This is a genomic window from Streptomyces sp. NPDC085944 (genome assembly GCF_040686295.1).
GTDB lineage: Bacteria > Actinomycetota > Actinomycetes > Streptomycetales > Streptomycetaceae > Streptomyces > Streptomyces salinarius.
Genome location: NZ_JBFBJX010000001.1, coordinates 564,010 through 621,217 on the forward strand (window position 1 = coordinate 564,010; position 57,208 = coordinate 621,217).

Genomic DNA, 57,208 nt, shown 5'->3' on the forward strand with positions numbered 1-57,208 from the left:
CGCCCCGGTGCCGCCGGTCCTGGAGCTACCCGCTCCCGTGCCGCCGTCCCCGAGGCCACCGGCCCCGGTGCCGCCGGTCCTGGAGCTACCCGCTCCCGTGCCGCCGTCCCCGAGGCCACCGGCCCCGGTGCCGCCGGTCCTGGAGCTACCCGCTCCCGCGCCGCCGTCCCCGAGGCCACCGGCCCCGGTGCCGCCGGTCCTGGAGCTACCCGCTCCGGTGCCGCCGATACTGGAGCGGCCGGTCCTGGAGCCCGGCGTCCCGAAGCCGTCCGCCGCCGTGCCGTCCGCCCGGTAGCCGCCCGCTCCCGTGCCGCCCGCCCCCGACCCGGTCCCCCGCAGATCGACCAGGCAGGCTCCGCGGAAGTAGTCCCGCAGCTCGTGGACGGCCCGCACGGCCAGCGTCGTACGTCCGCTGCCCGGCGGTCCGTGCAGGACCACCACCGTCGGCTTGGTCTCCGTGCTCGCGCGGGCCGCCTGCACCCACTGCCGCAGCCGCGCCATCTCCTGCCGCCGGCCCGCGAACGGCCCGTCCGCCACGGGAAGTTGCGCGAACGACTGCTCCAGCGCGCTGCGCCCCCGCGCGGCCGCGCTCTTGTCGGCGCCCCGCAGCTTCGGCCCGGTCCTGGCCGGCCCGGTCGACGCGGCGAGCATCCGCTGCTGGTCCAGGAACGGACGGATGCCGCGCACCTCCAGCGCGGTGAGCCACTGCAGCCGCAGCTGCTCGGGCCCGCCGGGCTGGCTGACCGCCCCGGCGCGGTGATGGGCGGCCGGCACATGGGTCCCGACCACCTTCACCACGGTCGCCGCAGCGCCGACGACGCCGACCGTCACGCCCGCGCCCACCGCGGCTCCGGTGCCCGTGCCGAGCGCCACGTCGGAGATCACCGCGGCGACGGCAGCCACGCCGGCCACCAGCAGGGGCGTGCCGGCGCCCTCACGGGCGTAGCGCTCGCGGAAGGTGAGCTGTCCGGCGGCGGCCTCGTCGAGGGCGCGCGTGTAGGCCGCGTACTCCTCGCCGGCCGTCCCCGCCATCGTGTCCAGCGCCGCGCGGGCCCGGGACAGCAGCACGTTCCCGTCCGTGCGTCCGCCCGAGCGCCGTACCTCCTCCTCCACGGCCCGCCTGAGAAGCCCTTCGGCCTCCGCCCGATGACTGTCCCGCATGTCGCGCCCCCTCCGGCGGCATCGGTGTCCTGCCGGTCCCCCCGGGCGCCCCGGTGGCCCCGGGCGTTCCAGGGCCCTCCCGGCCCGTTCCCGGGTCCTTCCCCGGTTGCACGTCGCTCAAGTGTCCTGCGGCGAGGAGACCCTGGGCAGACGTGTTCGGCACCGGTTTCGCGCCCGCGCCTCTCCGGGCGGGGGAATTCAACGAATTCCTCTCTTGACCCCGGTGACCGAAGCCACTAATTTGCCAGGGAAGCAGATCCATGACTACCGACAGGAGGCGATCGGCGGATGTACACCAACTCCGATCTGAGTCGCCTCGCCCGCCGCACCGTGTGGGTTTCGGGTCGGGTCGCGCACGGCTGCTGACACGCCGTTCCCCCGTGCCCTGACGGGGCACGTCCCGGGTTTTCCCTTCACTCGTGCACCTCTGCACGTCTTCTGTACCTCACCTCTTCACGGCATGCCCCTGTCGCGTGCCGACGTGCGCTCGCTTTTCCCACGCGGCGCGTCCGAACAGAGAAAGCTGCCTGAAATTGGCGAACATGATGAATCGACGTGTCCCGAGTCGAAATGAAGGTCGGTCATGACAGCGGCACGGATCACCGTCAACGGAAAAGAAGCGCCGATCGCACCGGCCGCGCCCCACACCACGGTCCTCGACTTCCTGCGTGAGCGTGGCCTGACCGGCACCAAGGAGGGCTGTGCCGAGGGCGAGTGCGGCGCCTGCTCGATCCTGGTGGCCCGCCCCGGGGTGAACAAGCCCACCGACTGGGTGCCGGTCAACGCCTGCCTGGTCCCGGTCGCGGCGCTCGACGGCCAGGAGGTCGTCACCTCCGAAGGCCTCGCCACCGTCGAGGCGCCCGGCACGCCGCCCGTCCTGCACCCGGTGCAGGAGGAGATGGCGGTCCGCGGCGGCTCCCAGTGCGGCTACTGCACGCCTGGTTTCATCTGCAGCATGGCGGGCGAGTACTACCGGCCCGACCGCTGCGCGCACGCGGAGCAGGGTCCGGACGCGGCCGAGGGCACCGACAACGCCGACGCTGAGCACGGCCCGAACGGCTTCGACCTGCACGCGCTCAGCGGCAACCTGTGCCGCTGCACCGGCTACCGGCCCATCCGCGACGCCGCGTTCGCCGTCGGCGCGCCCACCGACGACGACCCGCTGGCCCGGCGCCGCGACCAGGCCCCGCCCGCGCCCGTCGCCACCGAGTACCGCCGGGGCGACAGCGCCTTCGTCCGCAAGGGCACCCTGGCCGAGACGCTGCGGCTGCTGCGCGAGCGGCCCGACGCGGTGGTGGTCGCCGGAAGCACCGACTGGGGCGTCGAGGTCAACATCCGCTCCCGCCGTGCGGACTGCGTGGTCGCCGTCGACCGGCTGCCCGAACTGCGGGAACTGCGCGTCGAGTCCGACCACGTCGAGATCGGCGCGGCGCTCACGCTCACCGAGATCGAACGCCGCCTCGACGGCACCGTTCCGCTGCTGGCGCAGCTGTTCCCGCAGTTCGCGTCCCGGCTCATCCGCAACGGCGCCACCCTCGGCGGCAACCTGGGCACCGGCTCGCCCATCGGCGACAGCCCGCCGGTGCTGCTCGCGCTGGAGGCGTCGCTGGTGCTCGCCGACGCCGACGGTGAACGCGAGGTGCCGCTGGCCGAGTACTTCACCGGGTACCGGCAGAGCGTGCGCCGTCCCGGCGAGCTGATCCGCGCGGTGCGCCTCCCGCTGCCGCCGGCGCCGGTCACCGCCTTCCACAAGATCGCCAAGCGGCGCTTCGACGACATCTCCAGCGTCGCCGTCGCCTTCGCGCTCGACGTCGAGGGCGGCACCGTCCGCAAGGCGCGCATCGGGCTCGGCGGTGTGGCCGCCACCCCGGTCCGCGCCCTGGCCACCGAGGCCGCCCTGGAGGGCCGGCCGTGGACCGCCCAGACCGCCGAGGCCGCGGCCGAGGTGCTGCGGGGCGAGGGCACGCCGATGAGCGACCACCGCGCCAGCGCCGACTACCGTGCCGCGATGCTCGGCCAGAGCCTGCTGAAGCTGTACGCCCAGACCACCGAGGCGGTGCCGTCATGAGCCACCTGTCCGAGCGTCCCGAGAAGCCCGTCGTCGGCGTCTCCATGCCGCACGAGAGCGCCGTCCAGCACGTCACCGGCACCGCGCTCTACACCGACGACCTGGTCCAGCGCACCAAGGACGTCCTGCACGCCCACCCCGTCCAGGTCATGAAGGCCCGCGGCCGGGTCACGGCCGTCCGCACCGAGGCCGCCCTCGCGGTGCCCGGCGTGGTGCGGGTGCTGACCGGCGCCGACGTGCCCGGCGTCAACGACGCCGGCATGAAGCACGACGAGCCGCTCTTCCCCGACGAGGTCATGTTCCACGGCCACGCGGTCGCCTGGGTGCTCGGCGAGACGCTGGAGGCGGCCAGGATCGGCGCGGCGGCCGTCGAGGTGGACCTCGACGAACTGCCCTCCGTGATCACGCTCCAGGACGCCGTCGCGGCGGACAGCTACCACGGCGCCCGTCCCGTCATGACGCACGGCGACGTCGACGCGGGCTTCGCCGACTCCGCCCACGTGTTCACCGGCGAGTTCCAGTTCTCCGGGCAGGAGCACTTCTACCTGGAGACGCACGCGGCGCTCGCCCAGGTCGACGAGAACGGGCAGGTGTTCATCCAGAGCAGCACCCAGCACCCGTCCGAGACCCAGGAGATCGTCGCGCACGTGCTCGGGGTGCCCGCCCACGAGGTGACCGTGCAGTGCCTGCGGATGGGCGGCGGCTTCGGCGGCAAGGAGATGCAGCCGCACGGCTTCGCGGCCGTCGCCGCGCTCGGCGCCAAGCTGACCGGCCGCCCGGTCCGGTTCCGGCTCAACCGGACCCAGGACCTGACCATGTCCGGCAAGCGGCACGGCTTCCACGCCACCTGGAAGATCGGCTTCGACGCCGAGGGCCGCATCCAGGCCCTCGACGCCACCCTGGTCGCCGACGGCGGCTGGAGCCTGGACCTGTCCGAGCCGGTCCTCGCCCGGGCGCTGTGCCACATCGACAACACGTACTGGATCCCCAACGCGCGCGTCGCCGGCCGCATCGCCAAGACCAACACGGTCTCCAACACCGCCTTCCGCGGCTTCGGCGGACCGCAGGGCATGCTGGTGATCGAGGACGTCCTCGGCCGCTGCGCGCCGCGCCTCGGCCTCGACCCCCGGGAGCTGCGGGAACGCAACTTCTACCGGCCGGGCCAGGGTCAGACGACGCCGTACGGGCAGCCGGTCACGCAGCCCGAGCGGATCACCGCCGCCTGGCAGCAGGTGCTGGAGAAGGCGGGCTTCGCCGACCGCGAGCGCGAGATCGCCGCCTTCAACGCCGCGCACCCGCACACCAAGCGGGCCCTCGCGATCACCGGCGTGAAGTTCGGCATCTCGTTCAACCTCACCGCCTTCAACCAGGGCGGCGCGCTGGTGCTGATCTACAAGGACGGCTCGGTCCTGATCAACCACGGCGGCACCGAGATGGGCCAGGGCCTGCACACCAAGATGCTGCAGGTGGCCGCGACCACGCTGGGCATCCCGCTGCACAAGGTGCGCCTCGCCCCGACCCGCACCGACAAGGTGCCCAACACCTCCGCCACCGCGGCCAGTTCCGGCGCCGACCTCAACGGCGGGGCCGTCAAGAACGCCTGTGAGCAGCTGCGCGAACGGCTCCTCCGGGTGGCCGCCTCGCAGCTCGGCGCGAACGCCTCGGACGTGCGCATCGTCGAGGGCGTCGCGCGCACCCTGGGCAGCGACCGGGAGCTGGCCTGGGACGACCTCGTACGCACCGCGTACTTCCAGCGGGTCCAGCTCTCCGCGGCCGGCTACTACCGGACCGAGGGGCTGCACTGGGACGCCACCAAGTTCCAGGGGTCGCCGTTCAAGTACTTCGCCATCGGCGCCGCCGCGACCGAGGTGGAGGTGGACGGCTTCACCGGCGCCTACCGCATCCGGCGCGTCGACATCGTGCACGACGTCGGCGACAGCCTCTCCCCGCTGATCGACATCGGTCAGATCGAGGGCGGCTTCGTCCAGGGCGCGGGCTGGCTGACGCTGGAGGACCTGCGCTGGGACACCGGCGACGGCCCGAACCGGGGCCGGCTCCTCACCCAGGCGGCGAGCACGTACAAGCTGCCGAGCTTCTCGGAGATGCCCGAGGAGTTCAACGTCACCCTCCTGGAGAACGCCACCGAGGAGGGAGCCGTGTTCGGCTCCAAGGCGGTCGGCGAGCCCCCGCTGATGCTGGCGTTCTCGGTGCGCGAGGCGCTGCGGCAGGCCGCCGCCGCGTTCGGCCCGAAGGGGACCGTCGTCGAGCTGGCCTCGCCCGCCACGCCGGAGGCGGTGTACTGGGCGATCGAGTCGGCCCGGCAGGCCGGCACCGCCGGGAACGGCGGCGCCCGCGACGCAGCGGCCGTCGCCGGTGCGGCCCGCACCGGCGCGGAAGCGCTGAGCGGTGCCTGACATGACGTGGGTCGCCGCGGTCGCGCGGTTGCGGGCACGCCGGGAGTCCGGCGTGCTCGTGACCGTGGCCACCGTGCGCGGCCACGCACCGCGCGACGCCGGGGCCAAGCTCGTCGTGGGACACACCGAGACGTGGGGCTCGATCGGCGGAGGCAACGTCGAGGCCGTGGCGATCGACCGGGCCCGCGAGATGATCACCACGTCCAGGGCGGAACCGGAGCTGCTCGACTTCGCCCTCAACGACAAGGTGACCAACCAGCACGGCGTGCAGTGCTGCGGCGGCACCGTCTCGGTACTGCTCGAACCGCTGCCGGTGGTCCGGGCGGTGGCGGTCTTCGGCGTCGGCCACGTCGGCCTGGAGCTGGCGCGCATCCTGGCCCGCCAGGACCTCGACCTCCACCTGGTCGACAACCGCTCCGACATGCTCACCGAGGAGCGCCTCGGCGTGCTGGCGGACGCGGTGGCGCAGGTGCACACGCACCACACGCCGCTGCTGCCCGAGGAAGTGCTGGCGCAGCTGCCCCGCGGCACCCACGTCCTGATCATGACCCACGACCACGCCGAGGACGCCGCCCTGTGCGACGCGGCCCTGCGCACGGACCACCTCGGGTCCGTCGGCCTGATCGGCTCGGCGGCCAAGTGGGCGCGGTTCCGCAAGCGGCTCGCCACCGAGGGCGGCCACGACGACGCCGTCATCGACCGGATCAAGACGCCGATCGGACTCGCCGACATCACCGGCAAGGAGCCCGCGACCATAGCCGTGAGCGTCGCGGCCGACCTGCTGCGCACCTTCGAGGCCGACGGGGAGTGACCCCCTGCGGGGCCGTTCTCCGGCGCCTGTAGGAATCTACGAACGGCCGGTCGCAGCCCGTCCGTAGTTCATGTTTTCGGCCCCTGGCCGGGTCTCGCCGCCGAGTTGTGTACTGCTCCTACGCCTCCTCCCCGTGAAGCGCCCCGGCCCGCACGCCGTACTCCCGCACGCCGCATGCCCAAGAAGGAGCACGCATGACCACCGACACCCTCGAGACCGGCATCCGCGAGTTCGAGCGCGCCTGGATGGAGAAGGCCATCGACCTGGCCACCACCAGCGTCCGCAACGGCGGCGGCCCCTTCGGCGCCCTCATCGCCCGGGGCGACGAGATCATCGCCCTCGGCAACAACCAGGTCACCGCCGGCCTCGACCCCACCGCCCACGCCGAGGTCAGCGCCATCCGCGCCGCCTGCAAGGCGCTCGGCACCTTCAGCCTGCAGGGCTGCACGCTCGTCACGTCCTGCGAGCCCTGCCCGATGTGCCTCTCCTCGGCCCTGTGGGCCCGCGTCGACCGCCTCGTCTTCTCCGCCGACCGCCACGACGCCGCCGTGGCCGGCTTCGACGACCGCAAGTTCTACGACCTGTTCGAGAAGCGGCCGCAGGCCAACTGGCCGATGACCGTGGAGCACCTCGACCTGCCCCACCGCACCCAGCCGTTCGACGCCTGGATCGCCAAGACCGACCGCGTCGACTACTGAGCCGGTCCCCGCGAAGAGCCTCTCCCGGGGCTCCCGCCGCCCCGTCCGTGCGCCACTCCCACCGTGGCGTTTGGCCGGGGCGGCGGCGCGTGCGCAAGGATGGAGGCATGCCCAACCGACTTGCGCAGGCGACGTCCCCCTACCTCCTCCAGCACGCGGAGAACCCGGTCGACTGGTGGCCGTGGGAGGCCGACGCGTTCGAGGAGGCCCGGCGGCGCGACGTGCCCGTCCTGCTGAGCGTCGGGTACAGCGCCTGCCACTGGTGCCACGTCATGGCGCACGAGTCGTTCGAGGACGGGCCCACCGCCGCGTACCTCAACTCGCACTTCGTGAGCGTCAAGGTCGACCGCGAGGAGCGCCCCGACGTCGACGCCGTCTACATGGAGGCCGTGCAGGCGGCCACCGGTCAGGGCGGCTGGCCCATGACCGTGTTCCTCACCCCGGACGCCGAGCCCTTCTACTTCGGCACCTACTTCCCGCCCGAGCCCCGCCACGGCATGCCCTCCTTCCGCCAGGTGCTCCAGGGCGTCCAGCAGGCCTGGGCGGAGCGGCGCGACGAGGTGAGCGAGGTCGCCGGGAAGATCGTGCGGGACCTCGCCGGGCGGGAGATCTCCTACGGCGACGCCGAGGCGCCGGGCGAGGAGCAGCTCGGGCAGTCGCTGCTCGGCCTCACCCGGGAGTACGACGCCGAGCGCGGCGGGTTCGGCGGGGCGCCGAAGTTCCCGCCGTCCATGGCGATCGAGTTCCTGCTGCGCCACCACGCCCGCACCGGCGCCGAGGGCGCCCTGCAGATGGCGGCCGACACCTGCGAGCGGATGGCCCGCGGCGGCCTCTACGACCAGCTGGGCGGCGGCTTCGCCCGCTACTCCGTGGACCGGGAGTGGATCGTGCCCCACTTCGAGAAGATGCTGTACGACAACGCGCTGCTGTGCCGGGTGTACGCCCACCTGTGGCGGGCCACCGGGTCGGACCTCGCCCGCCGGGTCGCGCTGGAGACCGCCGACTTCATGGTGCGGGAACTGCGCACCGCCGAGGGCGGGTTCGCCTCAGCGCTGGACGCCGACAGCGACGACGGCACGGGCCGGCACGTCGAGGGCGCGTACTACGTGTGGACGCCCGCGCAGCTCACCGAGGTCCTCGGCGCCGAGGACGCGGAACTGGCCGCGCAGTACTTCGGCGTGACCGAGGAGGGCACCTTCGAGCACGGCGCCTCGGTCCTGCAACTTCCGCAGCAGGAGGGCGTCTTCGACGCCGCGCGGATCACGTCGGTCCGGGAGCGGCTGCTGGCCGCCCGGGACGGGCGCCCCGCCCCGGGCCGGGACGACAAGGTGGTCGCCGCCTGGAACGGCCTGGCGATCGCCGCGCTCGCCGAGACCGGCGCCTACTTCGAACGCCCCGACCTGGTCGAGGCCGCCGTCGCCGCCGCCGACCTGCTGGTGCGGTTGCACCTCGACGAGAAGGTCCGGCTCACCCGCACCAGCAAGGACGGCAGGCCCGGCGCCAACGCCGGGGTGCTGGAGGACTACGCCGACGTGGCCGAGGGCTTCCTCGCGCTGGCGTCGGTCACCGGGGAGGGCGTCTGGCTGGACTTCGCCGGCTTCCTGCTCGACCACGTCCTGACCCGGTTCCGGGACGAGTCCGGCTCCCTGTACGACACCGCCGCCGACGCCGAGCAGCTGATCCGCCGCCCGCAGGACCCCACCGACAACGCCACGCCGTCCGGCTGGAGCGCCGCCGCGGGCGCCCTGCTGACCTACGCCGCGCACACCGGCTCCGAGCCCCACCGCACGGCCGCCGAGCACGCCCTCGGGGTGGTGAAGGCGCTCGGCCCGCGCGTCCCGCGCTTCATCGGCTGGGGCCTGGCCGCCGCCGAGGCGCTGCTCGACGGCCCCCGGGAGGTCGCCGTCGTCGGACCGGCGCTCGCCGACCCCGCCGCACGCGGCCTGCACCGCACGGCGCTGCTGGGGACGGCGCCCGGGGCGGTCGTCGCCTTCGGTACCGAGGGCAGCGACGAGTTCCCGCTGCTCGCCGACCGGCCCCTGGTGGACGGGGCGGCGGCCGCCTACGTCTGCCGGAACTTCACCTGCGACGCGCCGACCACCGATCCGGAGCGGCTGCGGGCGGCGCTGGGCGACTGAGGGGCCGGCGAGCACGTCAGGCCCCGGCGAGGATCAGCGCGCCCAGCGTCAGCTGCGCGCCCCACTGCAGGAGGACGGCCGCGCACCTGGCGGGGGCCCACCGGGTGCGGGGCCAGGCCAGGGCCAGCACGCCCAGGGCGGCCGAGGCCCAGAAGCAGGCCCACAGGGCGCCGCCGGGCACGCGCGAGCACTGCTCGCCGTACGCCAGGCAGCGGCTGCCGCGCTCGGAGGCGAGCACGGCGGTCCAGGCGAGGACGACGGTCGGCAGAAGCAGGATGAGCCCGGCCACCGAGCCGATGGTCAGGGCGCGGGCGGACGGCTGTGCGTGGGTGAGCTGCGCGGCCGGGAGGCGGGACGAGGCGGTCATACCGTCCATCCCACCGCGCCGGCCGGCCTCCGGTGATCGGCACAACCGCTCAACCGCCCTGAGTACTCCTGCTCACGGCGCGCTCCACGATGGCCTCCAGTTGCTCGTGGTGCGCGCCTCGCCAGTAGGCCCGTCCGCACGCCGTGCACTGGGCGAAGACGTCGTACGAGCGCTGCGTGCCGCCCTTGAGCTGCTCCGCCACCTCCTCCTTGGTGGCCGCCCGGAGCAGTCCGTTGCAGGCGGTGCACCGCGTCCACGGGCGCAGGTCGGGCCGGAAGCGGTCCAGGACCTCCTGGAGCTGTTCGTCGGGGCGGGTGCTGTAGACGTAGGCGCCGGACCACAGCTCGCGGCGGCGCAGCAGGCCCCGGTCGCGGCTGAGCATGACCCGCTTCTCGGCCGCCGACAGCGCGGCGAGCGCCGGGTCGCCGAGGTCCGTCGACTCGTACGCGGTGTCCACCCCGAGCAGCCGCAGCCGCCGGGCCAGCGTGCCCAGGTGCACGTCGAGCAGGAACCGCAGCGGAGCGCCGGGGACGTGCTGGGGGTGCCGCACGGGCCGTACGCGCACCGACTCGCCGCCCGCCGGGATGTGCCCGGGCGGCACCTCGCGGCCGTCGACGAGCAGGGTGCCGACCTCGGTGAGCGGGACGCCGAGTGACTCGACGAGGTGGCCGAGGGTGGAGACCCCGTCGGTGGCGGCGCGGACGGCGCCGGCGGCGCGGGCACGGGGGACGAACAGGTGCAGCTCGGGGGCGAACTCGACGTGGATCTCGGGACCGTTCACCCGGCCAGGATGCCACGGGGGCCGCGCCCGGGCCCCGGCCTTTTCGTGCCGGTGCGCGCCTAGTAGGCGACCAGCGAGATCCCCACGTAGTGCGCGATGAAGGCGGCCAGGGTGAAGGAGTGGAAGACCTCGTGGAAGCCGAACCAGCGCGGTGACGGGTTGGGACGCTTGAGGCCGTAGATCACGCCGCCCGCGCTGTAGAGCACGCCGCCCACGATCACCAGGACCAGGACGGCGATGCCGCCGGCCCGCATGAACTCGGGCAGGTAGAAGACGGCCGCCCAGCCCATGGCGAGGTAGCAGGGGGTGTAGAGCCAGCGCGGGGCGCCGACCCAGAAGACGCGGAAGACGATGCCGGCCGCGGCGGCCGCCCAGATGCCCCACAGCAGCCACTCGCCCTGGGCGTCGGGCAGCAGCAACAGCGTGAGCGGGGTGTAGGTGCCCGCGATGATCAGGAAGATGTTGGCGTGGTCGAGACGGCGCAGGATGCCGTCCATGCGCGGACTCCAGTTCCCCCGGTGGTAGAGGGCGCTGACGCCGAACAGGAGGCAGGCCGTCAGTACGTAGACGCCGCAGGCTATGCGGGCCTCGGGCGACTCGGCGAGGGCGGTGAGCACCAGACCGGCGATCAGGACCGCCGGGAACATGCCGAGGTGCAGCCAGCCGCGCAGCTTCGGCTTGACCGGGTGCGGGAGGGAGAGCGCTACAGGGCCGCGGCCGCCGGCCGGGGCGTCCTGGGGCGCGTCGGGGACGGACGCAGTCATGGGCGCATCGTACCTACGGTTCCGTAAGTTACGTATCAGTACGGGCGGCTGCCGTGCGGTGAGTGACCATCCTCTCACGGGGGAACCCGGCGCTGCACTCCCGGACCGGGCACGTGGCGCTCCTCACTCCGCTCAGGTGTGACGCCCTCTGGACAGATGGGCGCTCGCGTCGGATGATCAAATGAGTGCGGTCGACACCGGATGAGCGCCCACGAGGCAAACGTCACGCATCCGGGTCGCAGCCCCCACGGGGCCTCCAAACAAAAAACCCCTCATCTAGGAGCAATCGTGGCGCGCGACATCGCGGCTCCCCCCGTCCCCACCCACCACCAGGAACTGATCTCGTGGGTCAACGAGATCGCCGAACTGACCCAGCCGGACTCCGTGGTCTGGTGCGACGGATCCGAGGCCGAGTACGAGCGACTGTGCGGGGAGCTCGTCGAGAAGGGCACCTTCCGCAGGCTCGACCCGATCAAGCGCCCCAACTCCTACTACGCGGCCTCCGACCCCTCCGACGTCGCGCGCGTCGAGGACCGGACCTTCATCTGCTCCGCCAAGGAGGAGGACGCCGGCCCGACCAACCACTGGAAGGACCCCGCCGAGATGCGGGCCGTCTTTACCGGTGAGCGGGGTCTCTTCCGGGGCGCGATGCACGGCCGGACCATGTACGTCGTGCCCTTCTGCATGGGTCCCCTCGGCTCCCCGCTCTCCGCGCTCGGCGTCGAGATCACCGACTCCGCGTACGTCGCCGCCTCCATGCGCACCATGACCCGCATGGGACAGCCGGTCCTGGACGAGCTGGGCGAGACGGGCTTCTTCGTCAAGGCCGTGCACTCCGTCGGCGCCCCGCTCGCCGAGGGCGAGGCGGACGTCCCCTGGCCCTGCAACAGCACCAAGTACATCTCGCACTTCCCCGAGGACCGCGAGATCTGGTCCTACGGCTCCGGCTACGGCGGCAACGCCCTGCTCGGCAAGAAGTGCTACGCCCTGCGCATCGCCTCCGTCATGGCCCGCGACGAGGGCTGGCTCGCGGAGCACATGCTGGTGCTGAAGCTGACGCCGCCCACCGGCGAGCCCAAGTACGTCGCCGCCGCCTTCCCCTCCGCCTGCGGCAAGACCAACCTCGCCATGCTGGAGCCCACGATCTCCGGCTGGACCGTGGAGACCATCGGCGACGACATCGCCTGGATGCGCTTCGGCGAGGACGGCCGCCTGTACGCCATCAACCCCGAGGCCGGCTTCTTCGGCGTCGCGCCCGGCACCGGTGAGCACACCAACGCCAACGCGATGAAGACCCTGTGGGGCAACTCGGTCTTCACCAACGTCGCCCTCACCGACGACGGCGACGTGTGGTGGGAGGGCATGACCGAGGAGACGCCCGCCCACCTGACGGACTGGAAGGGCAACGACTGGACCCCCGAGTCCGGCACTCCGGCCGCGCACCCCAACGCCCGCTTCACCACCCCCGCCGCGCAGTGCCCGATCATCGCGCCGGAGTGGGAGGACCCCAGGGGCGTGCCGATCTCGGCGATCCTCTTCGGCGGGCGCCGCGCCACCGCCGTACCGCTGGTCACCGAGTCCTTCGACTGGAACCACGGCGTCTTCCTCGGCGCCAACGTGGCCTCCGAGAAGACCGCCGCCGCCGAGGGCAAGGTCGGCGAGCTGCGCCGCGACCCCTTCGCCATGCTGCCGTTCTGCGGCTACAACATGGGCGACTACATGGGGCACTGGGTCGACGTGGCCAAGGACAAGGACCAGTCCAAGCTGCCGAAGATCTACTACGTCAACTGGTTCCGCAAGGACGACGACGGCCGCTTCGTGTGGCCCGGCTTCGGCGAGAACGGTCGTGTCCTGAAGTGGATCGTGGAGCGCCTGGAGGGCAAGGCCGACGGCGTCGAGACCCCCATCGGCATCCTGCCGACCAAGGAGTCCCTCGACACCGACGGCCTCGACCTCGCCGACGCCGACCTGGAGTTCCTGCTCGGCGTCGACAAGGAGGTCTGGCGCGAGGAGGCCGCACTGGTCCCCGAGCACCTGAACACCTTCGGCGACCACACGCCCACCGAGCTGTGGGACCAGTACCGGGCCCTGGTGCAGCGCCTGGGCTGAGCACCCACACCCCCTAGCTCCGTGGCCGGTCCGGCTAGCCCTGACCCGCGAAGTCGTCACGAAGGCCGGTCACGAGGGGGTCTGCCCGCGCTCCAGTGGCTCAGCAGTACCCGGGGCGCGGGAAGGCCCCGCTCGGGCCGGGTCACCGCACAACGGCGTGCGGCGGACCCGGCCCTTCGGCGCATCCGGCGGCGGCCCGGCGCCGCGACCGCGCATCCGGGGCGGTTCCGGGAACCGCGCCGCACGTTCCCCGACCGGCCACCGGGCGTGTCCTCGCTCCGCCGGGCGGGAGGCCTTGGGGACCCGGCCGTCCCGGCGAGGTCGGACCTGCGGCCCCGGGCGCCGACGTTCGGTGATCGGCGGGAGTCCGCGGCTCGGCCGGTGGGGCTTTGGTGCTCAGGGCATGGGCAGCGACTGCAGCCTGATGACCTGTCCCTGTCCGTCGAAGCTCAGGTCGTACCCGATGGCCGCGCGGGCCGAGGGCGACTCCGCCGTCAGCCGGTCGGCGAACTCCGCCTGGGAGTACGGCGCGGCCTTCGTCTCGTCGCCGAGCGGGACCGACAGCAGCACCCGGGCGTCCTCGGCCAGTGGCACCTCCGTGAAGGGCCCCTCGCCCGGGGTGATCACCCATGCGTCGAACTTGGGGTGTATCTCCTTCTCGGCAGGCCGCACCGACAGGTACGTGCGCCCGTCGCCGGTCCGGACGCCGTCGATCTGGACGAACTTCTTGGTGCCGGCCCAGGAGGCGGTGCCGGTCGTCGACGACGCCGCACCGTCCGAGCCGGTACCGTCGCCCGACGCGGGGGCCGCGTTCTTCGTCTCCCCGGCCGGCGCGGAAGGCGTCGCCGACGCCATGGGTGCGGCGGTGGTGGCGGCCGCCTTCCCGTCGCTCTCACCGCCGCACCCGGTCAGAACCACCAGGCTGAGAGCGGAAACGGCGAGGCAGCGCAGGGCGGGCCGGCGGTGTGCGAGATGCATGGTCAAGTCCCCCGAGAGGTGGCGTGGTTGTGGATACGTACTCTCTACGCGCCGCCACGCCCCCGGGTTGCACCCCGGGGCGGACTTTCTGCCGTGCCGCCCGCTCCCGCCCCGCGCGGGCTCACCCGGCGAGCCAGTACGCCTCCCGCAGCGACCGCACGCGGCCCTCGGCGTCGTAGTCGATCGCGAACACCCGCCGCGGTCCGGAGGCCAGTCGGTCCACGAGTTCGCCCAGTTCCGCGTCCGCGGGTCCCCCGTCGGCCGGCCGCCGTACCTCGACCGGTGTGGTCCGCGGCAGAGTGAGGGTGTGCACCTCGCCCCCGTGTGTCCCCGTTCCTCGAGTGCTTGCGGACGGTTCGACGGTGACCCGCACCGTGTCGCCCTTCGCCACGGCCCCGTACACGTAGCCCAGTTCGACGGCGTACTCCTCACCCGGTGCGGGCGTAGGCGGTACGAACCGCGAAGCGGTCGGTGCCGGGACGACGGTGGGCGGCTCGGACGCCCGGACGGTCCGGACGAGCGACAGCCCGCCCAGGGCCACGGCCGCGGCCAGCAGCACGCCCCCCGATGCGCGGGCGGCCCGCTTGCGGCGCAGGCGCTGCTCGCCGCGCGCCCGGATCCGCTCCGCAGCGGGCGGAGCCGTGTGCCGTCGGCCCGACTCGGCCAGTTCGGCCAGGTGGTCCCCCAGCCTCGTTCCGTCAGCCATGACGTTCCTCCGACAGGTGGCTCCGCCCGGGATCCAGCTCGGTGTCGGCCAGCAGCCGCGCCAGCGCGGCCCGGCCCCGGCTCAAGTGTGCCTTGACCGTGCCGACCGCACAGCCGGCCTCGGCGGCGACCTGTTCCACCGACAGGTCGCACAGATGGTGCAGCACCACGGCCCGCCGATGTGCTTCCGGGATCTGCCGCAGCGCCTGGACCAGCAACACGTGGTGCGGCTCCGGTGGCGGAGCCACGGCCGGTGGCCCCTGCCGCCGTGCGAAGGCGAGCGCGGTGCGCACCTTCCGCCACCGGCTGACCGCCAGCCGCCAGGCCACCGTGCGCACCCAGGCCTCCGGGGCGCCGTCGAGGTCGAGCTCGGACCGGTGCTCCCAGGCCCGCGCGAAGGCCTCCTGGACCACGTCCTGCGCCTCGGCGAGGTCGCCCGTCATCGCGTACAGCTGGCCGGTGAGCCGACCGACGCTCTCGGCGTAGAAGGCGTCGAACTCGTCGTGCTCGTCCCTGTCCCCGTCGCCGCGTCCCGTATTCCGTGCCTGCATGCCTCTCCCGTCGAGGCTGCACCGTGTCATCAGGCCCCCTCGCAGCGCAAGGGATCACAGACCTGCTCGCCCGCCTCGACGGGCAGACGGCGCCTCCGGGGACCGCTCACGGTCCGGCGTTGACCGCGGGCACGGTCCGGGGGCGTCGTTCGCCGCATCCCTGGACCGGTGCCGGGGTCGGCCGCGTCGGTGACGGTCCGCCGCACCCGCTGACGGCGAGGCCGGAGTGAAGGGCATCCGGCCCGCGCGTCGCTGCGGGTGCGCGGACCGGTCCGTACGGGGGCCCGTCAGGGGGGTCAGCGGGAGGCGAGTTCGCGCGGCTCCAGGGCGGCGGCGTGCGCGTCCATGCGCTCGGCGGTCAGGATCGCGACCGCCGTGTCCGCGCGGGATGCCGCGACCACCAGGGCGCGGGCCGCCAGCGTGTGCGCCCGCCGGTGCAGGGTCGCCGGACACGGCGCCGGATCGGCGGCGGCCACCTGCAGCCGGACCGGCGGCCGTCCGCCCCGCAGCCGGGCCACCTGCTCGGCGAGCCGGTCGGCGGCGGTGTCCAGGCCGGGCTCGGGCTCAAGCGAGCGCAGCTCGTCCGTGACGGCGAGCAGCGCCGCGAGATGGCCCGCGAGCTGGATGTCCAGCTCCTCGCCCCGGGACCGGTGCGGAAAGTCCGGGGTGCCGTCGGCCATCGTGCTGTGGACCGACTTGCTGCGGATCGGCTCGTACATGGGATGGCCTCCTGAGTGCTTCGGGAAACCATCCTACATTAGATTCAATCTAAAGTTGATGCCGTTCGGGACGTCGCTCCGATCCGGGGTTCAGTGCTGGCCGTACCCGTCCAGGAAGTTCCCGATCCGGCCCACCGCCTCGCGCAGGTCCGCGGCCGTCGGCAGGGTCACCACCCGGAAGTGGTCGGGCTCGGGCCAGTTGAAGCCGGTGCCCTGTACGACCATGATCTTCTCCTGGCGCAGCAGGTCCAGGACCATCCGCCGGTCGTCCTTGATCTTGAAGACCTTGGGATCGAGCCGCGGGAAGAGATACAGCGCGCCCTTCGGCTTCACACAGGTCACGCCCGGGATGCTGGTCAGCGCCTCGTGCGCGGCGTCCCGCTGCTCGCGCAGCCGTCCGCCGGGCAGCACCAGCTCGTTGATGGTCTGCCGTCCGCTGAGCGCCGCGACCACGCCGTGCTGGCCCGGCATGTTGGCGCACAGGCGCATGTTCGCCAGGATCGTCAGGCCCTCGATGTAGGACTCGGCGTGCGCGCGCGGCCCCGAGATCGACATCCAGCCGACCCGGTAGCCGGCCACCCGGTACGCCTTCGACATGCCGTTGAAGGTGAGGGTCAGCAGGTCGGGGGCGATCGCGGCGGTCGGGGTGTGCGTGGCGTCGTCGTAGAGGATCTTGTCGTAGATCTCGTCGGAGCAGACCAGCAGGTTGTGGCGGCGGGCGATGTCCGTCAGTCCGCGCAGCATCGCGTCGTCGTAGACCGCGCCCGTCGGGTTGTTCGGGTTGATGATCACCAGCGCCTTGGTGCGGTCGGTGATCTTCCGTTCGACGTCCGCGAGGTCGGGCATCCAGTCGGACTGCTCGTCGCAGCGGTAGTGCACCGCCGTGCCGCCGGAGAGCGAGACCGCGGCCGTCCACAGCGGGTAGTCCGGTGCCGGGACGAGCACCTCGTCGCCGTCGTCGAGCAGGCCCTGCATCGCCATCACGATCAGCTCGGAGACGCCGTTGCCGATGAAGACGTGCTCGACGTCCGTCTCGATGCCGAGGGTCTGGTTGTGCATGACGACCGCCCGGCGCGCCGCCAGCAGGCCCTTCGCGTCGCCGTAGCCGTGTGCCGTGGAGACGTTGCGGAGGATGTCCTCCAGGATCTCCGGAGGGCACTCGAAGCCGAAGGCGGCCGGGTTGCCGGTGTTCAGTTTCAGGATGCGGTGCCCGGCTGCTTCCAGCCGCATCGCCTCCTCGAGCACCGGGCCCCGGATCTCGTAACAGACGTTGGCGAGCTTCGTCGACTGGATCACCTGCATGTCCGCGAGCTTACGACCCGGTTACGGTCCATGGGTCGTGTTATCCGCCACTTGAGACGTGCGGTATGGGCTGATTTCGCCACTCACTCCGTCACTCGTCCCCGGCTCACCGGGGGCTCCGCCGCACCGAGCGGCCCGCCAGTACGTCCGTGCGCCGCCCGTCCTCCATCACGAACCGCCCGTCGACCAGCACGTACGGGATGCCCGTCGGCAGCACCCGCGGGTCCTCGAAGGTGCTGCCCGCCGCGACCGTCGCCGGGTCGAAGAGCACCAGGTCGGCCCGGTACCCCTCGCGCACCAGACCCCGGTCCGGCAGCCGCAGCCGGGCCGCCGGGCGCGAGGTGAGGTGGGCGACGCACTCCTCCAGCGAGAGCACGCCCAGCTCGCGGACGTAGTGGCCCAGGTAGTGCGGGAAGGTGCCGTAGGCGCGCGGATGCGGCTTGGCGCCCTGGAGGATGCCGTCCGAGCCGCCGGTGTGGACCCGGTGCCGCATGATCGCGCGCACGTTCTCCTCGTGACCGACGTGCTGGAGGATGGTCGGCGCCAGCCGGTCGGCCAGCAGCAGGTGCCGGGCGACCTGCCACGGGCTCTCGCCCCGCAGCCGCGCCGACTCCAGGACCGTACGGCCGACGTACTCGGCGAGCGCCGGGTCGCCCGTGCCGGAGATCTCGATCGTCTCCCACTCCATCGGCACGCCGTGGGAGCCGTCGGAGCCGATCTCCTCCATGTGGTGCCGGATCCGCTCGGCGGTGTCGTCGTCCGCCAGCCGCTCCAGGATCCGCTCCGGGCCGCCCTCGCCCGCCCAGCTCGGCAGCAGCGCCGCGAGGGTGGTGCAGCCGGGGGTGTACGGGTAGGTGTCGAGCGTGATGTCGGCGCCGCCGGCCAGCGCCTCGTCGAGCAGGGTCAGCAGTTCGGGCGCCCTGCCCCTGTTCACGCCGAAGTTCATGGTCGCGTGGGCGAGGTGAAGGGGGCAGTCCGCCTCCCGGGTCAGCTCCACCATCTCCTCGTACGCCTCGAGGGCCCCGGCGCCGTACGAGCGGTGGTGCGGGCAGTAGTAGCCGCCGTACTGGGCGACCACCCGGCACAGCTCGGTCAGCTCGGCGTCCTTGGCGTACATGCCGGGTGTGTACGTCAGCCCGGACGACATGCCGACCGCGCCCTGCTCCAGGCCCTCGGCGACCAGGCGCCGCATCCGGTCCAGCTCGGCGGGCGTCGCCTCCCGGTCGTCCCAGCCGACGGCGAGGGCGCGCACCGTGCCCTGCGGGATCAGGTACGCGGCGTTCACGGCGATGCCGCCGTCGAGCCGGTCCAGGTACTCGCCGACCGACCGCCAGTCGAAGTCGACGTCGTCCCCGTGGCCGTTCCACCCGGCGATGGCCCGGCGCACCTCGCCGAGGGTGCGGTCGTCGACCGGCGCGTACGACAGCCCGTCCTGGCCGATGACCTCCAGGGTGACGCCCTGCGCGGCCTTGGCGCTGTGGTCGGGGTCCCGCAGCAGCGCCAGGTCGCTGTGGGCGTGCATGTCGACGAAGCCGGGGGAGAGGACCAGGCCCTCGGCGTCCAGCTCGCGGCGTGCCTCGGGGCGCTGGCACCCGGCCGCCGCCGCCTCCCTGACGATCGAGACGATCCGGCCGCGGTCGACCACCACGTCGGCCCGGTAGGAGTCTGCGCCGGAGCCGTCCACGACGTCGGCGTCCCGGATGACCAGCTCTTCCATGCTTCTTCTCCCTCTTCTCCCGCAGACCTCGGACGGCTCAGAAGAACGTGCGGATGTAGTCGACGACCGTCCCGTCCGCCTCGGCGACCGGGATGAGCTGCCACTTGTCGAAGGACGTGCAGGGGTGGGACAGACCCAGGCCCACCCAGTCGCCCACCGCCAGCTCCGCCTCGGGGCCGGTGCGCAGCCAGGCGTGCTGGTCGGACAGGCCGCTCACGGCGATGCCGGCCGCCGGGCGCTCGGGGCCGCCGTCGGCCGGGCGGACCACCTGGGCGAAGGGCAGGTCGAGGTCGTACGCCGCGTCCCGCTTGCCCGCGTTGGCGAAGGCCTGCTCGGCGGAGGGGCGGGAGACCACCTGCGTCCACAGCCGGAACGCGGGCTCCAGGGCGCCCTCGGCGGGGACGCGGTTGAAGGGGGTCACCTCCCGGTAGTGCCCGTCGTCGTGGGAGACGTACGCGCCGGAGCGCAGCAGCTTGAGCACGGGCCGGGAGAGGGCGGGCACCTCGGCGAACACGTCGGCCACCGCGTCGAACCAGGCGCTGCCGCCCGCGCTCAGCACGATCTCCTCCAGGCCCTCGAACCGCCCGGCCTCGTCGAAGTCGGCCGCCAGCGCGACCAGCCGCCGCAGCCACGCGTGCACGCGCTCCGGGTCGGCGTCCGGCACCTCGCCCTCGTACCCGGCGACGCCCGCCAGCCGCAGCGTCCGCGTCCCGGCCACCGCGTCGGCGACCGCCGCGCAGTCCGCCTCCGTGCGCGCCCCGGTCCGCGCGCCCGCCCCGGCGCCCAGCTCGACCACGACGTCCACCGGGCGGGCTGCCCCCGCCGCGGTCAGGGCCGCGTCCATCAGCTCGACGCCGCGCACGGAGTCGACGTAGCAGACGAAGCGGAACTCCGGGTCGGCGTCCAGTTCGGCCGCGAGACGGCGCAGCGCGGCGGCGTCGACCAGTTCGTTGGCCAGGAAGATCCGCTCGATGCCGAAGGCCCGCGCCACCCACACCTGGTGCGGCACCGCGAGGGTGATGCCCCAGGCGCCGTGCTCGATCTGGCGGTGGAAGAGCTGCGGGGCCATGGAGGTCTTGCCGTGCGGCGCGAACGCGAGGCCGTGCCGGGCGGCGTACGTCTCCATGAGCTTCAGGTTGTGCTCCAGGCGCTCGGCGGACAGCGCGAGCACGGGGGTGGCGAAGCCGTCGGTGAAGAGGTTGCGGCGCTGTCCGGCCAGTTCGGCCAGGGTCAGGCCGTACGCGTCCGGCGGGAGGCCCTTGAAACGGTGGTCGACGCGCTCCCCGGCCAGCTCGGCGAGGGCTTCGCGGCCATGGACGGGGCCGTTGTCGAGGGCCATGGAGCCTCCCTGGTCTGATCTGTTGCAAAGCTTGCAACAGTCGTTGCGTATATCGCTTACTGCTGTCTAACATCTCGGCGAACGCGGGGTCAACGGAGCCGCCGCCCGCCGGACGCAGAGGAGCCAGGACCATCGTGACCGTCGACGGACCCCGCAGCACCGCCCCCGGCGTCGTGGACGTCGTCGCGCTCGGCGAGTCCATGGTCACCTTCCTCCCCTCCGTACCCGGCCGCCTCGCCGACGTCCCCTCCTTCGAGAGGGCCATCGGCGGCGCCGAGTCCAACGTGGCCTGCGTGCTCGCCGCCGCCGGACACTCCGTACGCTGGGCCGGCCGGGTCGGCGCCGACGGCTTCGGCGACCACCTCGTCGAGGCGATCGGCGCCTACGGCGTCGACGTCAGCACCGTCCGCCGCGACCCGGCCCGCCCGACCGGCGTCTACTTCCGCACCGCGGGCGACCGGGCCACCGACGCCCACGAGGTCGCCTACTACCGGGCGGGCTCGGCCGCCTCCGCCATGTCCGTCGGCACCATGGACCTCGACGCCGTCCGCTCCGGCCGCGTCCTGCACCTGTCCGGCATCACGCCCGCGCTCTCCGCCGGCTGCCTCGGCCTGACGCGCGAGCTGACCGCCCGCCGCCCCGGCCGCCCCTTCGTCTCCTTCGACGTCAACCACCGCCCCGGCCTGTGGCGCGACGCCGGTGACGGCCACGGCCCCGAAGTGCTCCTGGAGCTGGCCCGCGGCGCCGACCTGGTCTTCGTCGGCGACGACGAGGCACGCGACGCCTGGGGCCTCGACGGCCCCGAGGCCCTACGCGCGGCGCTGCCCGAGCCGGAGGTGGTCGTCGTCAAACAGGGCGCGACCGGCGCCACCGCGTTCCACGGGGACCACGTCACCTCCGTGCCCGCCCTGCACGTCGACGTCGTCGCCGCCGTCGGCGCGGGCGACGCCTTCGCCGCCGGGTTCCTCTCCGCCACCCTGCGCGAGCAGCCCGTACGCGAGCGCCTGCGCCACGGCCACCTCTGGGCCGCCGCCGCCCTCACCGTCCCCGGCGACCTCGCCGCGCCCCCCGCCCGCGACCACGCCGACCGCCTGGCCGCCCTGGACGACACCGAGTGGGGGAGACTGCGACTCGGCCCCGGCTGGACACAGGACGGCGAAAGGCCCGGCGACAGGACGGGCGAAGGGGCCGACGAGGAGGGACGCACACCATGAGTCAGACCGTCGACCGCGCGCTCAGCATCCTGCCGCTGCTCGCCGAGGGCCCCGCCGACCTGGGCCGGGTCGCCGACCGCCTCGGCGTGCACAAGTCCACGGCGCTGCGCCTGCTGCGCACCCTCCACGACCACGGCTTCGTCTACCGCCAGGCCGACCAGCGCTACCGCCTCGGCGCCCGGCTCATCTCCCTCGCCCAGGAGGCGATGGAGAACCTCGACGTCCGCGAGATCGCCCACCCCCACCTCGTACGCCTCAACGAGCAGGTCGGGCACACCGTCCACCTCGCCGTCCACGAGGAGGACGAGGTGCTCTACATCGACAAGGTCGACAGCCGCTACCCGGTCCGCATGTACTCCCGGATCGGCAAGCCCGTCGCCATCACGGTGGCGGCCGTGGCCAAACTCCTGCTCGCCGACCTCCCCGAGAACGAACGCCGCGCCGTGGTCGAGAAGCTCGACTACCCCATGTACACGTCCCGTTCGACACCGAACGCCGAAGGGTTCCTCAAGGAACTGGCCAAGGTGCGCGAACAGGGCTGGGCCACCGACCTCGGTGGCCACGAGGAGTCCATCAACTGCGTCGCCGCGCCCATCCGGGGCGCCGACGGCCGGGTGGTCGCCGCCATGTCGGTCTCCGCGCCGAACGTCGTCGTCACCGCCGACGAACTCCTCACCCTGCTCCCGCTGGTGCGCCGTACGGCGGACGCCATCAGCAGCGAGTACTCCGGCAGGACCCCAGCCAAGGAAGTCACCGCATGACCGACAAGATCGCTCTCGTCCCCGCGACCCACACCGTCCCCCCGGCGAAGTTCAGCCACGGCGTGAAGAAGGGCAACATCCTCCAGGTCGCCGGCCAGGTCGGCTTCCTCCCCCACGAGGAGGGCAAGGCCCCCACCCCGGCCGGCCCGACCCTGCGCGAGCAGACCCTCCAGACCCTCGCCAACGTCAAGGCGATCCTGGAGGAGGGCGGCGCCTCCTGGGACGACGTGATGATGCTCCGCGTCTACCTCACGGACGTCGAGCACTTCGCCGAGATGAACGAGATCTACAACGCCTACTTCGAGGAGCAGGGCCTTACCCAGCCGCCCGCCGCGCGCACCACCGTCTACGTCGGTCTGCCCGCCGGGCTCCTCATCGAGATCGACGCGCTGGCCGTCCTGGGCTGACCGCCCCTCCCGCTCCGCCTGTCTGACTGTCTGTGAACGGCACGGCGTCCCCCACCCCTCGGGGCGCCGTGCCGCGCTCGTCCCTGCCCGAAAGCTTCATGTACTTATCCAGAGGACCCCCGTATGTCCTACTCGTCCCTCCCTCTCGCCGCCGCATCCGAGGCCCCACCCCACACCGGCGGTCTGCTCACCCTGATCGACGGCACGGCCGGACTGCTGACCGTCGCCGCCATCGGCATCGCGCTCCTGCTCTTCCTCATCATCAAGGTGCGGTTGCAGCCCTTCGTCGCGCTGCTCGCCGTCTCCATAGCCGTCGGCCTGCTCGCCGGCCTGTCGGTCACCGAACTCTTCGGCACCGTCCAGAAGTCCGACGTCGTCTCGACCATCGAGTCCGGCATGGGCGGCATCCTCGGCCACGTCGCCATCATCATCGGCCTGGGCACCATGCTCGGCGCGATCCTCGAAGTCAGCGGCGGCGCCCAGGTGCTGGCCTCCCGCCTGCTCGGCCTCTTCGGGGAGAAGCGGGCCCCGCTCGCCATGGGCCTCACCGGTCTGATCTTCGGCATCCCGGTCTTCTTCGACGTGGGCATCTTCGTCCTCGCGCCCATCGTCTACGCCGCCGCCAAGCGCTCCGGCAAGTCGATCCTGCTCTACTGCCTGCCGCTGCTGGCCGGCCTGTCCATGACCCACGCCTTCCTGCCGCCGCACCCCGGTCCGGTGGCCGCCGCCGGGCTGCTGAACGTCAAGCTCGGCTGGATCATCCTCATGGGCATCGTCTGCGGCATCCCCGCCGTCCTCGCCGCCTGGGTGTTCTCCGCGTGGATCGGCCGCCGCATCTTCGTGCCCGTGCCGCAGGACATGGTCGAGGCGTCCGAGGAGGCCAAGCAGGCCGTCATCGAGGAGCAGCGCAAGGCCGGCGTCGCGCCGCACGAGACCCCGGTCGCGCTCGGCACCGTCCTCGGCATCATCGGCACCCCGCTGGTCCTGATCCTCGCCGCGACCTTCTCCTCCATCGCCCTGGACCCGTCCACCCTCCGCTCGGTGATCGAGTTCTTCGGCAACCCGTTCGTCGCCCTGACCATCGCCCTGCTCCTCGCCTACTACCTGCTCGGCATCCGGCGCGGCTGGTCCCGCAAGTCCCTGGAGACCGTCTCCACGGCCTCGCTGAAGCCGGTCGGCAACATCCTGCTGGTGGTCGGCGCCGGCGGGGTCTTCGGCGCCGTCCTCAAGGCCAGCGGCGTCGCCCAGGCCCTCTCCGACACCTTCAACGACGTCGGCCTGCCGGTGATCGTCCTCGCCTACCTGATCTCCGTGGTGCTGCGGGTCGCGCAGGGCTCGGCGACGGTGGCCATCGTGACGACGGCGGGCATCGTGGCGCCGCTGCTCGCCGAGGGCGACCACTCGCAGGCGTTCGTCGCCCTGGTCATCATGGCCATCTCCGCGGGCTCCATCTTCGCCTCGCACGTCAACGACGGCGGCTTCTGGATGGTCGCCAAGTACTTCGGCATCAGCGAGCGGGACACGCTCAAGACGTGGACCGTGCTGGAGAGCGTGCTGTCGGTCGCCGGGTTCGTGGTGGCGGCGGTGGTAAGCCTGTTTGTGTAGGGGCCCGCCCGTACGACTCGAACGACTCGTACGGGCGGCTCGTGTAGGCGTCTGATAACGAAGTTGGGGCTGGCTGTGCCCGGCACAGGATCGTCGACCATACTGCCCGCGTGGAGCAGCGCAGAGGATCGACGAGCCAGCCCCTGGAAGGCGCCGGATTCGACCCGGCATTCATCCCCGGGCTCACCGCACCCGTGTCCGGTGAGCCGGAGGACGCGAGACGCGACGAGGCGGAGAAGGACGCCGGCGCGGAGGCCGAGCGGCCCTCGGAGCCCTCGCCCGTCGGCGAACCGCTCGCCGAGGACGCCGCGGAACCGGAGGACGAGGCCCCCGTGGACGGTCCGGTCTTCGAGGCCTCCGACCGCCGCGCCAGGATCGTCGCCGACCACAAGGGCGTACGGCTCTCCCTCGACGACCAGAGCTGTGAGTTCCGCTGGGACGAGGTCGGGGCCGTCGAGACGGAGACGGGACGCTTCGGCAAACGGTTCACGGTGACGGTGCACACGCCGGACCGCCGCTGGTACCCGATCGAGATCGAGGCGGCGTCCCGAAGCCGCTTCCCGGAGTGGGAATCGGCCCTGGACGAGGTCCTCGACGCGTACTTCGAGGACGGCGAGGCGGAGACCGAGCCCGGGGCGGGCGGGGACGCCGAAGCGGACGGAGACGCCGAAGCCGAAACCGAAGCCGTTTCCCAGGGCACGAAGGACGCGAAGGAAGCGAAGGACGCGGAGGACGCGGAGGACGCGAAGGACGCGGAGGACGCGAAGGACGCGAAGGACGCGAAGGAAGCGGAGGACGCGAAGGAGGCCACCGCCCGCGCCGAGTAGGCGCATCAGGTGAAGATCCGTGCACGCCCCCTTGTCGCGCCGGCGACCATGGGCTTTCTTGGCCCCCATGGCGGACACCACGGGCAACACCTCAGAGGCAGGCGTGACGGGCGGTGCCGACTCGGCTCCCCGTAAGTCCAGTTGGCGCTACATCGGCCCCGGCATCGTCGTCGCCGCCACCGGCGTCGGCGCCGGCGACCTCGTGGCCACCCTCATCGCGGGCAGCAACTTCGGCTACACCCTGCTGTGGGCGGCGGTCATCGGCTGCCTCGTGAAGATCTCCCTCGCCGAGGCGTGCGGCCGCTGGCACCTGGCCACCGGCCGCACCCTCTTCGACGGCTGGGCCAGCATCGGCCCCTGGACCACGTGGTTCTTCGCGATCTACGCCGTGATCTGGGGCTTCGTCTACGGCGCTGCGGCGATGTCGTCCAGCGCCCTGCCCCTCCAAGCCCTCTTCCCGGACGTGATGGGCCTGGAATGGTGGGGCATCGCCTGCGGCCTGGTGGGCCTGGTCTTCGTCTGGTTCAACAAGTACAACGTCTTCGAGAAGGTCATGACCGTCCTGGTGGGCGTCATGTTCGTCGTCACGGTGTACCTGGCGATCCGGGTCACGCCCAACCTGGGCGACGCCTTCGCCGGGCTCCTCCCGGTCCTCCCGGACGAGAAGGACTCGGTCCTCAACACGCTGGGCCTGATCGGCGGCGTGGGCGGCACCATCACGCTGGCCGCGTACGGCTACTGGGTCAACGCCAAGGGCTGGACCAACACCGGCTGGATGAAGGTCATGCGCCTGGACAACCGGGTCGCCTACGCCACGACCGGCGTCTTCGTCGTCGCGATGCTCTTCGTCGGCGCCGAACTGCTCCACTCGGCAGGCATCGCGATCGCGAGCGGCGACAAGGGCCTGATCCAGCTCGGCGACATCCTGGAGGCGCAGTACGGCACGGCGACCGGCAAGCTCTTCCTCATCGGCTTCTTCGCCACCTCCTTCACCTCGCTGATCGGTGTCTGGCACGGGGTGAGCCTGATGTTCGCCGACTTCCTGGCCCGCCGGCGCGGCGAACGGGAGTCACGGGGCGACGAGTTGGCCTCGGGCCGCCGCGAACGCTCCTGGGCCTTCCGTGCCTACCTGCTCTGGCTCACCTTCCCGCCCATCGTCCTGCTCTTCCAGGACGAGCCCTTCCGCCTGATCATCGTCTACGGCGTCCTGGGCGCCGCCTTCATGCCCTTCCTGGCCCTCACCCTGATGTGGCTCCTCAACTCCTCCCGCACCCCGCGCGAGTGGCGCAACGGCAGCCTCAGCAACGGCATGCTGGCCGTCGCCGGGCTGCTGTTCCTGGTGCTGTGCGTGAAGCAGATCTGGGACCAGCCGTGGTCGGAGTTCCTCTAGCGGCACCGGCTACCGCAGCTTGTCCCACTCCTCACTGAGCGCGACCTTCCGCAGCTGGTCCATGGTCAGCGCGGGAGCCTCGCGGGTGGGCCGGCCGTGGGCGGAGCCGTTGTTGAACTCGCTGATCACCACACGGAAGCCGTCGTCACCGGGCCGCATGGTGTCGACCGTCCACATCACAACGCCCGGAACCCGGTCGTCGCCGACCCCTTGGTGCGTGGCGAGACGCGTGCCGTCGGAAAGGGTCTCGCCCGAGGCGTAGAGCTGGCCGGCGACATCGTTCATGCCGTGCTGCACATTGACCTGGACGAGACTCGCGCCACGCCCGTCGTCGACGACGACGTAGGAGTACTCGGTGTCCTGACCACCCTTCTTGACCACGTCCAGCCCGGCGGGAAGCAGCCCGGCAAGGGTTTCGGTGATGTCCTCGCCCGACACGGCGGGCGGCCGCTCCTCCTCGGCGGCACCGGCGGAAGCGGACGGCGTCGGCCGGAGCGGCGTGGCCGCCACCACGTCGCGCCACACGTCGGCGGTGACCAGCTTCTTCAACGCCTCGGTCGACAACGGCGGGTCCTCCCGCGTGACGGGCGCACCCTTCTGGGCGGAGGAGTTCCACTCGCTCACGCTGACGTGCTGCCCCTCGGCCGTGACGAGGTCCGCGGACCAGAGCTTGGTGTCGACCCTCCGGTCGGGATACTCGTAGCCCTGCAGCAGCCTGAGCGTCGAGCCGTCGTCCAGCCGGCTGGAGTCGCAGGAGTCGTACGGGACGAAGGTCCGGTCCGGGCACTGGGTGAGCTGCCCCACCTCCGAACCCTTGGGCTCGACCCGTCCGAAGCCCAGACTGATCGCGGCCGCGCCCTCGCCGTCGTCGAACACGACCTGCGCGTACGGCCCGGGCTTCTCACCGGACCCCCGCGCGTCCTCCCCGCTGAACTCCCCTGCCGGAAGCAGCTCCTTCAACGACTTGAGGATCGCGTCGCCGGACACGGGCTCCGCGGTGGCCGAGGCGGACGCACTGGCGGTGGCCCGGGACGCCACGGAGGACTGCTCACCGTCGTCTGAGCCTCCCGACGGCAGCAGCATCGCCCCGCCCACCCCGATCAGGGCGACCCCGGCCACCCCGCCGAGCACGCCGGTACGGCGCCGCGTCAGCGCACGGCGCCCGCGGTTGCGCCCCGAGTCGACCAGGGCCGTACGGTCGGCGGCCCGGAACGCATCGCCGGTGTCGCGCAGCGCGGCGGCGAGCTGCTCCTCGAAGGGATCCTGGTGCTGCTCTTCGGGCATGACGAGCCACCCTTTCCGCGTGGGTGAAGAGATGAGAGAAAGCGACGAGAGGGAAACGACGGGACGGAAGGACTGGAGGAAGGACAGGACGGAAGGCTGAGACGGAAGGAGAACGGACGTCAGGGTCTGGCGTACTCCGCGAGATCCTCGCCCAGCAGCGTCCGCAGCCGGCCGAGCGCCCGCGAGCACCGCGTCCGCACCGCCGCCGAACTGACGCCGAGCACGTCGGCGGTCTGCTCGACCGAGCGGTCGTCCCAGTACCGCAGGACGACGACGGCCCGGTCCTTGGCGGGCAGCCGCGCGAGCGCGTCCAGCAGCGTCAGCCGCAGCGAGGCGTCCCCGTCACCGGCGCCCGGCAGCTCGGGGAACACGTCGGTGGCCCGCTCCCCGCTGCTGCGCCGCCGCTGATGGGCGAGGAAGACGCGGGTGAGCACGGTCTGCGCGTAGGCGGCCGGGTTCTCCACCCGCGACACGCGTCCCCACCGCACGTACAGCCGTCCGAAGGTCTCCTGCACGAGATCCTCGGCCAGATGCGTGTCCCCGGCGGTGAGCAGACAGGCGGACCGGTACAGATGCCCGGCCCGCGCCGCCGCGAACTCGGCGTACTCGTCCGACCGTCTCTGCCGTGCCATACCCAGCGCCCCCGATGTCTGCTGCCTTCACCTCACCAATGCGGTGGACCCCGGGAAATGTTTCATACGAACTTCGGAGGAGGGGGGGCGGCCATCCAGCGAAAGGCCCCTGCCCGCGTCTCAGCGGGCAGGGGCCGGGGTGCCGGGTCGGTCGGAGCTACGGCATGGCGTCCACGTGCGCCCCCACCGAGCTCGACCACGCGTTGCCCGCAGCCGCGTCCCAGTTGGTGGACCAGGTCATCGCGCCCCGCAGGTCGGGGTAGGTCTTCGACGGCTTGAAGGAGCCGCAGTCGGTCGCCTTGGTGAGGCAGTCCAGGGCGGCGTTGACCACCGACGGGGAGACGTAGCCGCCGCCCGCCGCACGGGTGGAGGCCGGCAGGCCCAGGCCCACCTGGGACGGGGCGAGGCCGCCCTCCAGCTGGATGCAGGCCAGGGCGGTGAGGAAGTCGACCGTGCCCTGGGCGTACACCTTGCCGTCGCAGCCCAGCATCGTGCCGCTGTTGTAGTACTGCATGTTGACGACCGTGAGAATGTCCTTCACGTTCAGCGCGGTCTGGAAGTAGCCGCCCCGCGTCGACTGCATGTCGATCGTCTGCGGGGCCATCGTCAGGATCATGTCCGGGCCGGCCTTCGCCGACAGGGCGCGCAGGGCCTGGGTCATGTAGGTCGGGTTGAGACCGTTCTCCAGGTCGATGTCGACGCCGTCGAAGCCGTACTCCTGCATCACCGAGTACACGGAGTTCGCGAAGTTCGTCGCGGAGGCGGCGCTGTTCACCGAGACGGTGCCCTTCTCGCCGCCCACCGAGATGATGACCTTCTTGCCCGCGGCCTGCTTGGCCCGTACGTCCGCCTTGAACTGGTCGACCGAATAGCCGCCGAGCCCGGCCGAGTCGAGGTGGAAGTCGACGGCGCCCGGCGTCGTGGTCGCGTCCGCGAAGGCCACCGCGATGATGTCGTACGCCGACGGCACGTCGGAGATCTTCTGGACCGTCGCCCCGTTGTTGAAGTTCTGCCAGTAGCCGGTCACCGCGTGCTTGGGCAGGTCGCCGCCGTTGCCGCCGCCGTCGTCCGGCGCCGTGGTGCGGGCCGTGACCGCCGCCGACTTCGCCGACTCACCGGCCGCGTTCGTCGCCGTGACCTGGAAGGAGTACGAGGTGGAGGCCGCGAGACCGGTCACCGTCGCCGACGTGCCGGTCACCGCGGTGACCTTCGTGCCGTCGCGGTAGATGTTGTAGCCGGTGGCGCCCGAGACCGTGTTCCAGGTGAGGGAGGCCGAGTTCGGGGTCGTACCGGAGACGCTCAGGCCCGCCGGGGCCGACGGGACCGTGGGGTCGGGGTTCCCGTCGTCTCCGCCGCCTCCGTCCGGGCCGAAGACGGACAGGTCGTCGGCGTAGTACGCCGACTGCCCGTACCAGCCGTGCGTGTAGACCGTCACGGAGGTCGTCGAGGAGCCGGTGCTGAAGGTGGTCTTCAGCTGCTTCCAGGAGGCCGAGTCCGGCGTCCAGGTCGACACGTCCGTGGTGCCGGTGCCCGTCACGCCCAGGTAGGTGTAGCCGCCCTGCACCCACGCGCTCAGCGTGTACGTCGAGTTGGGCCGCACCGCGACGCTCTGCGAGCAGCGCGCGTTGTCCTGCCCGGCCGGGGTGGCCTTCAGCGCGGCGGAGCCCGAGTGCGCGGGGGACGAGACGGTGGCGCCGCTCCCCGCCGAGCACGTCCAGTTGCTCAGACCGGACTCGAAACCGGCGTTCTTGGCGTTGTTGACGTCGGCGGCCGACGCCGGGCCGACGGCCGTGAACGCGAGGGCCAGCGCGGCGGTGACGGCGCCCGTCAAGGAGCCGAGACGTCTTCCGCGCCGTCTGCGTACGGGGTCCACTGCTGCCTCCGGTGTGGGGTGGGGCGGGATGGGGACGGTGGCCACCGCTGAAGTACAAGGTGGTCCAGACCAATTGAGGGTGTCAAGAGGTAGGTACGGACCAAGTTCGCGGCCGCGCCGGGGGTGGTCGGCCCGGTCGCGCACATGCTCAACCTGTCCCGTTTTGGCGCACCTTGTGCCGCACAAGTTGTTCCACAGCTGCAGAAACGCTGTTCTCCGGTCACAGGCGCGTGGATACAGTGCTCAGGTAGTCACGCAGTGAAGTCATCCGGGTGTGCCGGAGTAACACCGGCGGACCGACGGGCATGGGAGACGGGGAGCCGCGCGTGCCAACTGCCATTGCCGTGACCAGTGCCGACCTGGCGCTGCCGCCGCAGGACGAACGGACGCTGCCCGCGGCCGTGCTCCAGGACGTCGACCGGCGTCCCCTGGAGCAGGTGCTGGCCGAGCTGCAGACGCTGGTCGACCAGTGCGGGCACGTGATCGTGGTGTGCTCCCAGGCCGCCCCGGCAGGCGTGGAACGACGGCTCCACACGGTCCGGGGCCTCCTGGAGACCGACCGCATCGCCCTGTTCCGGCCGTCCCTCCCACCGCTCGGCATCGCCGTACTGGCCCGCCAGTTGCGTCAGCTGGCCTCCTGCGACCTCGGTGCCGGCGTCCTCGCCTCCGCCGGCCGCCTGCTCACCCACTACATCCACGCCGGCGCCCTGCTCGGCTCCGTCGCCCGACTCGACCGCGTCCCGGTGGACCTCAAGGCGCACGCCAGGTCCTGGGTGCCCGGCAGCCGGTTCGGCGTCGTGGCCCACCCCGAGCCGCAGCTGGTGCGGATCGGCCCGGAAGCCGTCCTGTCCGGACCCGAGTTCGGCACCTCGCTACTGGTCGCCGAGGGACAGCTACCGTCCGACTGGGTCACGGGCACCCTCGCCCCCTCCTGGCGCGTACAGGGACTGCGCGAGACGGCGCTGCCCGTGGAGTCCGCCGACTGGTGGGGTACGGGGCGGCTGACCGAGTTCTGCGCCTACCTCCCCGACCTCTCGGTCCTCTACCAACTGGTCACGTCCGTACGGCAGAGCGCCTGCCACTGGTGCGGCATCGACGTCATCGGCGACCGTTGCGTGTTCTGCTCCGCGACACCACCGCTCTACGACGAGGGGGGCGGCGGCGCCACCGGCGGCGCACCCGAGCGTGCGCTGGGCCACCGCCGCGATCCCGCCCTCAGCCGCCGTCGTGAGAGACGTGCCCTGACTGGGTAGGTCGGTACCGCCCACCCGTCAGTCCCGACGACTCCGGAAAGCTCCCGTCGATCTCCGTCAGCCCCCGACAGCCGCCGTCCCGCCGTCCGTCCGCCCCGACCATCCGACCACCCCCCCAATGAGGTTGCACCGGCCCATGAACTCCCGTCAGCGCCGCGGCATCATCCTGCTGATCCTGTCGGTCCTGTGCGCCCTCGGCGCCTTCGCCGGCGTGCTGTCCGTCATCAACGACGTGAAGTCGAAGGTCGGCCCCGAGGTGGCCGCGTACCGGCTGAAGTCCGACATCGAGCCCTACACCGAGCTCGGCGCGGCGCAGTTCGAGAAGATCGAGATGCCCGAGCGCTGGCTGTCGGAGAACGCCGTGACCGACCTGTCCCAGGTCCGCGGAAAGATAGCCGTGACCAAGCTGAAGGCGGGCTCGCTGCTCCAGACCGACATGATCGTCGACACGCCAGCCCTGCGGCCGGGGCAGCAGGAGGTCGCCATCATGATCGACGCGGCGACCGGCGTCGCCGGCAAGATCACCCCGGGTGCCACGGTCAACGTCTACGCCACCTTCGAGGGACAGCGCGAGGGCGACCCCGACCAGTCCAAGATCATCGTGACCGACGCCGAGGTCATCGACGTCGGCGAACTCACCTCGCTGGAGCCCGACGAGGACAGCCACGACCGCGAACCCACCGACGCCGTCCCCATCACCTTCGCCCTGTCCACCATCGACGCCCAGCGCATCACCTACGCCGAGTCGTTCGCGCGGCGCGTCCGGCTCGCGCTGGTGGCCCCCGGCGGCGACACCACGGTCCCCGACAAGGACCGGACGTACGAACTCGCGAAGGACAAGTGAGAGCCGTATGGCCACGAGGATCCTCCCGGCAGTCGGCGACCCGGACGCCGTACGGTCCCTCACGTCGCTGCTCAGCCAGCTCCCGGACGCCGAACCGGTCGCCCCGGTCGCCGACTCCACCCAGCTCGTCGACACCCTCGCCCGGCTCGCCGCCGAGTCGGTGGACGACCTGCCCGAGGTCGTGATCGTCCACGAGCGCATCGGCCCGGTCCCGGCCCTGGAGCTGATCCGCGAGGTCGCCCTCCGCTTCCCGGCCGTCGGCGTCATCCTCGTCACCTCCGACCCCGGCCCCGGCCTCTTCCAGGCCGCCATGGACTACGGCGCCCGCGGCCTGGTCGCCCTCCCGCTCGGCTACGAGGAACTCGCCAGCCGCGTCCAGGCGGTGGCCCAGTGGTCGGTGGGCGTACGCCGGCACCTCGGCGGCGCCGTCGACGTGTTCACCGGAACCGGCGGCACCGTCGTCACCGTCAGCGGCGCCAAGGGCGGGGTGGGCACCACGCTCACCGCCATCCAGCTGGCCCTGGCCGCCCAGGCGTCGGGCCGCTCCACCGCCCTGCTCGACATGGATCTCCAGACCGGCGACGTCGCCTCCTACCTGGACGTGCAGTTCCGCCGCTCCGTGGCCGACCTGGCCGCCATCACCGACCTCTCGCCACGCGTCCTGGCCGACGCCGTCTTCCGCCACGACAGCGGGCTCGCCCTGCTGCTCGCCCCCGGCGACGGCGAACGCGGGGAGGAGGTCACCGACCGCGCCGCCCGCCAGATCGTCGGCGCCCTGCGCTCCCGCTACGAGGTCGTCGTCATCGACTGCGGCGCCCAGCTCGGCGGCGCCGGCGCGGCCGCCGTGGAGTCGGCCGACACCGCGCTGCTGGTCACCACCCCGGACGTGGTCGCCGTACGGGGCGCCAAGCGGGCGGTGCGGATGTGGGACCGGCTGCAGATCCGCAAGGCGGAGGAGACGACCGTGGTCGTCAACCGGCACACGCGGGGCACGGAGATCCAGCCCCCGCTGATCCGGCGGATCACCGGCACGGCCATCGCCGCCACCACCGTCCCGGCCAACTTCAAGGAACTCCAGGGCGCCGTGGACGCGGGCCGCGTCCACGAGTTGGACGCCAAGAGCACCGTGAAGCAGGCTCTGTGGGCGCTCGCGGGCGAACTCGGACTGGCCGGCGTGCCCGAGAGCGGCCGCAAGGGCCACGGGCGCCTGCGCGGCGACCGGGGCGCGACCGGCTTCCGGCGCCGGAAGGAGGGCGCGGGGTGAACGCGTTACGCGCCCGGAGACCGATCCCGGACGGGGACAGCGGCCAGGTCACCATCGAGTTCCTCGGCATGACCCCGGTGATCGTCGCGACGCTGGTGGTGCTCTGGCAGCTCGTGCTCGTGGGATACACGTACACGCTCGCGGGGAATGCTGCGGACGAGGCGGTACGGGCGGCGACGGCGGCCGAGCGCGGGGCACGGGACGGCGCGTGCCGGGAGGCGGGCCTGGACAAGCTGCCGGGCTCCTGGGAGGGAGGCGCCGAGGTGAGCTGCGGCACGGCGGGCGGTTACGTCACCGCCGACGTGCGCATCGAGGTCCCCCTCCTCTTCCCGGGCACCCTCAGCGTCCCGTTCACCGTGCACGGACACGCGGGGGCCGTGGAAGAGGAGGACGACTGAGATGCCGTACTCCCGCAGGGGACGGGCGAGGGACCGGGGCCAGGTGGCCATCGAGTACCTCGGCTTCCTGCCGATCCTGGTCCTCGTCGGGATGGCCGTCGTACAGCTCGGCCTGATCGCGTACACCGCCCAGCAGGCCGGTACGGCGGCCCGGGCGGGGGCGCGCAGCGCCTCGCTGGGGGAGAGCGCGGGCGCGGCGTGTGCGGCGGCCGTGAGCAGTTGGCTGGCTGACCGTACCGACTGCCCTTCGGCGGGGGGCGGGGACGCGGTGACGGTCACCGCCACCGTCCACATTCCCTCGATCGTCCCCGGTTGGGACTTCGGGGACGCCACCCGGACCGCCACCATGCCGCTGGACCACTGACCGAGGAGCCGAGGACGCATGAGCCTGCGCGCACGCATCCACTCCCCCGAGGAGCACGGCAGCCGGGGCGAGGACGGACACCTGGTCGCCTCCTACCGGGCCAAACTCCTGGAGGAGATCGACCTCGCCGAGATGGGCGCGCTCGCGACGGCCGAGCGCCGGGCCCGCCTGGAGCGGGTCCTCGGGCACATCATCAGCCGCGAGGGCCCGGTCCTGTCGACGGTCGAGCGCTCCCAGCTGATCCGCCGGGTCGTCGACGAGGCCCTGGGCCTCGGCATCCTGGAACCGCTCCTCGAAGACGCGTCGATCACGGAGATCATGGTCAACGGCCCCGACGCGATCTTCGTCGAACGCGCCGGCCGGGTCGAGCAACTGCCGCTCCGCTTCGCCTCCCACGACCAGCTGATGCAGACCATCGAGCGCATCGTCTCGACGGTCAACCGCCGCGTGGACGAGTCCAACCCGATGGTCGACGCCCGCCTGCCCTCCGGCGAGCGCGTGAACGTCATCATCCCCCCGCTCGCCCTCACCGGCGCGACCCTCACCATCCGCCGCTTCCCGCGCTCCTTCACCCTCCGGGAGCTGATCGGCCTCGGCTCGCTCGACGAGAACATGCTCTACCTGCTGGCGGGCCTGGTGCAGGCCCGCTTCAACATCATCGTCTCGGGCGCGACGGGCACCGGGAAGACCACCCTCCTCAACGCCCTCTCCGGCCTGATCCCCGAGTCCGACCGCATCATCACCATCGAGGACTCGGCCGAACTCCAGCTCCAGCAGGCGCACGTCATCCGCCTGGAGTCCCGCCCGCCCAACGTCGAGGGCCAGGGCCGGGTGACCATCCGCGACCTGGTCCGCAACTCGCTGCGCATGCGCCCCGACCGCATCGTCGTCGGCGAGGTGCGCGGCGGCGAGTCCCTGGACATGCTCCAGGCCATGTCCACCGGCCACGACGGCTCGCTGGCCACCGTCCACGCCAACAGCGCCGAGGACGCCCTGATGCGCCTGCAGACCCTGGCCTCGATGTCGGACGTGGAGATCCCCTTCGTGGCCCTGCACGACCAGATCAACAGCTCCGTCGACGTCATCATCCAGCTCACCCGCTTCGCCGACGGCGCCCGCCGCATCACCGAGATCGCCCTGCTGGCCAGCCACGGCGGGGAGCCGTACCGCTTGGCCACGGTCGCCCGCTTCAACGCCCGCCCGATGACCGCCGACGGCCGCGTCGTCGGCGCCTACGAGTACCACCCGCTCCCGCACCGCACCGCCGAGCGCCTCTACATGGCGGGCCAGCCCATCCCGCAGGCCTTCGGCGTGGCCCACACACCGGACCAGCTCACCACCCGAGAAGCCAGGTAGGACCGCCCGATGGAACTCGACACGCTCGTCACGCTCACCACCGGCATCACGCTGCTGACCTGCGTCCTGGCGGTCACGGGCCTGCACTCCTACGCCACCGGAAAGGCCCAGCGCGCGGCCCTGGTGGACCGCCTCACCGCGGCCGGCCGGACACCGGTGACGGGACGCCGGCGCCGCTTTCCGGGCCTGGACCGCCGCCTGCGCCGCACCAGGCTCGGCCACAACCTGGAACGCCGCCTGTCGGCGACCGGCCTGGACGTGACCCCCGGCGAGTTCTTCGCCTACATGCTGGCGACCGTCGCGGGCCTGTGGCTGATCGGCCAGGCGGCCCTGGCCCCGTTCTTCGGCCCCCTGGCGGGCCTGCTGGGCATCGGCGTGGCCGCCCAGTTCCTCACCTGGCAACGCCAGAAACGCATCGAGAAGTTCATCAACCAACTCCCCGAACTCGCCCGCATCCTCGCCAACGCCACCCAGGCCGGCCTCGCCCTGCGCACCGCCATCGGCATGGCGGCGGAGGAACTGGAGGCACCGGCCGGCGAGGAACTCGGCAAGGTCGCCGACCAACTCGCCATCGGCGCCTCCATGGACGACGCCCTCGGCGAACTCGCCGGCCGCCTGCCCTCCCGCGAACTGGTCGTCCTGGTCACCACCCTCGTCCTGTCCAACCGCGCGGGCGGCCAGGTCGTCAGCGCACTGCGCAACCTGACGGAGACCCTGGAGGAACGCAAGGAGACCCGGCGCGAGGTCCGCACCCAGCTCTCCCAGGTCACGATGACGTCGTACGCCGTCCCCGTCCTGGGCATCGGCTCGTTGCTCCTCATGAACGGGGTGAAGGACGGCGCCCTGGAGCGCATGACGGGCTCCCCGGCCGGCCAGGTCGCGGTGATCACCGCCTTCGCGCTGTACGCCGTCGGCTTCGTCCTCATCCGCCGCCTGTCCCGCATCGACGTCTGAGAGGAGGGAAGACAAGGACATGGGCCTCGCACTCCCCGGAATACTCCTCGCCCTCCTCATGGCCCTGGGCGTCTGGGGCGTCTTCGCCGGCCTCCGCATGTACCGGGCGGAGGCCAAGCTCCCCGACGACCTCGCCCTCGCCCTGGAGGTCGGCGCCACCCGCACCGGCGCGGCGCACTCCCTCATCGACCGCATGGGCATGCGGTACACCCCCGCCGTACTGCGGCTGATGGGCCCCGCCCTGGTCGCCCGGTACCGCCGCAGGATCGACCTGGCGGGCAACCCCGGCGGCCTCACCATCGACCGCTACGCCGCCCGCCGCGCGGTCTACGGCTTCCTGGGCGCCCTGGGCTGCCTGGTCTTCCTCCTCCGCGGCCAGTACCTGGTGGCCCTCCTCCTCCTGGCCTTCGGCGCGTTCTGGACGGAGGTGGGCATCTGGTCGGCGATCCGCATCCGCAGGGACGTCATCGAACGCACGCTCCCCGACTTCCTGGACGTCCTGGCGGTGGTGGTCAGCGCGGGCCTCGGTTTCCGCCAGGCCCTGGACCGGGTGTCGACGCGGTACGAGGGCCCCTGGGCCGACGAACTGCGCATCACACTGCGCCAGATGGACCTGGGCATGAGCCGCCGGGAGGCCTTCACGGAGCTGCGCCGGCGCAACGACTCGGAACAGGTGGCGATGTTCGTGACGGCACTCCAGCAGGGCGAGGAACTGGGCGCCCCCATCGTCGAGACCCTGGTCTCCCTGGCCAAGGACATGCGCCGCACCGACGCCCAGAACGCCCGCCGCAAGGCCGCCCGCGCGGTCCCCAAGGCCACGCTGATGATCACGACGTTCATGGTCCCGGCCACGATGATCCTCCTCGGCGCGGGCCTGATCCTGGGCTCGGGGACGGACTTCGGCACGATCACGGGCGAGTAGGGGAGTGCGATTGCACGTGACCGGAAAACATCAACTACTGAGTCCCAGAGACTCAGTCACCCCATTTCGCCACAACACCTTTCGCACTTGCAATCAGCTGTGGGACAGTCGTTGCCTGGTACTCCCGACAGGTCGAGGTCCCAACCGAGCGCAAGGGAGGTGGAGATCGTGGACGCCATGACGTCCGGCACGACCGGCCAGCCGATCACCGCCGCCCACCCACACGTTCCGCACGAGGAACGCGACTTCGCCCACCCTGGAGGGGAACACCATGACCAACTGGCTCCACACCGTCGCCGCATACCTGCACACCCACACCGCCGCCCGCAAGGACAAGGGCCAGACGGCGGTGGAGTACCTGGGAATCATCGCGGTGGTGGTGGCGATCGTGCTGGCCATCACGGGGACGGATATCGGGCAGACGATCTTCGATGCGATCACTTCGAAGATCGCCGAAGTCACCGGCGGCTGAGTCGATCCGGTCTGTGCGGAGACGCGGGGCAGGCCTTCCCTATCTACATCACGGTGGTAGGGGGCCTGCTGCTCCTGGCACTCGCGTACTTCGCGGTAGGTCAGGCCGCAGCGACTCGCAGCGAGGCGCAGACGGCAGCGGACGCCGCGGCGCTCGCGGCGGCTCTGGAGACCCGGGACCGTCTCGCGGACCAGTGGGTCGACAAGATTCTGGAACCGGAAACGTGGCAGGACATCTTCGAGGGGAAGGTGTTCGTCCCCGACGCGTGTTGGCGCGCCACCGAGTTGGCGGCGAAAAACGACGCGAGCGTGGAATGCGCACCGGACGGGCGTTTGGGCTACAGAGTCTCCGCCGAAACCAACGACACCGTCGGGGACACAATCGTGCCGGGCACGGAGGAACAGAAGGCCACGGAGAGCGCGACCGCAGTCATCGAAGCCCGCTGCTCGCCGCAGCCGCCGGCCGAGGGCGCGGAAGACGACGCACTGCCGAGCCTCACCTGCCAAGGCGGCGAGGACTGGGCCCTGAAGCCGGACGACCTCGCGAACCTGCCCAAGCCCGAGGACTTGTTCGACGTCCATCTGGCCGACAGCTGACAAGCGAACGATGAGGACGAAGGAAGCGGAGTCATGAGCATTCGGTTCACAACGAGGGCCCGCGGGAGACTGTCCGCATGGCCAGTTGCGATCGTGCTGGCCTTCGGCCTGGTGGCTTGCAGCGGTGGCGGCGGAAACGATGACGACAAGCCGGAGGCGTCGACGGCTGCTTCTAAGAGCAGCGAGTCCAGGCCGGACGCCCAGGAGGGTGACTCGGCGGAGACGCTGGCCGAGCTGAAAGGACCTAATGGCCTGCTTCTGCGAATCACTTCCGCAGAGCGTGATACCGGCGGTTTCGTGACTGTGAATGGTGAGCTGAAAAACGACGGTGACAAGAACGTGGCGATCCCGTCGGGGCTGAGTGGGAACGAAACAGAGATCATCAGAAACGGCAGGTCGCTCGGCGGAGCCACGTTGGTCGATTCCAAGAGCAAGAAGCGGTATTACGTTCTACGTGACACAGATGGCCGTCCGTTGACGACCACGGGCTTGTCGACGATCAAGCCTGGTGACCAACTAGCAGTCTTCATGCAGTTCCCAGCTCCCCCAGTGGCCACAACCGAAGTCACTTTCCAACTACCGACCTTCGCCAGCGCGACCATCTCAATCTCCGGATGAGGCCGGCCATGACCTCACCCCCCCGCCTGCTGGCCGCAGCCACCCTCCTGCTCGCCACCACCCTCTACGGCATCCCCACGGCCCACGCCGACGACGACCCCAACGACCCTCCTGGAACGGAACCCTCCGCCTCCGCCCCCGTAGAGGTCGACCCCAACGACCCCGACCTGAAACTCCCGGACGGCGCCACGCTCGCGCAGGCGAAGGTGCTGGACATCAAGTCGGTGGTCGAGGAACAGAGCGGCGACGAGCGCCGGGAGGACACCAACACGAGCGTGACTCTCGCGCTCCAGGCCGAGGTGCTGTTCGGCAAGGACAGCTCGAAACTCGGCGCCGAGGCGAAGGCCCGCATCAGGGGCATCGCCGACGAGATCAGGACCCAGAACGCCACGAGAGTCCGCGTCTTCGGCTTCACCGACAACCTCGGCTCCTCCGCCCACGGCGACGTCCTCTCCAAGCGCCGCGCCAACGCCGTGCACGACGTCCTGTCCCAGTCCCTCAACGACGCCAACATCACCTACGAGGTCCGCGGCTACGGCGAGCAGTACCCCATCGCGGACAACGCGACGGAAGCCGGCCGCAAGAAGAACCGCAGGGTCGAGGTCTCCTTCCCCCGCACGGGGCCCTGACCGCCCATGAGCAAGCGCACGCGAGCCCGCGCCGTACTGACGACCCTCACGGCACTGACGACGCTCACCACGGCCGCCTGCAGCAGCAACAACACACACGAAACCGACGAGGCGCCTCCCGCACCCCGGACCAGGCCCACGACCTCCCACCACCCCACACCCGAGCCGGCCCAACCGCCCGCAGCCGACGGCACCGACGCCAACGCCTGCACCGACGGCGACTGCGAGATCACGGTGACCAAGCCCGTGACCCTCCACTTCCCGGGACCGGGCGGCAGCGGCCGGGCAACGTTGTCGATGACCGAGATCGGCCCGAACAAGATCGAGTACGAGGTGAGGTCGGGCGACAACCGCTCCCGGGGCGCCGCGACCGGCCGGGGCCAGGGCTGTCTGACGTACCTCCGCGAACACGGCAGCGGCAACTCCTGCGGCACCCTGGACAACATCCGCCCGAGCCCGCGGCCCCACACCGTGGTGATCCAGGCGACGACGAGCACGGACGGCACGACGCTCCTGCACATCGTCTCGCCCTGAGGGACGAACCACTGGCGACGACGCCGTGGACGTCACGGGCCGATGACACCGCCGGTCGCCTCTGCCGGGCCCTCCACGATCTCCACCCGCGTCCCCACCCGCACCTTCCACTCACCCATCGCCCCGGCCTCCGCCTCCAGTACGTGCCGCGCCCGCAGTCTGGGCAGTCCCAGCCTCCCCGGGCGCATGGTGCGCACGGCGACGACGGTGAGCCGCCGGTCGAGGTAGGCCACGTCGATGGCCATCCGCATCCGGAAGGTGTGCACGCTGTTGGCGGGGCTCAGCAGCATCGCCCCCTCGACCGAACTGCGCCCCAACAGCCCTCGGGTACGGGCGCGGTAGGAGCCGGCGATCTCCAGCGGAACGCGGACCCGGCCACCCTCCTGCCCCACCACGGTCAAAACCCCCGCCCCGTCCCGCCAACGCCGCCGCCTCACACGATCCCCCCACCTCAGCCCGTCGGCCCCCGCCTTGCTGCCTTCCCGCCGAAGGTATCCGACACGGACCCGGGGAACCTGGCGTTGGCGCGACCGCTGCGCCGTTCCTCCGCACCGGTAAGGTCTACGGCTCGTGACTGCTTCCGACTCCCACGTCAACGCCTTCGCCGAGATCTTCGGCGACCCGCCGGCCGACTACGCCGTACCCGTCGACTGGCCGGCAGTCGAGTCCTGGCTGGGGACGAGCCTACCCACCGACTACAAGGCCATCGCCGCCGCGTACGGCCCACTCGACATCGGTGCCTGGCTCTGGCTCCACATGCCCTGCGTGAACCGCGGCTGGTTCGACTACGGGACCTGGATCCAGCAGACGCGGCGTGACGCTCCCGGTGTCCTCCCCTTCGGCGCCACCCGCACCGCCGACACCCTCTACTGGGACACCACGGCATCCGACGACCCCGATCAGTGGCCGGTCATCATGCACTGTCAGGACGACGAAAACGCGGGCCGCGACCCCTGGCGGCGCTTCGCGACCCCGCTCGTGCCGACGCTGGCCCGGCTCGTGGCCGACGGCATGCGCCCCGTGGCCGTCCGAAGCCGGACGCATACCGACCTGGAGCGCGTGCCCTGGACACCGCCACCTCGCCGACCGGAACCAACCGCACAGCAGCGGGCGGCGCTCACCGCAGGCAGCGGACTGAAGACTCTGACCACGCTCGTCCCTCCGCCGGAGACACCCGCGCTCGGTAAGCACGACTGGGACTGGCTGTACGAACGGCTGGGCACACGTCTGCCCGGCGAGTACGTACGACTGATGGAGCGGTACGGCGCAGGCTCCTGGTGCGGCTGGCTGCGCTTCAACACACCCTTGGACGACGACCAGTACGCGCTCGCACCGTGGGCAGAGTGGTACGCGGACACCTACCAGGAGCAGCGAGCCGAGTTCCCCGAGTTCCATCCACTGGCCGTCTATCCGGAGCCCGGGGGCTTCCTGCCCTTCGCGGACTCCATCGACGGCGACCAACTGTGCTGGCTGACCGAGGGAGCCACGCCGGACGACTGGCCGCTGATCGTCGTACCGCGCCATGCCGACCAGGGCCCACCGCTCGACACCGACCTCACCAAGTCCCTGCTGGAGTGGCTGCGCGGCCGGTTCGCGACCGAGGGCCTGCCCCCGCTCGGACGCCGCGACGAGGACCCCCTCGACTACATAGATTTCGAGCCCTACGACGCGGAACCAGCCACTGACGACGAATGACCCGTCAACAACGGCCCTGCACACACGTGGATGTATGGGCTGAGGGCGGCGGGGAGGCACGTTTCACTCTGGTGTCGTTCGGCCCCGGTGGATAGCGTTGCTTCGCTGAAGAAAGCCTCGTCCCACACTGGAGCTGACCGTGAATCGCCGCCGCCCCACCCTCATCGCAGCGCTCACGCTGACCGCCACAGCGGCCTTGACGCTGTCCGCGTGCGGAAGCGACGACAGTTCCGACAAGGGGGAGGACAAGATCGCGGGGGCGGACACGGGCAGTTCCACCCCGTCGGCGTCACCGACCGCTGCCGAGTCGTCGGAGCCGGACCGCCCCAAGATCGAACTGCCCGCCGACCTCTCCTACACCTTCGACTGGCCCAAGACGGGTGACAAGGACAAGGACGCGGTCCTTGCCGACAGTGAGCAGTCCATCAAGGCCGTAGACCTGGCGATCGTCAATCAGGACCCGCTCGACAAGGCGTACCTCTACTACTACGAGGGCGAGGCCGCGGCCGGTACGCAGAAGTTCATTCAGAACTACGTGGATCAAGAGGCGGCCATCACGGGCAGGTATCGCTTCTACGCACCTGAAGTGGCAGTGGACGAAGACGGCACCGCTTCCTTCACATACTGCGAAGACCAGGGCAAGGCTTACGTAAAGTACCTCAAGACCAACAAGGTCAGGAAGACCGAGGTAACCGCCAAGAGCTACGTCATTTACCACACGTCGCTGAAGAAGAACGGCGACGGCGTCTGGGAGATCCAGAACATTGACTCACAGAGTGGGAGCGCCAAGTGCCAGCCCTGACACATGGGTTCAAGAGGCTGCCGGTCGCGGCTGTCGTGAGTGGCTTTCTGGCGCTTTTCGCCCTGCCCGGAGTGGCGCATGCGGACGACATCCTGGACGGCAACACGCAGAACTCGGGAACAGAACAGCGCGCCGACACTGATAGCAACGGCAACGTGTCGGTGACCGTGGGTGGCGTCGTGTTCGACCGTTCCGAGAACGGGAGCGGTGACTCGGTCGGTGCGGTGACGTCATCCACGTCGTGGTCGCCGCCAGCCTGTTGGTATGCCCCAAAGTACACGCCTCAGGAGTTGCAGGACTATCTGGAGCCGATCTGGGAGGCGGAGTCCACGGGGTACCAGTGGGACGCCCAGCAGCGGGAGAAGTACAACGCCAAAGACGAGAAGAAGGGCTTCAACAAGGACAAGACAGGCAAAGGCTTCTGGTGGGGCTCGTACGTCAACAAGAGCTACCCGCCGGGTTGGGACAAGTGCGACACCGAATACTTCTGGGTGGACAAGGGCGATCCTCCACCCGCGGACAAGGAGAACGCCGTCACCCCCGAGGTCCTTGCCGAGCTCGCCTACGCGGAAATCCGTGTCCCCAGCACCGATGTGACGCTGGCGCCCGCTGAGACGACCAAGGTGAACCTCCCGACGTGGGCCTGGCTAAATGGTGCCGAGTTCAAGCCGGTCTCGGTCACCGCGTCCGTGGAGGTACTCGGCATCAACGCCACGGCCACGGCGGAGCCTGTCTCGCTGCAGATCAAACCGGGTACGCCGGATGCCGAGACCTATCCGACGTCGGGGGTCTGCGAGATCAAGGACGGCCGCATCGGTGCTCCGTACGAGAAGGGCAAGGCGGACGAGACGCCGCCGTGCGGGGTGAAGTACCTGCGCTCTTCGGGCGACGACACGTTTCCGCTCCGGGCGACGGTCACCTGGGAGATCCACTGGACGGGCAGCGGCGGCGCTGGCGGGGATCTCCCCGACGGCACGTTCGGCGCCACCCAGGACGTCGTCGTCCAGGAGATCCAGGCCGTCAACCGTTGAGCGGTCCCACCAGCCCTCAGAGCGTCGGCCGATCGACGGCCATCACCGCGACAGTCCCCCGTGCTTTGCCGCCGTCTACAAAGCGGCGAAGATCGGCTGCTCGAGTCACGGCCCGCATCGTCCAGGCCTGTCACGGGGACTGGGGTGTCGGTGATGTCCCCGAATCCGAGGACGGGAGGCGCATGTGGGCTGTGCCGCCGGAGGATCGTGCGTGCGAGTACGGCCTGAGGGCCACCCAGCCATTGACCAGCCGTGAGGCCCGATGGCGCCGTACCGAGTCAGTGGCTGGCGCGTCGCTGTCCAACTGGTGTTCCCATGCGCTCCACGGATAGTTTTGACCAGTTGAGGACAACGCGTCGCAGCTGCAACCGCTTGGGGCTCGGGAAGGAACGGGGGGAACGTGAGCGATCTGACTGCTGACTACGAGGTGCTGAACCGGGTGAGGCACAATCTCGACCACATAGCTGAGTTGATGAAGAAGCCGGGCCGGGAGATGGAGGAGGTCTCCGGAACCTCCATGGGAGTGCCCGAACTTGCCCGACGCATGGACGACTTCGGCGACGAGTGGTCCTACGGGATCAAGCAACTCACGAAATTCTCAGAGAAGGCTTCCAAAGCGCTGCTCACGGTCAAAGAGTCCTTCGAAAAGCTCGACGACGAACTCGCCGAGGCGAACAGGAAGCAGGGCAAGGGGAGCGGTAAGAAGTCGTGAGCGCGACGAGACTGGAAAGCTTCCCTGCCCTTGGGTTCGTGCCTTGCCCGGGTGACCAGACCATGGCTGACGACGTGGCCAAGACGGTCCGCAGGACGGCGAAGGCCCTCGCCGAGATATCCGAGGTTCTGCACGGAACCGGTGTAGGGGACTGGAAGGGGAAGGCGGCAGAGGTCTTCCGCGAGAAGTTCGACGACGACTTCCGTCCCCGGATGGATGACGCCCGTGACTCGTTCTCCGACGCTGCCACCGTCCTGGAGGACTGGGCAGCGTACATGGAAGCGAAGCAGGCAGCAGCCGTACGGCTGGAGTCACAGGCGGCCGAAGTCCAGGACCAGTTGGGTAAAGCGAACTCGAAGGCCGACAAGCTCAAGGATGCGGACGACGACAAGAAGGACACACAGGACCAGCAGGACGCGGTCCAGGGCGCCGACCGCGCCGTGAAGGCAAAGGAACACGAGCTTGAGGAGCTCCGCCGCCGCGGCCGCCGCATGGCCGGCAATTATCAGGAGTACGGCAAGGAGATAGCCGACCGCCTGAAGAGCGCCATGAACATCGCTCCGAACGAACCCGGCATGTGGGACAAGCTCGGTGACGCCATCGCGGATCTCGGCGAGGCGCTAGCCGACCTCCCCGGTCAGGTGGGCGAACTCCTCTCCGACATCGGTGACTGGATCAAGAGCCACGCTGACTGGATCACCGTCGCGGCCTCGGTCATCGGGGTCGTGGCCATCTTCTGCCCGGTGCTTGCTCCGTTGGCCATCGGCCTGAGCGCGGTGGCGTTCGCGGCTCACGCCGCGGCATATGGGTGGAGTGGGCTTTGGCCGCCCACGGGTGAACGAATCGGTAACTGGCTCACGCTGGGTGGCGACGCGCTCGGCATGGTGCCTGGAGTCGGAGCGGCGTTCCGCGGCGTCAAAGCGGGCGTCAAAGCCGGACGGGCAGCCGGAAGTGTCGCCGCCGGTACCAAGGTCGGCATCAAAACGGCGGGTTCCACAGCCAAGAATCTCATGAAGGGTGTGGACCCCGTTGCCAAGGTGATCGACAAACCAGTGATGGCAGCTGCCGCCAAATTGGGCGTCTCGCGCGGTGCGGCCCTCACGGCTACTGAAGGCATCCAGGCTGCGGCTCAACTCGCGTGGACGGCCCCGACCGCCGTCAACGCTTACCAGACGAGTGCCGGCCGGTACGACGTGGCCACGTGGGGCACCGGCGTGGCCAACGTGGCCACGGGTGCCGGCGGTGGAAGGTTCGGCGGCCTTGTCGCGGTGGGCAGCACTATCGGACTCGGCGCTTGGGAGTTGACGGACTGATGACACCGATGACACCCACCGACTCCCTGAACACCGGTGTGCCCACCGCTGAGACCGTGACACCGGCCACGGCCGACTTCTGGTTCGAGTTGCCGCCTGGCTTCACGGAGATCGACCTGGAGGAGGATACGGAGTCGCGTGTGCTTCGGATGACGAGCGTGGCCGACACTCTCTTTGCCGAAGCCACACCGCAACAGAAGTTCAACCTTGTGGTGTCAGGCGAGTACATACTCCAGACCATGATCGCGAGCGGAGCCGAGCACGTATCGAACTGTCTCTTGCGCATGCGCGGTGACAAGCTCTCCCAGGGGACGCTGTGCGTGTTTGTCGAGCGACCGGATTCTGGTCCCCAGAGCCAGGACCGCCAGGGGTCGGCCAGGCGAACGGCGGCCCAGTGGCGGCATCTCTACCCGGACGCCGAGATTGGCCTTGTCATGCTGCCGTACGGCATCTCGGCCCTCTGTATTCGTGATCAGGACCTCGAGATCCCGGGTTTGCTCTTCGGACTCGACGAGCCCGTACCGGCAACGATGCGAGAGGTGCAATTCAGTGTGCCACTGAAAAGTGGCCCTGGCTCGGTTCTCTTCGTCTTCATGACCCAGGACATTGAGCACTGGGCCGAATACCTTGATGTGCTCGGCGACATCATGAAGTCCATCTCGACGGACGAGCCACATGAAGAAGGTCTTCCTGAGGCCAACTGGCGGGGTGCCGAAGGATCGGAGCAACAACGATGAGCGGGGCGGCCCAGGTGCAGGGCGAAGTCGGTGATGGGCGCGCGAGGCATCCGATCCTGGTGGCGGTCGCCATCGGTTGCTATGTGCTCACCGTCATTGCAGGCATGTTCTACCTGGTGAGCCGCCTGGGGACGGTGCTTCAAATCCTCCTGTGGGTTGTGCACGGGGTGCTTCTCATCGTGCTGATTCGGAAACTGGGGGCAAGGGAGTCGAGTGCCGGTGCGGCCCTGTTCATTGTGCTTACGTCTGCGATGGGTGTGTACGTCGCTTCAGTGGCCCGCGACGGCCTCACGCTGCTCCGGCGCGGCAATCAGATCACTGCGACGGTCGTTGAGGAGTGGCGCGATCCTGCACAGGGGCGCAAGGCTCGTGACTACCACTACGAGCTGGAACACCAAGACGGTACGAAAGTTCCTGGTGGCGCTCTGAAGTCCGCATCGGACTCATTCGATGTCGGACAGACCATCACCGTGATCGAGGACCCCAAGGAAGAACTGCGACCCCAGACTCCGGGTCAGGCGGACGCGACGGGCGACGCACTCGGGGCGGGGGCGCTTGCGCTGGCCGGGATCGGTGCTGTCGCCTGGATGACCTGGCGAGGGTCCGACGCCGCGAAACGTCGGGACGACGGCAAGCCGTCGGCCGGTGTGCGCAAGGTGTACAAAGTCGTCACCCGCAACCACACCACGGTCCAGGAACAAGAGCAAAAGCTTCGTGAGGCATTGCGTACGTATCCCGCCGACAGGCGTGGCTACATCAAGGTTCCTCCGGAGCACTATCCGGATATCTCGCAGCAGCGAGCTGCTCGTATTGCGTGGGAGATGGGGTTGCGGGCGGAGGCGTTCGGCAATCGCGGGTCGTGGCGTTTCGGCGAGACCGTGGTCGAGGAAGTCCCGCACGAGTAGGAGCGAGCGTCTGGACAGAGCCCGCGGACGGAGCAGATCTGGCACGGCCCGCGTGCTGAGGGAACATGGGCCGCTCCCCGGCCGATGGCGCGTCCCCCTCCTCGTTCTCCGCCATGGTGCGTGTACCCACGCGCACACCTCACCTGATCACGGCTTCGGCTTCGGCGTGGCCGGGGAGCAGGACGTCGTCGTCCAGGAGATCCAGGCCGTCAACCGCTGAGCGGTCCCGCCAGTCCTCAGAGCGACAGCCGTCGCCAGGGCGCCACGAAAGACGGACGTCGTCGTTCCTCTCATCGGTTCGGTGGATCGGTGAGAGGGGGATGGGCCGGTGGCGGAGCGGCTTGCCGTGGACGGGGACGAGCTCGGGCGGTTCATGAAGTCGCTGGAGAAGTCGTCGACGTCGCTCAGGGGCGTCCGGAAGGCGCTGTCGGAGGCGACGATCGTCGGGCTGGGCACGGATGAGCTCGACTCGGCATGTGAGGCCTTTCAGGACGATTGGAAGTACGGCTCCGAGGAGATCGGCAAGCAGACGGAGGACCTTGCCGACATCATCGGCAAGAGCAAGGACAGTTACCTCGAGGTCGACAAGGCGCTCGAGGCCGCGCTGCGGGAGTCGCGCGAGGCGGCCAAGGGCGGCGGTGCGAAGTGACCGTCCCCGCCGGCCAGGACACGTACGGTGCCGCTCTCGACCCGCAGTCGCGGGCGGACCTGGGCAAGCCGCAGGGGCTCAAGTCCGTGCCGCCCATCCCGAATCCGGACTATCCGCACCTCGGCTTCAACCCTGTGCCGGGGGATACGGAGACCGTGCGGGGTCTGGAGAAGAAGCTCAGCGGGTGCGCGAGGGTGCTGCAGGAGGCGTACGACCTCGTCACCAAGCTTCTCGACGGCAGCTACTGGAGGGGCGACGCCGCCGTTGCCTTTCGGGAGCAGCTGGACGGTGGGCCGTTGCCGCTGAACCTCAAGAACGCGGCGCACTCGGTGCGGAAGGCGGCCAGGCAGCTGGACCGCTGGGTGGGCGAGCTCGACGACTTCCAGCGGCGGGCCAGGAAGCTGGAGGGCGATGCGAAGGACGCCCAGGCCGTGGTCGATCGTGCACAGGGGCGGGTGGAGCGAGCGGGTGCCGATCCCGACCTCAAGAAGGACGGGGCCGATGGCGATGCCGCGCTGAAGGCCCTCACGCGGGCGAACGGTGACCTCGACGATGCGCAGGCCGAACTGAAGAAGATCATTGCCAAGGCGGAGCGGCTGGCCGAGGAGCATGAGGAGAAGGCCGGGTATCGGGCGCGGAAGATTCGCGACGCCACGAAGAAGTTGGTGCCCCATGAGCCGGGTTGGTTCGACGAGGTACTCGACTGGCTGGGCGACAACCTTCCGGACATCCTCAGCTTTGTGGCGGGAGTGATCGGGATTGTGGCGCTTCTTCTCTCCGGGCCGTTGGGGTGGAGCATTGTGACGGTTGCTTCCTTGATGCTCACGGCTTCCGGGTTGAGCGTGGTCGCGGTTGGCCTGCGGCTCGGAGATTCGGAAGTACGTGCGTCTTTGTGGGACGGAATGACGGAGGGGGAGCTCGACGCCGACTTCTGGAGCAACGCGGTTTCTGTGGGAGCGGACGCCGTAGGTGCTCTGCCAGGTGTCGCGGCAGTGGCTAAAGGTTCTTTTTTAGCCACGCGAGCTGTTCGACGGAGCGGGCAAGTACTGGATTTCTGGCAGCGAGCCGGTACCTACGGCTCCAAGGTACTCGATGAGGCCGGAGCGATTACCAACCTGGAAAACTCGATGGTCGCCCGAGCGGTACGAGGTTTCCGCGATCCCGGCAGAGCAGCCAACGTCATTTCTGGCACTTCGGGCTTGGTAGGCATTGGTACAGGTGGGTTCGGTCTGTATAACAAGGTCGTAGACGCAGAGGACGACGGAATCAAGGACGGTACTGTCGCAGGCATCGACGGCTCACGTCTCGTTCTTGACAGCGGAGGCATCGTAGACATTGCAAGGTACGTGTTCTGTCGGTGAGTAGGAAGGAAGGGCACGTGGATCCTGCCGCCTGCACGACTGCTTGGGAGCACCCGCCCACCCGTCGAGCTTGGCTCAGTCACATGATGATGAATGTCGTCGGCCTATTCGGCTGGGTGAGTGGTTGGATCGCATTGCTCGGTGTCTCGGTGTACTCGGCCGACTGGCTCATCTGGGTGTTTATTCCATACTTCGTGTACGGGCCTTACCGTGCGCTGACACAGCTGCGATATTTCCCGGCAGCCCTGTCGATGCTGCGAATTTTGCGCAGCCACAGATGGCAGATCGTCCACAGGGTTCCGTACGGACTGACTGATCGACCAGAGGTCCCCAGTAAGCACTACGGCTGGTTTGAGTTGCCAAATCCCGCTTGCCCAGGTAAGTGGCTCCCGATGGTATTCACCCGGCATCTGCGCCTGGATTGGTGGTGTCGGCGCATGGCTCCTCGTGCGAAGCCGAGTTTGAAATCCCAGATCGAGGAGATCTGGTTTGCGGGGGATGTCCGCCTCATGGGAGTCATCGCCGTACCCACGCGAAAGGGAAAGTGTCCTCGGCGCTTGCATGTGATCGAACAGCGCATGAACCCTCAGGTCGATGAGCGGTCCGATAAGCCAGGATCCGGTCCCGATGACATTGCACATGAACGTGCGTCTGACCATGCCACTCCGTCTGAAGCGAGCAGGAAGATCCTTTGAGCGCACCGCGCATCTACGTGGACGGCTCTGTCAACGACGCACGATCGGAGATGTGGTTCGCCGAGCCCGCAGGGTATACGCCTGTGCCGTTGAACTCCCTGCTCGCCGAGCCGGGTTCGCCGGAAGCCGGTGTGATGCGTGAGGCTGCCGCTCCGTTACTCGACGCGGCGCCCAGCGAATGGGTGCGACAGCGGTTTGTTGCGCAGTTCGCACTAGGGCAGCAGATGCTCGGGGTGCTGTGCGATCTCGGCACGGTCCATTGCTCGGTCGGCCTGCATCGTGACGACGTCGGTGGCAGCGCACAGCCGTTGTTCTCCCTGTTCACCATCACCTGGCGAGACACCGCAACCGCCCCACGGGCTGCTACCGCGGCCCGTGCTGTTACCGGCCCGGGTGGTCACAGCCGCGTCGAGTACCTTGAACAGCCCTGCGGCCCCGTGACTATCAGCGAGACCGTACGCCGTCCAGAGACGGACAGTCCTCTACCTCACCACCCCCTCCTGCAGGTCCACGCCCACCTCCCCCACCCCGACTGCAAGCGGCTGGCCGTGCTGACGGTCAGTACTGCCGCTGTCGTGCGCCGGGAGGAGTACCGGGCCGTGCTGCGACGGATCGTCGCAACCGTTCGTTTCGAGGATCCGTTGGGGGCGGCCTCGTAATGGTGTTGTTCAGTGGTCGGCGCCGGAGGTAGGAAGGCACCATGACTGGACTCGGTGCCGTATTCCGTCCTCAGTTGGCCCCCGAGCGGCTGCGCGCCGTGGTGCGGGCGGCCGACGAGGTGGGGCTCGAGGAGCTGTGGCTGTGGGAGGACTGTTTCCGCGAAGGCGGGATTTCCACGGCCGCCGCTGCCCTCGCGTGGACCGAGCGGGTGCGGGTCGGCGTCGGGCTGCTGCCCGTGCCGTTGCGGAACGTGGCCCTCACCGCGATGGAGGCTGCCACGCTGCACCGGATGTTCCCCGGACGTGCCGTCCTCGGCGTGGGGCACGGGGTGCAGGAGTGGATGGGGCAGGTCGGGGCGCGGGTCGAGTCGCCCGTCACCTTGCTGCGGGAGCATCTTCTCGCGCTGCGCTCCCTGTTGAGGGGAGACAGGGTGACCGTGAAAGGGCGCTACGTCCAGCTCGACGGCGTCGCGCTCGACTGGCCCCCGCGGCAGGCCGTCGAGGTGTTCGCCGGTGCCACCGGGCCCCGATCGCTGCGACTGGCCGGTGAGGGCGCCGACGGGACCGTGCTCACCGCGAACACTGCGCCCGACGGTGTGCGCCGCGCCCGGCGGCTCATCGACGAGGGTCGTGCGGCGGCCGGACGCGGCGACGACGCGCACTCGGTCGTCGTGTATCTCCTCGCCGCCACCGGGCCCGGGGCACGGGAACGGCTTCGGGGCGAGCTCGTCGCCGAAGGCGTCGCGGACGTGCCCGGCCTCGGCGCCGCGGGGGACGCGCAGGCCGTTGCCGACGCCGTGCGGCGGTTGGCCGAGGCCGGGGCCGACACCGTCATCCTGCAACCGACCGGTGACGAGCCCGACCCGGAGGGGTTCGTGCGGTTCGCCGCCGAGCAGGTCCGGCCCCTGGTGGTGGTCTAGCCATGGCCGACGTGCGTTCCTTCGGCGAACTCGTGGCCGAAGGTGCCTCCGTCCCCACCGAAGGGTGGGACTTCTCCTGGTTCGAGGGGCGGGCCACCGAGGCGCGGCCGTCGTGGGGTTACGCAAGGTCCATGGCAGGGCGGCTGGCCGACGCCACCGCCGTGCTGGATGTGCAGACCGGGGGAGGGGAGGTGCTGGACTTCGCCCTCGAGGCCGCCGGGCCGGACCGGGCCCCGCTCGTCGTCGCCACCGAGGGCTGGGCGCCCAACGCAGCCGAGGCCACCCGGCTGCTGCGCCCGCGCGGTGTCCCGGTGGTCGCCTCGGCCGACGAGGCGCCCCTGCCGTTCGCGGACGGCGCCTTCGACCTGGTCGTGAGCCGGCATCCCGTCGAGCCGCACTGGGACGAGGTCGCCCGTGTACTCGCGCCCGGCGGTCGCTACTTCGCCCAGCACGTCGGGCCCGCCAGTGTCTTCGAGCTCATCGAGTTCTTTCTCGGGCCGTTGCCGGAGGAGACGCGCCGGCACCGTCGTCCCGAGCGGGAGCGTGCCGACGCCGAGGCGGCCGGGCTCGAGGTCGTGGAGCTGCGGGCGGAGCGGCTGCGGATGGAGTTCTTCGACGTCGGTGCCGTCGTCCACTTCCTGCGCAAGGTGGTGTGGATGGTCCCCGGGTTCACCGTCGAGGCGTACCGAGACCGGCTGCGCGACCTGCATGAGCGCATCCGGGCCGACGGGCCCTTCGTCGCCCACAGCTCCCGTCATCTTTTCGACGTGCGCAAGCCGTAGACCAACGGTCGGTACGTCCGTACGCCTGCCCTTTCGGGTGAGGACGGCCGGGAACTGCCGTTCGAAGCGCCCGTTACCGGCCATCGGCCAAGTGATCCCCGCCGTCCTCGGCGTGAGCCGACGTCAGGGCGCGGACCGTGCATCGTGGATGTTCCGGGCGTAAGCCTCACACCTTCGCAAATATCAGGTCCGTGGCCGCAGGGTGCCAAAACAGTCGCCGATCCTCACAGGGTTCCCACATCGTTATTCACCGGTGTCCTCCGCGGGTCGAATCCGAGCCGTTCGGTCACGTAGGTTCGGACCAGGTAATTCGCGTGAGCAAAGCTACGCGCGTGGCACCGCGCAGTGGAGGGGGCTGCGCGGTGCCGGGTCAAGTCCGGATGCGGCGGTGGCGTCACCCGGATGGGGGATGCGGGGCCCCGTTTCGCGGTGTCCCGCCGTCGGCGGGTTCGGAGGGTCGGCGCGCATCTTTCGTCACTTCACTCACTCGACTCACGCGTGGATCGGTCGCCCGGTCAGGGGTTCACCGCGATGTGGCCATGATTCGGGCCGGAATAAGGGCTTCCGCGGCATCCGGGCGTTGTCGGGCGACTTCGGAGAGTAGTTGTGGCACGCCGATGCACGCAGCATCACTTACGAAGGGTTATGGTGGAAACCCCCCCTCGGGCCGGTCCGTATCCCCCCCCCACGGACCGGCCCGTTTTTCTGTCCTCGTTTTCTGTCCTCTGCCCGCTGGTGCAGCCGTAACGAGGAGTTCACCGGTGCGTCGTCCCGTGTCGTGGCATGGCGGCGCTTGTTCGAGGGCATAACCCAAGCAGGTCGACGCCCGACCCACGGGTGTCGGATCTCAGCGGGCGGCACGGAGCCGTCCGCCCGGGAGGTCCTTTGCACCAGCCCCACCGTGCGGTCACGGCACGGAAGACGCGGCGGAGGGCCGGTCCGCGGCCCGCGCCAGTGCAGGGCGGCCCCAAGGGTCTGCACGACAGGCCCCGGACCGGTCGGCTCGGCCGGCCGGTCGGCTCGTTCCAGCCCTCCCGGCCCGGCTCCACTCCGTCGCTCCCCGACCTCTTCCGAGGGGGTACGTCCTTCCGTGGTGACCAGCACAAAGCGCCACAAGCCCGACCGGCGCACCTACGTTCTCGACACCAGCGTCCTGCTGGCCGACCCGAACGCCCTGAACCGCTTCGACGAGCACGAGGTCGTGCTCCCCATCGTCGTGGTGACGGAGTTGGAGGCCAAACGGCACCATCCCGAACTCGGCTACTTCGCCCGGCAGGCCCTCCGCCTGCTCGACGAGTTCCGGGTACGGCACGGTCGCCTCGACGCCCCCATCCCGATCGGGGACCTCGGCGGCACCGTGCGCGTCGAGCTCAACCACTCGGACCCCAGCGTGCTGCCCACCGGCTACCGCCTGGGGGACAACGACTCCCGCATCCTCGCGGTCGCCCGCAATCTGCAGGCGGAGGGGTTCGACGTCACCGTCGTCTCGAAGGACCTCCCGCTCAGGATCAAGGCGTCCTCCGTGGGCCTCCTCGCCGAGGAGTACCGCGCGGAGCTGGCCATCACGGACGCCTCCGGCTGGACGGGAATGTCCGAACTCGTCCTGCCGGGTGAGCAGGTGGACGTGCTCTTCGAGGAGGGCCGGGTCTACGTCCCCGAGGCCGCCGAGCTGCCCGTGCACACCGGGCTGACCATCCAGTCCGAGCGCGGCAACGCCCTCGGGCGGGTCACGCCCGACGGCAGCGTCCGGCTGGTACGCGGTGACCGGGAGGCGTTCGGCATCAAGGGCCGCAGCGCCGAGCAGCGGATCGCGCTGGATCTGCTCCTCGACCCGGACGTCGGGATCGTGTCGATGGGCGGCCGGGCCGGCACCGGCAAGTCGGCGCTCGCGCTGTGCGCGGGGCTGGAGGCGGTCCTGGAGCGCCGGCAGCACCAGAAGGTGATGGTCTTCCGCCCCCTGTACGCGGTGGGCGGGCAGGAGCTCGGTTATCTGCCCGGCTCCGAGGCCGAGAAGATGAGCCCCTGGGCCCAGGCGGTCTTCGACACGCTGTCGGCCGTCACCAGCCGGGAGGTCATCGAGGAGGTGACCGCGCGCGGGATGCTGGAAGTGCTGCCGCTCACCCACATCCGGGGGCGTTCGCTGCACGACGCCTTCGTGATCGTCGACGAGGCACAGTCCCTCGAGCGCAACGTCCTGCTGACCGTGCTGTCCCGGATCGGGGCCAACTCGCGGGTGGTACTCACCCATGACGTGGCGCAACGGGACAATCTGCGGGTCGGCCGGTACGACGGGGTCGTCGCCGTGGTCGAGAAGCTGAAGGGGCATCCGCTCTTCGCGCACGTCACCCTGACGCGCTCCGAGAGGTCCCAGATCGCGGCGCTCGTGACCGAAATGCTGGAGGACGGTCACATCTGACGCTTCCGTGAAGTCCGACCCGTGAAGGGTCGATTGCCCGCATGAGAGCCGGTTACCCGCCGGTTCGGCGCCGTCCGGAAAGGCCCAGAGCCTAGCCGGGCGGCGCTTCGGTGTGTGGGGATTTCCGCGAATCCCCTGGGCCAAACGGGATGTGAGCTTTCACACGCAACACAGAATTGCCTCACCCCGCCGGGTTACGGCAGAGTCTCATTCCTGTCAGGCCCCGCATACGACACAGCCGTCCCCCCAGCGGTACGGCACCACAGAAGCACCAGAGCCAACTCCATAGCCGACTCGTATGCCGCCCGAGCACCAAGCGGCGCTCCCCGCAGGGGAGTTGTCCACCGGGCCCGTGCCTCCCGTGACCCGTAGTTGGGGAGGCCAGCGCCAGGGGCACGATTGCGTCCGCGAGGGTCACCGAAGCGGGCGATGCTGGAAGGAAACCGTGTGAGCCGGATCTCGGTCCGGGGATTCGCAGTGGCCTCGGCCACGGCGGTCACCGCCGTCGGAAGCGTCGTCGGAGTTGCCTCGGGCAGCGTCGCGCAGAACAACGACGACGCGGAGGCGACGGCAGCAGGCACGACGCTGCTTGCCGACATCCCCATGGGTGAGCAGGCGCAGGTGCAGACCGCGTCCCTGACGCATCAGGCCGACGTGCAGGCCATCGCCGCGGACGCGAGCGCCAAGAAGGACGCCGAGGAGGCGGCCCGCAAGGCGGCCGCCAAGACCGCCGTGGCCAAGCAGGAAAAGGCCAGGAAGGCGGCCGAGGAGGCCAAGGAGCGCGAGGCGGAGAAGGAAGCGGCCAGCCGCGACGCCAAGCGCGATGCCACCAGCTTCGCCGTCCAGAGCTCCTACAGCACCAGCCAGATCCAGGCGATGGCCCGTCAGATGGTGCCCAGCGGCCAGTTCCAGTGCTTCAGCAACATCGTGAACCACGAGTCCAGCTGGAACTACCAGGCCGTCAACGCCTCCTCCGGCGCCTACGGCCTCTTCCAGGCGCTGCCGGCCGGCAAGTACGCCTCGGCGGGCGCCGACTGGCGCACCAACCCGGCCACCCAGATCAAGTGGGGCCTCAGCTACATGGACAACCGCTACGGCAGCCCGTGCGAGGCCTGGGCCTTCTGGCAGGCCAACCACTGGTACTGAGCCCCGGCGACCGAGTCTCTCGGCCCGCGCTCAACCTCGCGAAGCCCCTCACCGTCCTATGGTGAGGGGCTTTCGCGCTCCCGCCATGTACGGTCGGACCGGAACGACTCCAGGGGGGAGTGGTGGGGAAGGACGGGGGAAGAGGACGGATCATGTCACGAGTGCCAGGGTGGCTCGGCCGGCTCGGCGCCGGACTGACGCAGATGAGCGAGCGGTTGGAGCAGCGCCGGGAAGAGGCGCGTCGGCACGACGCCGACGACGGACCGGGTCCGGCCTCCGACCACGGGCCGCACACCGCGGAGCATCCGGCCGAGGACGCGGCCGCCGAACACCTCGCCGCGTACCGTACGGTCGCCGTCGCCGACCGCCCCGACCCGGCGCAGGCCGTGCCCTGGGGGGTACGGGTGGCGGCGGAGACCGGATGGCGGCTCCTGGTGCTCGCGGGCACGCTGTGGGTGCTGATGCGCATCATCAGCGCCGTGCAGCTGGTGGTGCTGGCATTCGTGGCCGCGCTGCTGATCACCGCGCTGCTGCAGCCGGCCGTGGCCTGGCTGCGCCGGCACGGG

Annotated in this window: 55 protein-coding genes and 1 pseudogene (1 of these 56 cut by a window edge); 41 read left to right on the plus strand and 15 right to left on the minus strand. The window is 70.5% G+C overall.

Annotation, left to right across the window (positions count from 1 at the left end):
* Positions 1-1,161, minus strand: a pseudogene (locus tag AB0P07_RS02785) (hypothetical protein); the annotation flags it as partial.
* Positions 1,162-1,744: 583 nt separating this feature from the next.
* Between AB0P07_RS02785 and AB0P07_RS02790 the strand changes: the two are divergent.
* From AB0P07_RS02790 to AB0P07_RS02810, 5 genes are all read left to right on the plus strand, one after another.
* Positions 1,745-3,229: an FAD binding domain-containing protein gene (locus AB0P07_RS02790; protein ID WP_365544080.1), complete on the plus strand. Its 1,485-nt coding sequence runs from the start codon at positions 1,745-1,747 to the stop codon at positions 3,227-3,229.
* A complete protein-coding gene (gene xdhB, locus AB0P07_RS02795) occupies positions 3,226-5,643 on the plus strand; it encodes a xanthine dehydrogenase molybdopterin binding subunit (protein WP_365544083.1) in 2,418 nt (805 codons plus the stop codon). The genes AB0P07_RS02790 and xdhB overlap by 4 nt, the downstream gene beginning before the upstream one ends.
* A gap of 1 nt (position 5,644) precedes the next feature.
* A complete protein-coding gene (gene xdhC, locus AB0P07_RS02800) occupies positions 5,645-6,454 on the plus strand; it encodes a xanthine dehydrogenase accessory protein XdhC (RefSeq protein ID WP_365544086.1) in 810 nt (269 codons plus the stop codon).
* Positions 6,455-6,648: 194 nt separating this feature from the next.
* A complete protein-coding gene (locus AB0P07_RS02805; RefSeq protein ID WP_365544089.1) occupies positions 6,649-7,152 on the plus strand; it encodes a nucleoside deaminase in 504 nt (167 codons plus the stop codon).
* Positions 7,153-7,259: 107 nt separating this feature from the next.
* A complete protein-coding gene (locus AB0P07_RS02810) occupies positions 7,260-9,290 on the plus strand; it encodes a thioredoxin domain-containing protein (RefSeq protein ID WP_365544092.1) in 2,031 nt (676 codons plus the stop codon).
* Positions 9,291-9,306: 16 nt separating this feature from the next.
* Here the strand turns inward: AB0P07_RS02810 and AB0P07_RS02815 are convergent, their stop codons facing one another.
* From AB0P07_RS02815 to AB0P07_RS02825, 3 genes are read right to left on the minus strand one after another with little or no spacing between them, the layout of a single operon-like run.
* Positions 9,307-9,657, minus strand: a complete 351-nt coding sequence (locus AB0P07_RS02815) for a hypothetical protein (protein ID WP_365544095.1) — start codon at positions 9,655-9,657, stop codon at positions 9,307-9,309.
* A gap of 49 nt (positions 9,658-9,706) precedes the next feature.
* Positions 9,707-10,438 (minus strand): Mut7-C RNAse domain-containing protein, encoded by a 732-nt coding sequence (locus AB0P07_RS02820; protein ID WP_365544098.1) that lies wholly within the window; start codon positions 10,436-10,438, stop codon positions 9,707-9,709.
* A gap of 59 nt (positions 10,439-10,497) precedes the next feature.
* On the minus strand, positions 10,498-11,202 hold the full coding sequence (locus tag AB0P07_RS02825; protein ID WP_365544101.1) for a hemolysin III family protein: 705 nt from the start codon (positions 11,200-11,202) through the stop codon (positions 10,498-10,500).
* Between the two features lie 288 nt (positions 11,203-11,490).
* Here AB0P07_RS02825 and AB0P07_RS02830 point away from each other — a divergent pair, with 288 nt between their 5' ends.
* Positions 11,491-13,311: a phosphoenolpyruvate carboxykinase (GTP) gene (locus tag AB0P07_RS02830; protein ID WP_365544104.1), complete on the plus strand. Its 1,821-nt coding sequence runs from the start codon at positions 11,491-11,493 to the stop codon at positions 13,309-13,311.
* Between the two features lie 396 nt (positions 13,312-13,707).
* Here the strand turns inward: AB0P07_RS02830 and AB0P07_RS02835 are convergent, their stop codons facing one another.
* The 7 genes from AB0P07_RS02835 to AB0P07_RS02865 all read right to left on the minus strand — a co-directional run bounded on the left by AB0P07_RS02835 (position 13,708) and on the right by AB0P07_RS02865 (position 20,622).
* A complete protein-coding gene (locus AB0P07_RS02835) occupies positions 13,708-14,289 on the minus strand; it encodes a hypothetical protein (RefSeq protein WP_365544107.1) in 582 nt (193 codons plus the stop codon).
* Positions 14,290-14,410: 121 nt separating this feature from the next.
* Positions 14,411-14,995 (minus strand): hypothetical protein, encoded by a 585-nt coding sequence (locus tag AB0P07_RS02840; protein WP_365544110.1) that lies wholly within the window; start codon positions 14,993-14,995, stop codon positions 14,411-14,413.
* A complete protein-coding gene (locus tag AB0P07_RS02845) occupies positions 14,988-15,545 on the minus strand; it encodes a SigE family RNA polymerase sigma factor (RefSeq protein ID WP_365544113.1) in 558 nt (185 codons plus the stop codon). Before AB0P07_RS02845 ends, AB0P07_RS02840 begins: the two co-directional genes overlap by 8 nt.
* Positions 15,546-15,841: 296 nt before the next feature.
* Complete coding sequence (locus tag AB0P07_RS02850) at positions 15,842-16,264, minus strand: hypothetical protein (RefSeq protein WP_365544116.1); 423 nt, start codon at positions 16,262-16,264, stop codon at positions 15,842-15,844.
* Positions 16,265-16,354: 90 nt separating this feature from the next.
* On the minus strand, positions 16,355-17,566 hold the full coding sequence (locus tag AB0P07_RS02855) for a pyridoxal phosphate-dependent aminotransferase (protein WP_102931996.1): 1,212 nt from the start codon (positions 17,564-17,566) through the stop codon (positions 16,355-16,357).
* A 106-nt stretch (positions 17,567-17,672) separates the two neighbouring features.
* Positions 17,673-19,283 (minus strand): D-aminoacylase, encoded by a 1,611-nt coding sequence (locus AB0P07_RS02860; RefSeq protein ID WP_365544120.1) that lies wholly within the window; start codon positions 19,281-19,283, stop codon positions 17,673-17,675.
* A 37-nt stretch (positions 19,284-19,320) separates the two neighbouring features.
* Complete coding sequence (locus AB0P07_RS02865; protein ID WP_365544123.1) at positions 19,321-20,622, minus strand: alanine racemase; 1,302 nt, start codon at positions 20,620-20,622, stop codon at positions 19,321-19,323.
* A 134-nt stretch (positions 20,623-20,756) separates the two neighbouring features.
* On the opposite strand from AB0P07_RS02865, the gene AB0P07_RS02870 reads away from it, so the two are divergent.
* The 6 genes from AB0P07_RS02870 to AB0P07_RS02895 all read left to right on the plus strand — a co-directional run bounded on the left by AB0P07_RS02870 (position 20,757) and on the right by AB0P07_RS02895 (position 26,826).
* On the plus strand, positions 20,757-21,836 hold the full coding sequence (locus tag AB0P07_RS02870) for a sugar kinase (RefSeq protein WP_365544126.1): 1,080 nt from the start codon (positions 20,757-20,759) through the stop codon (positions 21,834-21,836).
* Positions 21,833-22,597: an IclR family transcriptional regulator gene (locus tag AB0P07_RS02875; RefSeq protein ID WP_365544129.1), complete on the plus strand. Its 765-nt coding sequence runs from the start codon at positions 21,833-21,835 to the stop codon at positions 22,595-22,597. Before AB0P07_RS02870 ends, AB0P07_RS02875 begins: the two co-directional genes overlap by 4 nt.
* A complete protein-coding gene (locus tag AB0P07_RS02880) occupies positions 22,594-23,004 on the plus strand; it encodes a RidA family protein (protein WP_365544132.1) in 411 nt (136 codons plus the stop codon). The genes AB0P07_RS02875 and AB0P07_RS02880 overlap by 4 nt, the downstream gene beginning before the upstream one ends.
* Positions 23,005-23,127: 123 nt before the next feature.
* Positions 23,128-24,609 carry a gluconate:H+ symporter gene (locus AB0P07_RS02885; protein ID WP_365544135.1) on the plus strand — a complete coding sequence of 494 codons (1,482 nt, stop codon included), beginning with the start codon at positions 23,128-23,130 and terminating at the stop codon, positions 24,607-24,609.
* Positions 24,610-24,719: 110 nt separating this feature from the next.
* Positions 24,720-25,436 (plus strand): hypothetical protein, encoded by a 717-nt coding sequence (locus tag AB0P07_RS02890; protein WP_365544138.1) that lies wholly within the window; start codon positions 24,720-24,722, stop codon positions 25,434-25,436.
* Between the two features lie 67 nt (positions 25,437-25,503).
* On the plus strand, positions 25,504-26,826 hold the full coding sequence (locus AB0P07_RS02895) for an Nramp family divalent metal transporter (RefSeq protein WP_365544141.1): 1,323 nt from the start codon (positions 25,504-25,506) through the stop codon (positions 26,824-26,826).
* Between the two features lie 9 nt (positions 26,827-26,835).
* Here AB0P07_RS02895 and AB0P07_RS02900 read toward each other — a convergent pair whose 3' ends face one another.
* The 3 genes from AB0P07_RS02900 to AB0P07_RS02910 all read right to left on the minus strand — a co-directional run bounded on the left by AB0P07_RS02900 (position 26,836) and on the right by AB0P07_RS02910 (position 30,615).
* The gene (locus tag AB0P07_RS02900) at positions 26,836-28,110 is read right to left on the minus strand and encodes a hypothetical protein (RefSeq protein ID WP_365544144.1); all 1,275 of its coding nucleotides are present in this window, start codon (positions 28,108-28,110) and stop codon (positions 26,836-26,838) included.
* Between the two features lie 119 nt (positions 28,111-28,229).
* Positions 28,230-28,742, minus strand: coding sequence for a SigE family RNA polymerase sigma factor (locus AB0P07_RS02905; protein WP_365544147.1), 513 nt, complete (start codon positions 28,740-28,742; stop codon positions 28,230-28,232).
* A 157-nt stretch (positions 28,743-28,899) separates the two neighbouring features.
* Positions 28,900-30,615, minus strand: coding sequence for a glycoside hydrolase family 18 protein (locus AB0P07_RS02910; protein WP_365544531.1), 1,716 nt, complete (start codon positions 30,613-30,615; stop codon positions 28,900-28,902).
* Between the two features lie 305 nt (positions 30,616-30,920).
* Between AB0P07_RS02910 and AB0P07_RS02915 the strand changes: the two genes are divergently transcribed.
* From AB0P07_RS02915 to AB0P07_RS02975, 13 genes are all read left to right on the plus strand, one after another.
* Positions 30,921-31,868: a hypothetical protein gene (locus tag AB0P07_RS02915; RefSeq protein WP_365544150.1), complete on the plus strand. Its 948-nt coding sequence runs from the start codon at positions 30,921-30,923 to the stop codon at positions 31,866-31,868.
* A gap of 136 nt (positions 31,869-32,004) precedes the next feature.
* Positions 32,005-32,712, plus strand: a complete 708-nt coding sequence (cpaB, locus tag AB0P07_RS02920) for a Flp pilus assembly protein CpaB (RefSeq protein ID WP_365544153.1) — start codon at positions 32,005-32,007, stop codon at positions 32,710-32,712.
* Between the two features lie 7 nt (positions 32,713-32,719).
* Entirely contained in the window at positions 32,720-33,976 is a 1,257-nt protein-coding gene (locus AB0P07_RS02925; RefSeq protein WP_365544156.1) for an AAA family ATPase, read from the plus strand.
* A gap of 68 nt (positions 33,977-34,044) precedes the next feature.
* Positions 34,045-34,374: a pilus assembly protein gene (locus tag AB0P07_RS02930; protein WP_365544534.1), complete on the plus strand. Its 330-nt coding sequence runs from the start codon at positions 34,045-34,047 to the stop codon at positions 34,372-34,374.
* A gap of 1 nt (position 34,375) precedes the next feature.
* Positions 34,376-34,738, plus strand: coding sequence for a TadE/TadG family type IV pilus assembly protein (locus AB0P07_RS02935; protein WP_365544159.1), 363 nt, complete (start codon positions 34,376-34,378; stop codon positions 34,736-34,738).
* Positions 34,739-34,756: 18 nt separating this feature from the next.
* The gene (locus AB0P07_RS02940) at positions 34,757-36,094 is read left to right on the plus strand and encodes a CpaF family protein (protein ID WP_365544162.1); all 1,338 of its coding nucleotides are present in this window, start codon (positions 34,757-34,759) and stop codon (positions 36,092-36,094) included.
* Between the two features lie 9 nt (positions 36,095-36,103).
* Positions 36,104-37,048 (plus strand): type II secretion system F family protein, encoded by a 945-nt coding sequence (locus AB0P07_RS02945; RefSeq protein ID WP_365544165.1) that lies wholly within the window; start codon positions 36,104-36,106, stop codon positions 37,046-37,048.
* Positions 37,049-37,067: 19 nt separating this feature from the next.
* Complete coding sequence (locus AB0P07_RS02950; protein WP_365544168.1) at positions 37,068-37,970, plus strand: DUF5936 domain-containing protein; 903 nt, start codon at positions 37,068-37,070, stop codon at positions 37,968-37,970.
* A gap of 271 nt (positions 37,971-38,241) precedes the next feature.
* Positions 38,242-38,442, plus strand: coding sequence for a hypothetical protein (locus tag AB0P07_RS02955; protein WP_365544171.1), 201 nt, complete (start codon positions 38,242-38,244; stop codon positions 38,440-38,442).
* Complete coding sequence (locus tag AB0P07_RS02960; protein ID WP_365544537.1) at positions 38,439-39,038, plus strand: pilus assembly protein TadG-related protein; 600 nt, start codon at positions 38,439-38,441, stop codon at positions 39,036-39,038. The genes AB0P07_RS02955 and AB0P07_RS02960 overlap by 4 nt, the downstream gene beginning before the upstream one ends.
* A 33-nt stretch (positions 39,039-39,071) precedes the next feature.
* Positions 39,072-39,656 carry a hypothetical protein gene (locus AB0P07_RS02965; protein ID WP_365544173.1) on the plus strand — a complete coding sequence of 195 codons (585 nt, stop codon included), beginning with the start codon at positions 39,072-39,074 and terminating at the stop codon, positions 39,654-39,656.
* 8 nt (positions 39,657-39,664) lie between these two features.
* Positions 39,665-40,285 carry an OmpA family protein gene (locus AB0P07_RS02970; protein WP_365544176.1) on the plus strand — a complete coding sequence of 207 codons (621 nt, stop codon included), beginning with the start codon at positions 39,665-39,667 and terminating at the stop codon, positions 40,283-40,285.
* A 6-nt stretch (positions 40,286-40,291) separates the two neighbouring features.
* Complete coding sequence (locus tag AB0P07_RS02975) at positions 40,292-40,819, plus strand: hypothetical protein (RefSeq protein ID WP_365544179.1); 528 nt, start codon at positions 40,292-40,294, stop codon at positions 40,817-40,819.
* A 32-nt stretch (positions 40,820-40,851) separates the two neighbouring features.
* On the opposite strand, the gene AB0P07_RS02980 is transcribed toward AB0P07_RS02975, so the two are convergent.
* The gene (locus AB0P07_RS02980) at positions 40,852-41,256 is read right to left on the minus strand and encodes a DUF192 domain-containing protein (protein WP_365544182.1); all 405 of its coding nucleotides are present in this window, start codon (positions 41,254-41,256) and stop codon (positions 40,852-40,854) included.
* 133 nt (positions 41,257-41,389) lie between these two features.
* Here AB0P07_RS02980 and AB0P07_RS02985 point away from each other — a divergent pair, with 133 nt between their 5' ends.
* The 16 genes from AB0P07_RS02985 to AB0P07_RS03060 all read left to right on the plus strand — a co-directional run.
* A complete protein-coding gene (locus AB0P07_RS02985) occupies positions 41,390-42,514 on the plus strand; it encodes an SMI1/KNR4 family protein (protein ID WP_365544185.1) in 1,125 nt (374 codons plus the stop codon).
* 139 nt (positions 42,515-42,653) lie between these two features.
* On the plus strand, positions 42,654-43,316 hold the full coding sequence (locus tag AB0P07_RS02990) for a hypothetical protein (RefSeq protein WP_365544187.1): 663 nt from the start codon (positions 42,654-42,656) through the stop codon (positions 43,314-43,316).
* 92 nt (positions 43,317-43,408) lie between these two features.
* Positions 43,409-44,347 (plus strand): hypothetical protein, encoded by a 939-nt coding sequence (locus AB0P07_RS02995; RefSeq protein WP_365544540.1) that lies wholly within the window; start codon positions 43,409-43,411, stop codon positions 44,345-44,347.
* A gap of 400 nt (positions 44,348-44,747) precedes the next feature.
* Positions 44,748-45,059 (plus strand): hypothetical protein, encoded by a 312-nt coding sequence (locus AB0P07_RS03000; RefSeq protein ID WP_365544189.1) that lies wholly within the window; start codon positions 44,748-44,750, stop codon positions 45,057-45,059.
* 62 nt (positions 45,060-45,121) lie between these two features.
* Entirely contained in the window at positions 45,122-46,372 is a 1,251-nt protein-coding gene (locus AB0P07_RS03005; RefSeq protein WP_365544192.1) for a putative T7SS-secreted protein, read from the plus strand.
* Between the two features lie 8 nt (positions 46,373-46,380).
* On the plus strand, positions 46,381-47,109 hold the full coding sequence (locus AB0P07_RS03010) for a hypothetical protein (RefSeq protein WP_365544195.1): 729 nt from the start codon (positions 46,381-46,383) through the stop codon (positions 47,107-47,109).
* Positions 47,106-48,014, plus strand: a complete 909-nt coding sequence (locus AB0P07_RS03015) for a hypothetical protein (protein WP_365544198.1) — start codon at positions 47,106-47,108, stop codon at positions 48,012-48,014. Before AB0P07_RS03010 ends, AB0P07_RS03015 begins: the two co-directional genes overlap by 4 nt.
* Positions 48,015-48,342: 328 nt before the next feature.
* The gene (locus AB0P07_RS03020) at positions 48,343-48,663 is read left to right on the plus strand and encodes a hypothetical protein (RefSeq protein WP_365544201.1); all 321 of its coding nucleotides are present in this window, start codon (positions 48,343-48,345) and stop codon (positions 48,661-48,663) included.
* Positions 48,660-50,024 (plus strand): hypothetical protein, encoded by a 1,365-nt coding sequence (locus AB0P07_RS03025; RefSeq protein WP_365544204.1) that lies wholly within the window; start codon positions 48,660-48,662, stop codon positions 50,022-50,024. Before AB0P07_RS03020 ends, AB0P07_RS03025 begins: the two co-directional genes overlap by 4 nt.
* A 17-nt stretch (positions 50,025-50,041) precedes the next feature.
* Positions 50,042-50,719, plus strand: coding sequence for a hypothetical protein (locus AB0P07_RS03030; RefSeq protein ID WP_365544207.1), 678 nt, complete (start codon positions 50,042-50,044; stop codon positions 50,717-50,719).
* Complete coding sequence (locus tag AB0P07_RS03035) at positions 50,716-51,378, plus strand: hypothetical protein (RefSeq protein WP_365544210.1); 663 nt, start codon at positions 50,716-50,718, stop codon at positions 51,376-51,378. The genes AB0P07_RS03030 and AB0P07_RS03035 overlap by 4 nt, the downstream gene beginning before the upstream one ends.
* Positions 51,379-51,419: 41 nt before the next feature.
* Complete coding sequence (locus AB0P07_RS03040) at positions 51,420-52,298, plus strand: LLM class flavin-dependent oxidoreductase (RefSeq protein WP_365544213.1); 879 nt, start codon at positions 51,420-51,422, stop codon at positions 52,296-52,298.
* Positions 52,299-52,300: 2 nt separating this feature from the next.
* The gene (locus tag AB0P07_RS03045) at positions 52,301-53,080 is read left to right on the plus strand and encodes a class I SAM-dependent methyltransferase (RefSeq protein WP_365544215.1); all 780 of its coding nucleotides are present in this window, start codon (positions 52,301-52,303) and stop codon (positions 53,078-53,080) included.
* 1,090 nt (positions 53,081-54,170) lie between these two features.
* Positions 54,171-55,496 carry a PhoH family protein gene (locus AB0P07_RS03050; protein ID WP_365544218.1) on the plus strand — a complete coding sequence of 442 codons (1,326 nt, stop codon included), beginning with the start codon at positions 54,171-54,173 and terminating at the stop codon, positions 55,494-55,496.
* 447 nt (positions 55,497-55,943) lie between these two features.
* Positions 55,944-56,642, plus strand: a complete 699-nt coding sequence (locus AB0P07_RS03055) for a transglycosylase SLT domain-containing protein (protein WP_365544221.1) — start codon at positions 55,944-55,946, stop codon at positions 56,640-56,642.
* A 152-nt stretch (positions 56,643-56,794) separates the two neighbouring features.
* Positions 56,795-57,208, plus strand: partial view of an AI-2E family transporter gene (locus tag AB0P07_RS03060; protein WP_365544224.1) — the beginning only. The gene runs 1,017 nt beyond the window's last position; 414 of the gene's 1,431 nt are visible here — the first part of the coding sequence; it begins with the start codon at positions 56,795-56,797; its stop codon lies off the right edge, out of view.

Coding starts and splice junctions, on each gene's coding strand:
- AB0P07_RS02790 (WP_365544080.1), top strand. CDS start 1,745: ATGACAGCGGCACGGATCACCGTCAACGGAAAAGAAGCGCCGATCGCA.
- xdhB (WP_365544083.1), top strand. CDS start 3,226: ATGAGCCACCTGTCCGAGCGTCCCGAGAAGCCCGTCGTCGGCGTCTCC.
- xdhC (WP_365544086.1), top strand. CDS start 5,645: ATGACGTGGGTCGCCGCGGTCGCGCGGTTGCGGGCACGCCGGGAGTCC.
- AB0P07_RS02805 (WP_365544089.1), top strand. CDS start 6,649: ATGACCACCGACACCCTCGAGACCGGCATCCGCGAGTTCGAGCGCGCC.
- AB0P07_RS02810 (WP_365544092.1), top strand. CDS start 7,260: ATGCCCAACCGACTTGCGCAGGCGACGTCCCCCTACCTCCTCCAGCAC.
- AB0P07_RS02815 (WP_365544095.1), bottom strand. CDS start 9,657: ATGACCGCCTCGTCCCGCCTCCCGGCCGCGCAGCTCACCCACGCACAG.
- AB0P07_RS02825 (WP_365544101.1), bottom strand. CDS start 11,202: ATGACTGCGTCCGTCCCCGACGCGCCCCAGGACGCCCCGGCCGGCGGC.
- AB0P07_RS02835 (WP_365544107.1), bottom strand. CDS start 14,289: ATGCATCTCGCACACCGCCGGCCCGCCCTGCGCTGCCTCGCCGTTTCC.
- AB0P07_RS02840 (WP_365544110.1), bottom strand. CDS start 14,995: ATGGCTGACGGAACGAGGCTGGGGGACCACCTGGCCGAACTGGCCGAG.
- AB0P07_RS02845 (WP_365544113.1), bottom strand. CDS start 15,545: ATGCAGGCACGGAATACGGGACGCGGCGACGGGGACAGGGACGAGCAC.
- AB0P07_RS02850 (WP_365544116.1), bottom strand. CDS start 16,264: ATGTACGAGCCGATCCGCAGCAAGTCGGTCCACAGCACGATGGCCGAC.
- AB0P07_RS02855 (WP_102931996.1), bottom strand. CDS start 17,566: ATGCAGGTGATCCAGTCGACGAAGCTCGCCAACGTCTGTTACGAGATC.
- AB0P07_RS02860 (WP_365544120.1), bottom strand. CDS start 19,283: ATGGAAGAGCTGGTCATCCGGGACGCCGACGTCGTGGACGGCTCCGGC.
- AB0P07_RS02865 (WP_365544123.1), bottom strand. CDS start 20,622: ATGGCCCTCGACAACGGCCCCGTCCATGGCCGCGAAGCCCTCGCCGAG.
- AB0P07_RS02875 (WP_365544129.1), top strand. CDS start 21,833: ATGAGTCAGACCGTCGACCGCGCGCTCAGCATCCTGCCGCTGCTCGCC.
- AB0P07_RS02880 (WP_365544132.1), top strand. CDS start 22,594: ATGACCGACAAGATCGCTCTCGTCCCCGCGACCCACACCGTCCCCCCG.
- AB0P07_RS02885 (WP_365544135.1), top strand. CDS start 23,128: ATGTCCTACTCGTCCCTCCCTCTCGCCGCCGCATCCGAGGCCCCACCC.
- AB0P07_RS02895 (WP_365544141.1), top strand. CDS start 25,504: ATGGCGGACACCACGGGCAACACCTCAGAGGCAGGCGTGACGGGCGGT.
- AB0P07_RS02900 (WP_365544144.1), bottom strand. CDS start 28,110: ATGCCCGAAGAGCAGCACCAGGATCCCTTCGAGGAGCAGCTCGCCGCC.
- AB0P07_RS02905 (WP_365544147.1), bottom strand. CDS start 28,742: ATGGCACGGCAGAGACGGTCGGACGAGTACGCCGAGTTCGCGGCGGCG.
- AB0P07_RS02915 (WP_365544150.1), top strand. CDS start 30,921: ATGGGAGACGGGGAGCCGCGCGTGCCAACTGCCATTGCCGTGACCAGT.
- cpaB (WP_365544153.1), top strand. CDS start 32,005: ATGAACTCCCGTCAGCGCCGCGGCATCATCCTGCTGATCCTGTCGGTC.
- AB0P07_RS02925 (WP_365544156.1), top strand. CDS start 32,720: ATGGCCACGAGGATCCTCCCGGCAGTCGGCGACCCGGACGCCGTACGG.
- AB0P07_RS02930 (WP_365544534.1), top strand. CDS start 34,045: ATGACCCCGGTGATCGTCGCGACGCTGGTGGTGCTCTGGCAGCTCGTG.
- AB0P07_RS02935 (WP_365544159.1), top strand. CDS start 34,376: ATGCCGTACTCCCGCAGGGGACGGGCGAGGGACCGGGGCCAGGTGGCC.
- AB0P07_RS02940 (WP_365544162.1), top strand. CDS start 34,757: ATGAGCCTGCGCGCACGCATCCACTCCCCCGAGGAGCACGGCAGCCGG.
- AB0P07_RS02945 (WP_365544165.1), top strand. CDS start 36,104: ATGGAACTCGACACGCTCGTCACGCTCACCACCGGCATCACGCTGCTG.
- AB0P07_RS02950 (WP_365544168.1), top strand. CDS start 37,068: ATGGGCCTCGCACTCCCCGGAATACTCCTCGCCCTCCTCATGGCCCTG.
- AB0P07_RS02955 (WP_365544171.1), top strand. CDS start 38,242: ATGACCAACTGGCTCCACACCGTCGCCGCATACCTGCACACCCACACC.
- AB0P07_RS02965 (WP_365544173.1), top strand. CDS start 39,072: ATGAGCATTCGGTTCACAACGAGGGCCCGCGGGAGACTGTCCGCATGG.
- AB0P07_RS02970 (WP_365544176.1), top strand. CDS start 39,665: ATGACCTCACCCCCCCGCCTGCTGGCCGCAGCCACCCTCCTGCTCGCC.
- AB0P07_RS02975 (WP_365544179.1), top strand. CDS start 40,292: ATGAGCAAGCGCACGCGAGCCCGCGCCGTACTGACGACCCTCACGGCA.
- AB0P07_RS03005 (WP_365544192.1), top strand. CDS start 45,122: ATGGCTGACGACGTGGCCAAGACGGTCCGCAGGACGGCGAAGGCCCTC.
- AB0P07_RS03010 (WP_365544195.1), top strand. CDS start 46,381: ATGACACCCACCGACTCCCTGAACACCGGTGTGCCCACCGCTGAGACC.
- AB0P07_RS03015 (WP_365544198.1), top strand. CDS start 47,106: ATGAGCGGGGCGGCCCAGGTGCAGGGCGAAGTCGGTGATGGGCGCGCG.
- AB0P07_RS03040 (WP_365544213.1), top strand. CDS start 51,420: ATGACTGGACTCGGTGCCGTATTCCGTCCTCAGTTGGCCCCCGAGCGG.
- AB0P07_RS03045 (WP_365544215.1), top strand. CDS start 52,301: ATGGCCGACGTGCGTTCCTTCGGCGAACTCGTGGCCGAAGGTGCCTCC.